Raw genomic sequence first — 57,265 nt, forward strand, 5'->3', positions numbered from 1 at the left:
ACTCAATCGGCATCCAAAAAGGCCAAATCTAACCCCACGACACGCCGGGGCCAGACACACTTTTTGACCCTTAACCCTCCGCTCACAAAATGAAGAAGGCCCCTACCAGCATTTGCACTGGTAGGGGCTGGAAGTTGGTAGCGGGGGCCGGATTCGAACCGACGACCTCTGGGTTATGAGCCCAGCGAGCTACCGAGCTGCTCCACCCCGCGTCGAGTGATATGAAATTCACCTGCTGTCTAAATGACAACGGCGTTAACTATACGCACGGGGTGCGGGAACAACAAATCCCCTGGCTGCCGCATTGTTGTTGCGGTTGGACAGCCAGGGGATGTGCTGGTGGCTACTGGATGTTCTGGTAATCCTTGACGGCGCGGTCAAGGTTGTCCAGGGCCTTGCCGTATTCCTCGAAGGAGCCGTTGCGGGCGTTTTCGATGCCGCGCAGGGCGTCGTCGATAGCCTTCAGTGCGGAGTCCTTGTTGTTGGGGGTGTCCGCGGGCTTGGGCTTGTTGTCGCCTTCGGCCTTGTCGGTGTCGGCGGCAGCATCCTTGGGTTCGGTGGTGTTGCCATCAGCGTCGACAATGCTGATGTCCTGCGCTTCCTTCGCGTCGATGCCCACCTGGCTGAGAGCCTGGGAGACGGTCGGCGCGTAGCCCACGCGACCCTTGTAGAACACGAGGACACGAAGCAGCTTCGGGAATGCGGATTCCTGGTCCTTGCGCTGCGAGTAGATCGGCTCAACGTAGAGGATCTCCCCGTTCGCAACTGGAAGGGTGAGCAGGTTGCCGTTCTTCAGGGTGTTGGAACCCTCCCACAGCGTGCGGTCACGTGCCACCTGGTCGGAGGACATGAGGGCATCCTGCGCCTGCTTCGGACCTTGCGTCTGTGTGTTGGTGGGCAGGACGCGGACGGTGATCTTGCCGTAGTTGTGCGGATCAGACGTCACTGTCATGTGCGCAGCGAGGAACTCACGGCTCAGGCCACGGTACGGGGTGATCAGCTGGAAGGACGGCTTGGAGGTCTCCGGATCAGCGGCCACAACGTAGTACGGCGGCTGGTTCAGTTCCTTACGGCCTTCCGGTGCCGTCGGGTCATTCGGGACGGACCAGAATGCGTCGTTGTTGAAGAACACGCCCGGGTCAGACACGTGGTAGCGGGCCAGCAGTTCACGCTGAACCTTGAACAGGTCCTCCGGGTAACGCAGGTGCTCATGCAGGGTGTCCGGTATGTCCTTGGCTGGCTTCACAGTGTCCGGGAACACGCCCATCCACGCCCTGAGCACTGGGTCCTCTTCGTCGAATGCATAGAGCTCCACCGTGCCGTCGTAGGCATCAACCGTTGCCTTGACGGAGTTGCGGATGTAGCCCACCTCATTGTTCACCAAACGCTGGTTAGTGCCATCCGGATTGAGGGCATCCTGCGTGGTGTCCTGCAGGGAGGTGCGGGTGGAGTACGGCAGTGCGGACAGCGTGGTGTATCCATCGACGATCCACTTGATGCGGCCGTCCACCACCGCCGGGTAGGTCATCTGGTCCGTGGTCAGCCACGGGGCAACCTTTTCCACGCGCTTGCGCGGATCACGGTCGTAGAGGATCTTGGATTCCTTGCCCACGCGGTCAGACAGGATGAGGTTCATCTCCTGGTACTTCAGGGCAAAAGCAGCACGGTCAATCCAGTTGCCAATGCCCACGCCGCCTTCACCGTCGTAGGTGAAGGAGGATGTATCGGTGTCATACTCCAGCGGGCCCTGGCCCACGTCGCCGACGATGGCGTAATCCAAGCCGTCGTTAGCAGAAGCGATGACCGGGCCGTAGTAGACGCGAGGCTGCTCCGCGCGGATACCCAGCTCCTCCGCGTCTTCCTTCTCCGCAGCATTGGCGTTGGACTGCAGGTCGGACACGGTGAACACCGGCAGGCCACCGCGGGTGGAGCCAGCGTCCTGTGCTGCCTCATCGACGATGTTGGCCTGGGCGGCCACGAAGCCATTGCCGTGGGTGTACACGGTGTGGCGGTTCAGCCAGTCACGCTGGTTCTCACGCAAGGCATTCGGGTCCAGCTCACGGGCAGCAACGACAAAGTCGCGCATCTCACTATCGACCTCATAGCGGTCCATGGCCAGGTTCTTTGGAAAGCCGTAGAAGTTACGCAGCTGCTGGTTCTGCGTAAACGTCGGCGCCAGAATGTCCGGGTCGAGCAGGCGGATGTTCGAGATCGTCGCCGAATCATTGCCCACGTCCCCATCGTTGGCGGGCTCCGCGCCCCAGTTCGTTTCGTAGGTGACCTTGTCATCGGTCAGGCCATAAGCCTCCCGCGTTGCCTCAATATTGCGGGCGATGTACTCGGACTCACGCTCCTGGCGGTTCGGGTTCACAGAGAACTGCTGGATCAAAGCTGGCCAGGCCTGGCCGATAACCAGGGAGGACAGGACCATCAGCACGGTTGCCAGAACCGGGATGCGGAAGTCCCTGAACACGATGGAAGCAAAGAAGGCCGCGGCAACCAGCACTGCGATGACAATGAGGATGATGCGCGCCGGCAGTTGGGCATTGATATCGGTGTAGGACGCACCGGTGAAGATGTCATTCTTGCCGTACAGCAGGCTGTAGCGCTGCAGCCAGAAATCAAAGGCCTTAACCAGCATCCACAGACCAGCGGTGCCTGCCAGCTGGATGCGTGCAGCCTTAGAGATGTAGCCCTTGGTGCCAGCCACCTGGTTGGCCACGCGGATACCACCCAGGAGATACTGCCCCACCGCACCGACGAGGAAGGCAACAACCAACAGCATGGACAGCACGCTGACAAACAGGGACAGCGCTGGCAGAGCGAAGGCGTAGAAGCCAAGATCACGGCCAAACTGCGCGTCGGTGGAACCAAAATCACCACCGTTGAGCCACAGCATAAACGTGCGCCACGTGCTCTGCCCCAGCACACCGGTGACCACACCGACAATGACGGGCACCCAGAGCACCAGGCCACGGACAGTGGACTGGATGGATTCCTGGTACTGCGCCACCGGCGAATTCGGGTCCGAGAAAATCGACGTCTGCTCACGCGTGCGCCACGTGAACGCGGCGGCGGCAAAGGTGATACCGGCACCCACGAGGGCGAACAGGATGAACAAGACGATGCGGACCAAGATCACCTTGGTGAACACGCCGCGGTAGCCCAGCTCGCCGAACCAGCGGAACTCCGTGTACACATTCACCAGCATGGGAATCAGCAGGGTGAGTACCGCGATAATTCCAAAGACCACCAGCATGGTGTTGGATTTCCGCGGCTTCGGGCGGGGGATATTTAGGCGCGTGGCCAAAATCGAAGCTCCTTCGACAATCTATGAAAAACGGCTCGGGGTGAGGCTATGTAAGCTTCAACACTAATTTCCTTAACGCTTAAAAGACCAGAAGGGTTCCCGCACAGTGTCTGAGCACACCCCCGCGCTGACGCAACAAGCGCTGAACAAGGCCATGATGGAGGCCGTCAAATTCGTCCACGCCGAAGGGTGGGATGCGGCACCAACGTTGTTTGCGCTGGTTCCCACCGCGTTGGTGGCCGATCAAATGGCGGGACTCGAGGATGAATCCGCGCCGTTAACGTTGATCGTCCAGGAGGAGATTCCGGCGCACATCCAGCCCGGGTCAGATGAATTGGGTGATTACCTCACGCGTTTGGCGTGGCCGGAGGAGGTCGCAGGGGTGATCTTGGCCCAAGAGATCATGTTTAAGGACACTGCTGAGGCCTATAGGCCTCAGCAGAATCAGCCTGCACGTCCCGCTCGCCTGTTTTCCGGTGTGCTGCGGGAGGAAGGGCTGGAGTTGACGCTGCTGCAGATCCGGCCGACGGAGGAAGAGTTGGAGGCCGCTGGCCCGTTTGCTCAGGATGAGATCCAGCTGCGTGGGGGTCCGGGAGTCGCCCCCGCGGTGATCGGCGCGCTACGATACAGCCTGGAGAATGAATAAGGAGCTCACCCTCGTGCCGTCACTGTCAATGCGTCGCCTCGCCTGCGTCCCCGCAGCTCTCTCTTTGAGCGTTGCTCTTGTTGCATGCTCCTCGAAGGAGGAACCAACACCAAAGCCAACGCCATCAAGCACGCAGGCAACCAGCACGGAGTCGCAGACAAGCACGGAAGAAACGACGACGGAGGCGAGTGAGAGCTCGTCCACGGCGACGTCGACAAGCAGTAAGCGTCGGCGCGATGATGCGCAGGTTGTTGAGGATGTGCGGGAGAAGTTCGCCTCGCTCGCGCCTGAATCGCTTTTCGACGACTTGGATACCTGCGTTGAAACCAGCCTCAAGGGCTCCTACGACTGCTCCGGCTCAACCGTGGGGCAGCTGCAATTCTTTGCCTCGACGTCCATGGCGGAAGACACCGCGGATGTGCTCACTGGCCTGTCCAGCTCCCGCGTGGTGCAGGAAACCGATGAGAAGCTGGTGGGCTGGTCCATGCTGGGCAAGACCGCGGTGATCACCGTGGTGGATAAGAAGGAAGGCAAGGTCCTCCAGCAGATGGTGGCTAGTGATGTGGATGATCCGGAACAGCGGATCTTCATGCTTGGCCTGGCGGACAGCTACTCAGAGCCGACCGATGAGTCATCTGCGGCTACGACGACTGCAGTAAAGAAGACCTCGAACTAATCTGCCGCGCAGGTAGTCACCGGGCGGCCGGCGGCGAAGTCTTCCATCGCGGCGATCGCATCATCGATGTTGGTCACGCTGGCCACCGACATGTTTCCGGCATCAGCCTTACGTGCCTCCGCACAGTTCTTCTCTGGTGCGAGGAAAAGCTCCGCACCGCCATCGCGCGCGCCCTCAATCTTGTGGGTGATCCCGCCGATCGGCCCCACGGTACCGTCCTCAGCGATGGTGCCTGTGCCCGCGACCTTTCGGCCGCCATTGAGCTCACCCGGTGACAGTTTGTCGATCACGGCGAGACTGAAAATCATGCCCGCGCTCGGCCCACCAATGTCATTGAGGTTGTAATTCACCGTGACATCCCCTGCCGGCTCAGACGTCATGGTCACACCAAGCAATGGCAACATCTCATCTTCTGGGTTGGTACCCAACGTGATGGACGCGGTGGCCGGTTCATCGTTGCGCAGATACTCCACCTCAATGGTCTCCCCCGGCGTGTGCTCCCGCACGATGTTCTGCACCTGCTGTGGTTCTGTGACCTCGCGGCCGGCAACCTTGGTCAGCACATCTGCGGGCTCAAGCACGCCTGCTGCTGGCGCATCTTTGAGCACCCCGTGGACCAGGACACGGGTGGGTTCGCCGAGATAGCGCATCGCTGCCACCGTCGCTGCCGCTTCGGAAGCCACGAAGGCTTGTTCGTTGATCTGCCGCATCTCCTCATCCGACACATCCTTGGGCATGATCTGGCCCAGCGGGACGATCGTGTCCTTGTGGATGATCCAGCGGCTCAGCGCCTGCGCCATGGACATGTTCGTGCGCACGGACACCGTGGTCATGTCCAACGTGCCCGAGGTTTCGTCCACCTCCGCGCCCTCAATGTCAATGACCGGGGTGCCCTGCACATCCCCCAATGTGTTAAACGTCGGGCCTGCCCCCTGCGCCGCATACGGCACGGTGAGCTTGATGTTCGTGCCAGGAACACCGCCCACCAGAAACACCGCCGCGATGAGAGCCAAGGGCACACCCGTGGCAATCACGCCGCGGCGCAGGCCGTTGCGCTTCGCGGGCTTAGTTGGTTCGATGGCCGCTGTGGTGTCGGTGGGCTGATTCACGGCTGTTAAGCCTACAACAGAGGCTAGGTGGCACATCACCGGCAGATGTTCGCTTACAGCGTTGGGCATCCGGGCGTTATTCCTCGCAGTCACTTCCATTACGCCTGTAGGCTGGCCACCATGGCTAATGGATTCGGGTTCTCTTTCCCCAACGACGACCGTGATGATCGGGACGACCGCGATGACCGTGATGGTCAGGGTGGCCAGGACGGTCGCGGTGATCGCGGCGATCAGCACAACCCGTTTGCCCAATTCGGCTTCAACTTCGGTGGTGGCCAGGGCTTTGGCGGTAACTTCAGCGGTAACCTGTCCGACATTTTGAACCAGTTCGGTGAGATGCTCGGTGGCGGGGTGCCGGACGCTGGTTCTGAGTCCGGATCCGCACCGAAACAGGACGCGGTGAACTTCGACGTTGCGCTGCGTGCAGCCCGCCAAGTGTTGAAGAACCCGCGTGGGGCCACCGCGAATGATGCCACTGCGGTCACCGAATCTGTGCGCTTGGCCAACCTCTGGTTGGATGACGCATCCACGTTGCCCGATTCCGGTGCGCGGCCGGAGGCCTGGAGTACGGATGATTGGGTGAAGAACACCCTGCCCACCTGGAAGCGCATGGTCAGCCCGGTGGCGGAGCACATGGGCCGCGCCCAGCTGGATGCGATGCCGGCGGAAGCACGTGAGATTTTCGGCCCGATCACGCAGATGCTCGGCCACTTCAACTCCATGAACTTCGGCGCACGTTTTGGCAGTGCGCTGGGTGATCTGGCTAATCAGACGCTGACTGGTAATGACTTTGGTCTGCCCGTCGCCCCCACCGGCGTCATCGGCATTGTGACCAAGAACGTGGAGCCGATTTCCGCGCAGTTGTCTGTCCCCGGCCAGGAAGTGCTCGTGTACGTCAGTGCGCTGGAGGCAGCCCGTCAGCGTCTGTTCACCCACGTGCCGTGGTTGGTGGAGCGCATTATCTCCTCCGTGGAGGAATACTCCATCGGCTTGGAGCTGGATACCTCCCACATCGAGGAAAAACTGCGGGAGCTGAACCTGGAATCGGGTGACCCGATGCAGATGCAGGAAGCGATGCAGAACTTGCAGGACATGGATCTATCCCCACGCATCACCTCCCGCAATGCGGCTGCCACGGTGCGACTGGAAACCTTGCTCGCGCTCGTCGAAGGCTGGGTCGATGTTGTGGTGGAAGAAGCACTCGCTGAGCGTATTCCGTCCACCAGTGCTCTGGCTGAGTCCTGGGCGCGCCGCCGCGCAACGGGTGGCTCTGCAGAGAATGCCTTCTCCAACGTGGTGGGCATTGAGCTTGGTGCCCCAAGGACCCAGGAGGCTGCCGAGTTGTGGCGCCGCGTCACCCAAGCCGTCGGCGTGGAACGTCGCGATAAGGTTTGGGACCACCCGGACTTCCTCCCCACGGCTGAGCACCTGGACAACCCAGCTGCGTTCATTGACACGTTGCTGGATGATGCGACAGATTCCGCCTTCGATGAGGAGATTGCCAAGCTCGAAGAGATGCTGGCCAATGAGCCCGCGCCGGATGAGGACGATCAGGACGGTGCTGAAGGCACTGACGGCACCGAAGACACGAAGGACTAGCTCGGCCCAAACCGCTGATAGGCCTCCAAGTAGCCCTTCGCCCGCTCGGCGTGGGGCACTTTGTCTGCCTGCTCCCAAAAATCAGGGCCGTGACCAGGGATGTAGGTGTGCACGAGTTCGTGGACGAGGACGGTATCCACAACCCAATCGGGTGTGTCCTTCAACCGGTCGCTGATCCGGATGTCCCCGGTGGACACGGTGCATGAGCCCCACTGCGTGTTGTGGTTCGTCGCCCAGCGCACCGAACCAATGTGCGCCCGACCGTCGAGGACCGTGCGGTTGAGTGTTTCCGCGCGGACATGAAGTTCCTCGTCGGATGCGCGTTGGGTTGTTGTTTTCTTGGCCAGTTTGGCCAGGATCTCCTCCACCGCGTCACGTTCCTGCCGCGCACTGAAGTGTGCTGGGATGCGCACTTCAATCCGCTCACCCTTGTGCCGTGCTTGCACGGTGCGAGTGCGCCGCGCGGAGCGGATGATGTCCACGCCTTCCGGCGGCCAATCACCACTGTGAACTGGGGTGTTGTGTCGAGGCATAGCGCGCGGTGGTCTTTCTGTGGTTCGATAGTGTCCACATGTTGTTCGGGGGAACGTTCATTTAGGGGGGACTTTGAAGGATTCCACATTAGTCACGCTTGCACGCGGCGTGCACGTTTCATGCCGGGACTCAGGCGTGCTGCAATTCGGTATGGACGCCACGCGCTGCGGCATCGTCGAAACGCAATTCGCGGATGCTCTACGCCCACTTCTCGCCGGGCTAACCACGCCCGCACGTATCCACGAGGTGCGCACCATGCTGATGGGCATCGACGGGTTTACGGAAGGAGCTGCGCGTTCGCTTATCGACGACCTTGTGGCCTACCGCATCCTCACCCCCACCGCCACTACCCCCGTGGCCATGGTGGGATCCTCCCCACTAGCCAAAGAGCTGCGCGCACTTCTGGAGGACTCCGGTGTGACCGTGCGGGTACCCCTCGGACACGAATCCGATGGTGCTTTTCTGTACCGGTTGGCCGAACATGTTCCGCTGGTGGTTGTGGATCGCGTTGCCCAGCACATTGCCGTCGACAGGCAATTGACTAAACAGCGGACGTGGAACATCCCTGTTGTCACGGTGGATGCGCGCGTCGTGGTGGGGCCCATCAGTCAAGGTAGTTCTGGTCCCTGCCTCGTGTGCGCGGAGTTCTATCTCCTTGACCGCGATCCCGGCTTGCACCAAGTGGCCACCACACTGCCCGATGGGCCACCCTCCACTGACCCGGTGGTTCTTTCAGCTGGGGCTTCAGCGGCCGCGGCACTCATCCGTCGCGCAGCCGACGTTGCCATGCCCCCGGGAATTACCGCGGGCGCGTTGCAACGGGGCACCACGGTAGCAGTGGATCCCTTTGGGCCTGTTCCGGTGAACACGGAAGTCGTCGACAAGCATTCCCGCTGCCCTGTGTGCGCGATTTAGCGGTAATCCTCCAGCACCCCGAGGACATCTTCCCCGTACTGCTCTAACTTCGCCGGCCCGATACCGGAGATACTCAGCAGGCCAGCAGGCGTTTCCGGCATCTCTTCGACGATGCCCAGCAGTGTTGCATCCGTGAACACCATGTACGGCGGATGCTGGTTTTCCCGCGCAACATCTAGGCGCCATTGCTTGAGAGCGATGAACGCGGCCTCGTTGTAGGTCGGTTCACAGTCCTCATGCCGGCCAAGGCTCTTCTCCGCTGGGGTATCCAAGGGGAAGCCACACATCCGGCAGGCCTTCGCCCGCTTGAGGCGCTCCGGTGTTGCCTCCACCTCAAGTTGGGGCGCGATCCCGTCCAAGAATCGGGACCGTTCGCGGGACTTCCGGCCGCCCTCTTGGCGGGCATAGGACCAGGAGAGTTGCAGGTGCTCCCGCGCACGAGTGATACCCACGTAGAACAGGCGGCGTTCCTCCTCCACCTGTTCATCCCCCGCCTTGATGGCGTGAGAGATAGGCAGAGTCTTTTCCACCAGGCCTACGAGGAAGACAGCATCCCATTCCAACCCCTTAGCCGCGTGCAAACTGGCCAAGGTGACGCCATCCACGGATGGTGGCTGCTTCGATTCCGCACGCTGGCGGAGGGACTGCAGAACACCCGGAAGGTTCGTGGCTTCGCCGGTATTCACGATGTCGGAGATCAATTCCACCAGCGCATTGAGTGTCTGCCAGCGCTCACGCTGGCGGGCACCCTCTGGTTCCGTGGCGCTCAACCCCAAGGGGGCGAATGCGGCGCGGGCAATGGCCACCGGATCATCCGGCAAATCTGTCCGGCGGGTGGCGCCCACCAGGGTGTTGATGGCCTCGCGGATCTCCGGGCGCGTGAAGAAGCCTTCCCCGCCACGCACTTGGTACACAATCCCGGCATCAGACAGTGCCTGCTCAAACACCGCCGATTGGGCGTTGAGGCGGTACAGCACCGCGATCTCCCGGGCCGGAGTTCCAGCCGCGATGAGCTTCTTGATCTGCGTGGCCACCTCGCGTGCTTCCGTCGGCTCATCGGGATAAGAGGCAAAGACTGGGTCCGGTCCCGGATCGCGCATGCCCTGCAATTCCAGGCGAGTGCCGGCAACACGGCCGCTCGCCTTGGAGTTCACCGTGTTAGCTAGATCCGTCACCTCAGGGGTGGAACGGTAGTCCCGCTGGAGCTTCACCACTGTCCCGTGCGGGTATGTCCGGGAGAAGTTCAACAAATAATCCGGCGTTGCCCCAGTGAAGGAATAAATCGTCTGGTTCGCATCCCCCACCACAGTGAGGTCATCGCGTTGCCCCAGCCATCCTTCCAGTACGCGTTGCTGGAGCGGGGTGACGTCTTGGTACTCATCCACCACGAAGGTTTGGTACTGGCTGCGGAATTCCTCCGCCACAGCCGGTGCGTTCTCCAGGGCACCGGCGACGTGCAGCAGCAGGTCATCAAAATCCAGCGCCATACCTTCGGGACTGGTCTTGGATTCCTCGTAGCGCCTGTACACCGCCGCGACTTTCTCTACATCCGCTGGCGGCTCACGGTGGCTGCCGGCGATCTTCTCGGCATAGCCATCAGGGCTGATCAGGGATGCCTTCGCCCATTCGATCTCCGTGAGCAGGTCGCGCACGAGTTCCTTGTCTGGTTCCAGGCCAACCGTGCGTGTAGCGCGAGCAACGAGGGGGAACTTGTTGTCAATGAGCTGCCACGGCAGATCCCCCGCCACCTGCGGCCAGAAGTAGCGCAGCTGGCGCAGTGCAGCCGCGTGGAAGGTGCGGGCTTGGACTCCACCAATGCCCATCTCGCGGAGGCGATCACGCATCTCCCCCGCTGCGCGGGATGTGAATGTCACGGCAAGAACCTTCTGCGGGGCCACAAAACCCTGATCAATCAGGTGAGCAATGCGGTAGGTAATCGTGCGGGTCTTACCCGTTCCCGCGCCCGCCAAAATGCACACGGGTCCGCGGGGGGCGGTGGCGGCAACCCGCTGATCGTCGTCAAGCTGGCTCAGATCGATCACTAGAGATCGTCTTCCTGGAGGCGTGCAGCTTCCGTCAGATCATCCTGGGTGTCATCGGCGTAACGGATGTACAGCAACCGGTCGCCCGGCTCGACCGACTCCGCTTCGGGGGAATCGAGGCGGTAGAGCTCACCAGAACGCACCACACCCAGAACAATGTCGGCGAGGTGGCGCGGGTTGGAACCAACCTCATCGTCCACGATGGCGCGCTCCGCAACCGTGAAGCCCGCGTCCGGACTCAGCAGATCCTCAATCATCTCCACCACCGATGGCGTGCTCGTAGCAATACCCAGGAGACGACCTGCCGTTTCAGAGGAGATGACCACCGAGTCCGCACCGGACTGCTCCAGCAGGTGCTGGTTTTCCGCCTCACGGACAGAGGCGACGATGTTGATACCAGGGTTGATCTCTCGCACCGACAGCGTGACCAGCACCGCGGTGTCATCGCTGGACGGGGCGACGACCACGGAACGGGCACGGCTCACACCGGCCACCCGCAGCACATCAGACTTCGTGCCATTGCCGTGCACAGCAACGAGGCCGCGATTTTCGGCATGGGCTAGGGACTCATGGTTGTCATCGATGACCACGATGTTGGATGGTGCCATCCCTTCAGCCAGAAGCGCGTCTACAGCGGAGCGGCCTTTCGTGCCATAGCCGATGACAATGGTGTGGTTGCGCACGGATTTCCTCCAGCGTTGAAGTTGCAGTGTCTTGCGGGAATCCTCAGTAAGGACGGACAGAGTGGTGCCGACGAGCAGCATCAGGAAGGCCACACGCATCGGGGTGACCACCAAGATGTTGACTAGGCGGGCGGTTTGCGTCACCGGCGTGATGTCACCGTAGCCGGTGGTGGACAGTGATACCGCGGAGTAATACACGGCATCGATGAAGGTGAGCGGCTCGCTGTAACCGTCTTTGTCCAGCCACACGAGAACCGCCACGATGACAATGAGCAGGATGGCGTAGAGGAAACGACGGCTGATCAGCGCCCACGGGGTGGTACGCGCTGTCTGGGGTAGGCGGATGACATTAATCAGCGCGTGATCAGGCAGCGCCGTGAGATCCTCACCGCGCAGCTGCTCACGAAACCGAATCGGTGCCTTGAACGACGGCCTCATGCCACCTCCATTCCTTCTGGTTCTCTAGTGATGAGAGTGATCACTCTCATCACTAGGACTTTAGATCGGACTCTAGACCTTCGACGGCTGCAGACTGCAACAGCTCCTCCAACTCCGCACGTTCGGGCAGGTCAGCCGGCGCGAAATCTTCGCCGGTGCGCACGTAGAAAAACACGGCGTTGATCTTGCGGCCATCATCCGCAATGCGGCGCCATGCTTCCTTGTACACCGCCAACTGAAGTTTCGCTGCACGCATTTCTGCTGCTTGCGGCTTACCACCAGTTTTCCAGTCAACGATGGTCCAGGACTGCTCGCCCGTTACTGGATCTGGCGCGTCTAAGAAGATCGCATCGATACGGCCACGGACGGTGGATGAACCCAGATCAATCTCAAAGGGGTGCTCAATATGTTCCGGTGTGCGCCCAGCCCACTGACTCTTTTCAAAGGACTCCTTGAGGCGAGCCAAGGTGGCGGCGTCGACGGAGGGTTCGGTGTTGCCGGGCAATTCATCGTCGTCAAGCAGGGGCCGTGCCCCGAAGAAACCTTCTACCCATTCGTGGAACGCGGTTCCGCGCTTGGCGTAGGAATTCGGTTTGAACGGCACCGGGCGGCGCGCACGGCGGGCGAATTGCTCCGGGTCGGCGCGCAGTGCGACGATGTCTGATGCGGTCAACGTGCCCGGCATAGTCACGGCCACCTCGGGGCTTTGTGCGGCGATGTGCTCATTGATCAGCGCGGTAACATCGTTTTCCCACTGCGTGAACAACTCGCCGTCCACATCAGTGCGGGTGTTATCCGGCTTCTCCGGGAGGGTGGCCTGTGCTGCCCGGACCTTCGCTGCACCTGCTAGCGCTTCAGATTCAGCGGCGTAGTTCGGCCAGATCCCCTCGTGCGCAGCGGCGACGTCGAGTTCTTCCTCATCAGACGTGCCATCCCACCACGCAATGACATCGGCGGCAGGCGTGTCATCCAGGGTGATGTCCTTGAACGGCAGGAAATGCTCGTAGGGTTTGGCTTCTGCCTTCCGGCCGGCAACCTTGGCCGACGCGGTGACAATGAGGCGCTTGGCGGCGCGGGTGACAGCGACGTAGAAGAGTCGCGCAGACTCCTCACCCAAGTCCTTGCGCTTCTGATCCAGGTATTCCTTGGTCAGATTCTGGAAATCGGAACGGGTGTCCGCGTGCTCAAATGCATCGAAGGAATCATCCGGCACGTACGGAACTTGGCCGAGGAAGGTAGCCACGGTGGAGCCGTAAGTTTTCTCATCCGCGTGAGCCACGGCAACGGTGTCCCACTCCAGGCCTTTGGCCTTGTGTGCCGTCAGGATATGCACGCGATCCCCACTGGTCACCACAGCGCCAGGTTCCAAACCATCTTCGTGTTCGGCGGCCAAGTCAAGGTAGTTCAGGAAACCTTCCAGGTCCGATCCGGGGTAGGAGAACACCACTTTGGCAAAGGCATCAAGGTGCACCGCGCCCGTGGGGGAATTGCGGGAGAGCACTTCCGTGCGAATGCCAAACACCGAGATGATGTCCGCGAAAAGATCGGGCAACCGCTTGCCCAGGCTGTACTTGCGCAGGTGGCGGAGTTTCGCGGAGAGTTCCTGCAGGCGCACAAGCCCTTCTTCGCTGTAGCGATCTGTCTCACCCAGATCCGCAACCGCATCCGCAAGACCCACGTGACGTTCGTTTTCACCCTTGGTGTTTTCCGCATCCGCAATGAGCTCAGCCAGCTGAACTTGTAGGCGTTCACGCGCGTCCGCATCGGGCCCCAGTTCATCCGTGGCACTGCCATGACGGCGCCTACCGGCGAGGTTCACGGCGCGTTGGGAGAGTGCGCTGATGTCCTTCAGCCCAAGACCGCAAGCCGGGCCGGCAAGGATCCGCAGCGCCGCCGTGGAGTCCTGCGGGTACACGAGCATACGGGCAACGGCGACCGTGTCGGCGATCTCCGGGACTGTGAGCAACCCGGCTACACCCACGATTTCATAGGGCACACCGCGCTGTTCCAGGGCTTCTGCAAAGCGTGCGGAGTGCCGGTTCTTGCGCACCAGAATCGCGGATTCCACCGCTTCACCCGCGTTGATTTTCTCGGTGTAATCAGCCGTGATCGCATCAGCGATGGCTTCTACTTCCTCCTCTTCGGTGGCAAAGTAGCCGATTTCCACCTGGCCGGGGCTCGCCTCCGGCTTGGGTTCCAGCGGTTCCACTGCTCGTGGCGCACCATCGGGGGAACCAAGCACCGCATCGGAGACAGAGTTCGCCAGGGCCAGAACCTCCGGCGGGTTACGCCAGGATGTGGTCAGCTGCGCTTTCGGTGCCGGGCTTCCATCGGCCAGCGGGAAGTCCTCCACAAAAGCAGCCAAGTTCGCTGCGGTGGCTCCACGCCAACCGTAGATCGCCTGCATCGGGTCACCCACGGCTGTGACGGTGAGTGGATGTGCGTGGCGTTCAGGATCATCGGCGTTGTCCCCGAACAGACTGCGCAGCAGAACGCGCTGGGCGTGGGAGGTGTCCTGGTACTCATCCAGCATGATTACGCGGAAACGGTCGCGTTGGGATGCCCCGACGGCCGCGTGCTCACTAGCGAGCTTCGCCGCCACGGACATTTGCTCATTGAAGGTCACCACACCACGAGCACGCAGCTCCGCGGCGAGTTCCCCGGCCAGCTCCGCGTAGGCTGTGCGGATCTGCTGGGTGTCCACCCACTTCTGCACGTCTTTGTTGTAGTTCTCCCGTGCTTTACCGCGCGGGAGGGAAGCCAGGTTATCGATGAAGGCTGTTGCCTCCTCCTTGATGCGCTCTGGCGGGTAGACCTCATTGCCCATGGAAGTAACCAATGCCAAGAGCGTGTCCACGACCGTGTCTACCGTCGGGTTTTTGCTCACCCCCTCTAGCAGTGCACCGGCGTGATTGGACACCACGTCCCAGGCAATCGAATGGAGTTCCGCAGCCGTGATCAAGCGCGCATCCGGCTCAACCGGCACGAGCAGACCGTATTCACGGATGAGGGAGCCCGCATAGGAGTCATAGGTGGATACCGTTGGTGCGATCGCGGTGAGGTTTTCAGCCAGCTGCCCCGTCGGGTCCAGGCGGCGCACCAATTGATCATTAGCGGCAAGGCGTTCCAGGCGCTTACGGATACGCTTGCCCAGTTCTTGCGCTGCTTTGCGGGTGAACGTGAGACCGAGGACTTCTTCTGGGCGCACGTAGCCATTGGCTACCAACCACACCACGCGTGATGCCATGGTTTCGGTCTTACCAGCTCCGGCACCAGCAACCACGAGCAGTGGTCCGGGTTCAGCGCCGATGATTGCTGCTTGTTGATCGGTCGGCGGGAACGCATCGCCCAAGTATTTTGAGAGTGTGCGTGGTGGCATCGGGGTTGCCACGGTATGTGCTGCGTGTCCTGCGTTAACCACGGGTGGTCACCTCTCCTTCGGGCTGTGCGGGGCAAATGTTTTTGATCTGGCAAAAATCACAGTGAGGGCCGGTCACGGCACGTAATTGCGGTCCAGTCATTTCAGCGGGCAGAGGCTTGATCAGTTCCGTGAATTCAGCGCGCTGTTCTTCATCCTTGGGTGCCTGCGTCCGGGTTGTCACGCTGACCGTCTCCGCCGCGGGGTAGACCAGGGTGCCGCCACCAACGGTCAGCGGTGTTTCCCCTTCGGCTGCGGTGACCACTGCCCCATCACGCCACACACCGTGGGACAAGGCCAGCTGGTACGCAAGCAGCTGCGGGTGCTCCTCAATCTCCTTGTTGGAAACCGCGTACTTGGATGTTTTCAGATCCACCACGTGTACGGGGGCAGCGTCATCCGTGACGTCGCCTTCACGCTCCAGCCGGTCAATGCGGCCGCCAATCACCACACCAGGGGCGATGTCGACGTGCACCGGCACTTCCACGCCGAGCACGTCGAAGGTCCCGCGGGTGTCAGCGACCCATTTCGCTGCCCTATCCAGCATCTCCTCAAAGGCAGCCAGGTCATTCGCTCGCTTCCACTCAGGCACGTCGAACAGTTCGGTGTACGCCGTGATCGTGTCCGCGCGGGCGAGTTCAGGGTCAGCGCCACGGCCGAGTGCCTCGAAGAAGTAGTGCACGAGTGTGCCACGGGTCATCGCATCCGTGGATGTGGCCGTGATGTCGCGCTCCAGCACATTGCGCATCGGACACTGCAGCAGCCCCTCAATCCGTGAGGGAGAGAGGCGACTGGGTGGATCCATCGCTTCGCTTGTCGACGGATCCCTCACCCCCCACCAATCCCCCGGATCCGCCCCCGGAATGCCTACTTCCGCCATGCGCACGAGCTGGCGTGCAGCCTGGCGGGCATGCTCCTCATCAGCCTCCGGGTCGGTGACAACGCGGCGGAGTTCCGCAATCACATCCTCGACCGCCAAGACACGCACGCGGACATAGCTATACGGGTCTTCCTCATCGGCGGCGTGCTCGGCCTGCGGCGTGTTGGGAATGTCCGCCTCGTCGGGCACAACCATCGTGCGGATTGCACCAGACTGGGCAGCGAAGGCCTCCACGAAGCGGGAAGGCTCGACCACTTCGTCGCCGTCCGGGCAGTCCACGGCGGTGACCAGCACGTTTTCTGTTGCACGGCTCACGGCCATGTGGAACAGGTGGTTTTCTTCTTTAAGGCGGTCCGCGGTGTGGGACACCGGCGTAGCCGGATCAATGCCTTCGTCCACCAAGTCAATGAGGTCTTCTTGGCGCATGAGCGTGCCGGTTTCACTCAACGTGGGCCACGTCAGTTCCTGCACGCCACTGACAATGACGCGGCGGAATTCCCTGCCAGCGGCACCGTGCGCGGTTAGCAATGGCACGGCATCTGGCACTGCGGTACGGCGGTCGCGCACACCGGTGGGCAGCTCTTGTTCCTCAATGTGGGCGATGAAGGAATCAATCGTGGCGGTGGGACGACGCTCGGTGAAGTCTCCCGCAGCATCGAACAGCGACATCATCGCGTCCAGATCCCGGTCCGCCTGGGAGCCACCGGCGCCACCGCGCAAAGCAATGGCCATGAGGCTGTCCGCCAGCTTCGTCGCCGACCACACAGCCCACAGAACTTCCTCAACGCTGCCCCCAGCTTCCACTTCCGCACGCCCAGCCTCGAGCACGCTGCGCATCCGGGTGAGAATATCCAGTTCCCGCTGCGTCAGCATTGAACCAAAGTCCGGCAGTTCCCCGCGCTGGTTAAGCAACTCCCGCAGAGTGTCCTCAGCGCGTGCTTCGGGCTGCCAGCGGCGCAATCCCCGCAAAAGACGGCGCAGGGTCACTGGATCCACACCACCCACCGGGCCGAGGAGGAGCTGGCGCCATTGCGCCATGCTCAAGTGCTCCTTGTCATTGCCATCACTACGCAGCGCGCGCAGGCCCAACAGCATGGCCATGACAATTTTCTGTTCACTGAGCACAACGTCAGTGGGGTTCACTGCGACGGGGACACCGGCCTGCAACAGGGCGCGGCGCAGTGGCTCAATCATGCTGGCGGAACGAACAATCACGGCCATGTCGCTCCATGGCACGCCATCACCCAGGTGAGCGCGGCGCAGAGCATCCACCACGGTGGCGTGGTTGAGTGCCTCCGACGGGGCAATGGCCACGGCCGCGGCCGGGTTGCGGCGTGTGGCGCCGAGGTCCACCACGTTCACGTCCATGCCGGTCTGGGCGTGAAGATCGCGTTCAAAATTGGCAAAGAAAAGCGGGGAGGCACCGCGGAAACGAAACACGGATTGTTCCAGGTCACCGCCAACGACAGCGAGGTCCGCCTCGGCGATCAAGCGGGACACCAACTGTCCCGAGGCAGGATCCAGGTGCTGGGCATCATCCACGATGACGGTGTGCCACGTGCGTGGCAGCGGCGCGCGCAGCACTTGATCCACGAGCTCTGAGGCGGAGTAGCTGCGGGCACCGTAAAGAGCCATCACATCCTGGTACTCCGCAAGGAAGTCACCGGCAGCGCTCCAGGTGGGAATGTTGTGCTGCTCCCCCATCTCTTTGAGCTGAGCTGGTGTGAGCGTGCGCTCCACCGCGCGCAGCAAAAAGTCGCGCAACTGGCGGGCAAAGCCCACCATCGGCAGCGCCGGACGGAGCTCTTCCGGCCATGAACCCCCACCGTCTTCCACGTGGCCCTGGAGGAGTTCGCGGATGGCAAAATCCTGCTCCGCACCAGAGATCAAACGGATCTGGTTACTTTCACCACCGTCTTCCGGTTCGGCTGCACGCAGGAGGGCAAACGCGAGAGAGTGAACGGAACGCACGATCGGTTCATCAGCCACAAAACCTAAGGTGGCTAGTTTGTCCGATAACTCCTGGCGGACGCGCGCACCGGATTCCTTAGAAGCAGTGATCACCACCACCCCATTGGGGTCCGCACCAGCGGCAATACGGTCAGCAGCCGTGTCAATGAGGAAGCTCGTCACACCCGAGCCGGCTTCACCGGTGACCTTCCATATGCCGGAATCCGGCAGATCAACAGGCCACGTGCGGTCACGCACCGTGCGTTCACGGCGGACAAGGTAAGCCCGTGGGTGAGGCGGTAGCGCGGGTGTCTGCGGGGAATTCATGCCCTACAGTGTTGCACCTCGGTGCGACATCAGGAGGGAACCCACCCGATCAATATTCGAACTAACGTTCGCTTCTACCCCAAACGTCATAGCCAGGCTCGTACGATACTCCAGCGCCCGCTCGCACAAAAACAGCAGGTCCGGGATATGGGACCAGCGGTTTAACACGGCGTCGTCGACGGCGTCGGCCAAAAGGCCGTCGATAAGCGTGAGCGCGGCGCTGTACCCGTGCGGGCGGGGACCTTCTGCAGGCACGATGTCTGTCAATGCGGGTGGCAGTGAGCCATCAAAAATGCAGCATCCAAAGAAATCCGCATGGCTGAGCTGGCCACCCTTGACATATTCGGGGTGCGCAGCCCACACGGCACGGTCGGCGCGCGCCCACGCATCATCGCGGTCGAGTGCGGGGGCAGGAAAGTAGGCCACGGCTTCATCGAAACGCAGGGCCGCGGCAATCGCTTCATCCACGCGGTGACCCGGCTCCCCCTCCACGAAATCGGAGGCACGGTAACCGGCGACGGTGAAACGGCCATCCGTCGTCCGCACGGGGCGCACCACGCGCACTCCTGGCACGGTGACTTTCTCCCGCAACTTGGACGACCATGTGGCATGCGCGGGTGCTTCCGCAATGACCATCCGGCCAAACCGTGTGCCATTGCCCCACTCCGGGCCGAGCGGGCTGGGGTGCGAATCATCGGCCTGGAACGACGTCAGAACATGTCCGGGAATAGTCATCACTTTTACGGCCCTCCTACAGTCTCTACAGCACCGCCGGACGCGGGTATGGCCACGGGTTCGCGCGACACGTATCGTCGTTTTGTGGGTAGACCTCGTCCGGGTTGAGGTCATAGAGCTCCTGGTTATTCAGGCTGAGAGTCTGCTGCATCATGATCGGCGCCAAATCCCCGTTGGCTGGGCACGGCTCATGCTCCGCATAGCCCAGCGCGTGGCCCACCTCATGGTTGATCACGTACTGGCGGTAGCTGCCTAAATCCCCCTGGAAAGGTGCCGCGCCACGCACCCAGCGGGACTCGTTGATGAGCACCCGGTCCCCGTCACCCTCATTGAAAATGCGGCACGACGTTTCCAGCCCCAAGTCATCACCGCAGGTGGAGCGGGCTGTTCCCACGGAGATCAACTGGATGCGTAGATCCGGATCTTCGTCCGAACCCACGTGCTCAAAACGCACATTCGGGTCATTCGTCCAGCCGCGCGGATCCGCCAAAGTGGCATCCACCATCGCGGCAAACGCGTCTTCCCCGCCATAGCCACGGGTGTCCACGCCGTTTTCCACCTCAGTGGCAAAACGCACGACTTGCTGTCGCCCTTCGCCCACCTGCATGCCAGTGGCCCCCACTGGGCGGAAGGTTCCCTCCCCCTGCTCCGTGTACGGCCCCCCTGGTGGCAGCTCGGTGATACCCACCTCACCGATCGGCATATCCTCCACGGTTTTACGCACAGAGGAACCCTGAACCTCTTCCGGCGCGCGGGATTTACCCACGGTCTCCCCCGCCGGCGTTGTCACAATTGACCACACCACAAGCGCCGTCACCACAACGAGCACCGGAATGGCGTAGGCACGCCAACCGTAGGTGCGCACAAAATTCTGCAATGCGGAACTGGAATGGTTTCCGCTCATGCGCACCTCGGGTTCATCGGGGCTGTAATCCATAGGGCCAAACCTATCGCGCTTTTAGCCAGAAAAGCCGACAGCGCGCGGGGTGGAGTTACCCAATTCGACATAGAGGATGCGCTCCGTACGCACTACATACTTCATGCCGCGCTCGTCTTCGAGCGTGACGGTGGGTGCACCGGATTCAATGGCCCTAGTGATGTGGTCCGAAATCTCGTCCTGGCCTTTCGGCGAGGTGATGGAGAGTTCACGGTGGCTATCTGCCAGACCAATCTTGATTTCCATTGCGGCTATCTCACTGTCCTTTGCTCTATACAGCTCTATACAAATGCTCTACACAAACTGTGCAATAGGCACATTGTAACCGTGGGCGGTTAAGATGTTCACCGTGCCCGATCGCTTTGAACAGTCACCACCCTCATTCGCCGCGCTTGGCGTTGCCGCGGAGATTGTGGAGGCCTTAGCGCGTAGCGGTATGACGTATGTGTTCTCCATCCAGGAGCTCACGTTGCCCATCGCACTGGAAGGCCGCGATCTCATCGGCCAGGCCCGTACCGGCATGGGTAAGACCCTCGCGTTCGGCGTCCCCCTCCTTGACCGCGTTTTCGACGATGCCGCGATCGCCGAGCTCGACGGCACCCCGCGCGCCCTCGTCATCGCTCCCACCCGTGAGCTCGCCGTCCAGGTGGGCGAAGATCTTGCGCTCGCCGCAAAAAATACGCCTGTTCGCTTATCGACGATTTATGGCGGCCGCCCCTACGACGAACAAATCAACGCCCTGCAGGCTGGCGTCGATGTTGTCGTGGGCACCCCGGGCCGCCTGCTGGACCTTCACCAGCGCGGGGATTTGGACTTAAGTCAGGTGGCCATCCTCGTCCTCGATGAGGCCGATGAGATGCTCGACCTGGGCTTCTTGCCTGATATCCAGAAGATCTGGGGCGCGCTGAACCAGCCAGTTCAAACCATGCTGTTCTCCGCGACCATGCCAGGCCCGATCCTCGCTTTGGCGCGATCGATGATGAACAAGCCAATTCACATCCGCGCTGAATCCACCGAGTCCTCCCAGGTCCATGACACCACCAAGCAAGTGGTGTTCTGCTCCCACAAGATGGACAAGCCCGAGGTGACCGCGCGCATCTTGCAGGCCGACGGCCGCGGCAAGACCATCATCTTCACCCGCACGAAGCGCACCGCCGCTGATGTGGCCGAAGACCTCGCACGCCGCGGTTTCGCCGTCGGCTCGGTCCACGGCGACATGGGCCAGGAAGCACGCGAGCGTTCCCTCGATGCTTTCCGTTCCGGTGACATTGAAATCCTCGTGGCCACCGACGTTGCCGCCCGCGGTATTGATGTTGATGACGTCACCCACGTAATCAACTACCAAACCCCCGACGACCCCATGACCTACGTCCACCGCATTGGCCGCACCGGCCGCGCTGGACGCACCGGCACCGCGGTCACACTCGTCGGCTTTGATGAGACCCACAAGTGGAAGCTCATCAACGACGACCTGAACTTGGACATGCCCGAACCTCCATCTTGGTTCTCCACCTCCCCCGAGCTTTTCGCGGCCCTAGACATCCCCACCGACGCCGGCCCCACCGTCGGCGCCCCGCGCCCCGTTCACGGTCTGCGCCGGAGGAAGCCGCGCGGTGAGCAGCCTGCTTCCCGCCCCCGGAGGCGCCGCCGATGAGCACCAACAAGCCTCTACGCCGCACCCGCGGTGACCTCATTGCCACCGCCGTTATCACCACCGTTTGCCTCGTAGCCCTGCTCATCGCCTACTTCACAGCACCGATCCGCCAGGACCACCTCTCACCAGCAGCCGAGGAGCTCACCGATGCCGGCGCCCTCGCTGCCGTGCCAGACACCCTCACCGAATCTTTCACCCTGCCGGACACCTCACCACAGGCGCGCCCGCTGATTGTCAACGGCGTGATTATCACCTACAGCGACGGCACCATCACTGGCACCACACCAGACGGCACCGAGCAGTGGACGTATAAGCGCAGCGCTGAACTCTGCGGCATGGCCGGTGCCTGGGGCAAAGTCGTGGCCGTGTACCGCACCAATGTCGGCTGCGGTGACGTCGTGGGCATCAATGCACTGACAGGCCAGTACGCCAACACCCGCTCTGCGGGAAACACCCAGGCAGCAACCGTCTTTTCTTCCAATGACCGCGTGGGCATCCTGGGTATTGACCGTGAATATTCGCGCACGGAGCTCTGGCGCTCCGACCTCGTCCGCACCGTCGAATACGGCGATGTCAAAGCCCCGCAAGAACCCGATATGCAGCCACACCCTGGCTGCACGCTGACCTCCGCGCTGACGCGCACGGAACTCCTGGCCATCACCGAGACCTGCGAGGATGGCACGTGGCTGCGCTTCCAGGACACGACCCCGGAGGATTCCCGCAAGCCTGAGATGCACGAATCCGTGTCTATCCCCGAGGGGGCTTACCTCGTGGCCATCAGCCAAGACGGCGCTGCTGTGTACGATCCGGCGGCTTCTACCGTGACGTCCTACTCACAGGACGGCGCACAACTTCACAGCTCTCACGTCCCCGCGTCCAATCTGCTGGCAGACTCCCCCAGCCGGATTCTTGTGCCACAGGTCGCTGATCTCCCCCACAACATGACATACTTCGACGGCCACAATCTACTGCTCCTCGACCCGTCGGAGCTCGCCGTCACCACCATCTACCAGGGTGCTCTCGGCACCGGCGTGGGTGTGGGTGACCGGCTGCTCTACCCCACCGCCGAAGGTGTTGCCATCGCCGACTGGAACGTCGACCACCCCGAGCACACCATCCCCGTTGACCGCGCCGGTTACAGCGGGCCGGTGGCGTTGGGGTCGGCGGGTGCCACGATCGTCGAAAAGCGTGGCGATACCGTCGTTGTCCTCGACGCTTCCTAGAGCTGCCGTGCGCGACGCTCGTCGAAGCTTGCGGTTGCCCAGCTTGTGGACGCCGGATGCAACGCACACCCCAACGCCACCAGCCCTGCGAACAACGTGATCACACCAAGCGTGGTTGCACCGCCACTGAACATGTAGACCGAAATGCCCAGGAGCAGCACGTTCAGGAACACAATGAGGCTGCGCCCCCACGTATGACCGCGCAGAATGCCCACCGCACCGGCGAGCATCGGGCCGAACACCAAAAGCACGAAGATCGCGGTGCCAACACCCACGAAGGCAAACGCCGGGGTATCGGATTCCACCAACGTCTCATCCGTGCCCATCTGCGCCTGTGTGATGGCGAAGTACACGCCACCGGCAATAGCGACGACGCCTTCAAGGATCGCCACAATCGCCGCGACCTTCATCGGCGCCGGGACCGTCCCCACGACAGGAACGCCGGCGGTTGTGCTCTTTGATTCAGGATTAGAAGCGTTAGAACTCACGCACATCATCCTATGGGTTGATAGTGATTTGACGAACTCCCTCCCCCTCCCCCTATCGCCCCACCGCCCCAAAAGTGCAGTTCAAGCAGTTTTCAACACAAACACTTTCCCGACGGTTGACCCCGCTACCCCCTCCAAAAAGCCTTAAATATGCGCCAATGAATATGAATTGCATCACAATTTGGCTTCTACCCCTAGCGGAGTGTATGTAAACGTGCCATTATTCACGGGTAGCAAAAACAAAGAACTGGTTACCCAGCCACCAACTCCAGATCACCACGGAGTTAACATCCGGTAAACGGAAGACGGGTCCCGCAACCATCGGGAAGTACCGCCCACATCAGACCGGATCCGCTCAACTTTTCGCACGACCATTCATCACCGGGAAAGCCCCGCGTATTTCACGCGCCTGCCCCGTTTATTGAAGAGCCGTGAGCAAAGCGCGCCGTGGTGTGCCCCGGAGTGCGGTTAGCACCACTTGTTCCACCCCGCTTAACGGCAGCGTTTAGCGCTGCCACGCACCCAGACTTTAAAGGAGACCTCATCATGGATTGGCGCCACGAAGCAGTATGCCGCGACGAAGACCCCGAACTGTTCTTCCCGGTTGGTAACTCCGGCCCTGCACTTTCCCAGATCGCACAGGCCAAGCTGGTCTGCCACCGCTGCCCCGTTACCTCCCAGTGCCTGAAGTGGGCACTCGAGACCGGCCAGGACGCCGGCGTGTGGGGCGGTCTCTCCGAGGAGGAGCGCCGCGCCCTCAAGCGCCGCAACAAGCAGCGCAACCGCCAGCGCGTCACCGCCTAATTCCTTTTACTTGTGCCTAGGCGGGCATCGCCCCGCCTAGGCTGCCGATTTCCATCGCACCTGCCCACCCCGATACAGTGATCAGACAGAGTATTTACTGTCCGTTCCATCTGGCCCAAGGAGGTCGTTATGAGCAAGCGTGGTCGTAAGCGCAAGGACCGCCGCAAGAAGAGCGCTAACCGCGGCAAGCGTCCCAACTCCTAAGCAGAGTTAAACAGCGAAGCACCCCTTCACCTGGTTGTCCAACCGGGTGGAGGGGTGCTGTCTTTGCCGGGCTAATGGAGGTGAAGTAGGGGTTAAGTAGCAGGAACCTGTCTGGACCCCGCCACAACATAAACCCCAATAAACGTTTTCAAATAAACCAGGATGGGCCACCAGCTTCTTACGAAAACTGATGCGCCCACCTGGTTTATTTGAGTTCATTTATTGCAGTTGATTTATTGCAGTTCATTCATCACGGTTTGTCCCCACCGAGAAGCCAAACCCCTACTTGTAATAGGTAATGGAGATCGACCGCACGATCCGCTGCCGCAGCTGCTCCGGCGCCTGGTCCTGGCAGTTGCACCGGCGGACGATCTGGCGGATCTCCATTTCGGTTTTCAGCCGGGCAAAATTCTCGGGGCAGGTTTGGATGATGGCGCGGATTTCCTCCACGCGGGCCTGCGGGGTGTCGGGGTCGAAGAATTCGCAGAGCAGCGCTTGTGCACGGGTTGGTTCGATGTTGCAGTCACCCATTATTTCTGCTCCTCCAGGCCAGTGCTCTGTTTGTCGGTGCTGTCCAGGCCGATGCCTTGTTCGTTCGCTACATCCTTCAACAGTTCGCGGAGTTGTTTTCTTCCACGGTGGAGGCGGGACATGACGGTGCCGATGGGAATGTCCAGCGCTTCGGCGATTTCCTTATATGCCAGGCCTTCGACGTCGGAGAGGTAGACGACCATGCGGTAGTCGTCGTTAAGCGAGTTCATGGCGTCCGCAATGGCTGTGTCCGGCATATTGCGCAGGGCTTCGACCTCCGCGGATTGCAGGCCGGTCGAGTCGTGGGAGCTGGTGGTGTACAACTGCCGGTCGGTCACATCCTCAGCAGAGGTTTCCAGCGGGCGGCGCTGCTTTTTGCGGTAGGTGTTGATGTACGCGTTCGTCATAATCCGGTACATCCACGCCTTGAGGTTGGTCCCCTCTTTGAAGGAGCCGAATGCGTTGAAAGCCTTGAGGTAGGTTTCTTGCACGAGGTCTTCAGCGTCTTGTGGGTTGCGCGTCATGCGTAGCGCACCGCCGTAGAGCTGGTCGAGGAGCGGTAGCGCTTCTTCGCTGAAGCGCCGTTCAAGGTCGTTGTCGGCCATGTGGGTCATTCTAGCTAGGCTTGCCGGCATGGCTGCGAAGACTCAAGCACTTGCTTTTTTGGACGCTGCGGGCGTGCCCTACGAGCTCCTGGAGTATGCCGCGCACACGGATCATTTCGGGGATCATGCGGTGGCTGAGCTGGGCATTGATCCTGCCGTGACGCTCAAAACGCTGGTCATCCACCATGAGCGGGATTTCGCGGTGTGTTGCGTGCCGGTGGCGGGTCAACTCGCCCTCAAGAAAGCGGCGAAGGCGCTCGGCTGGAAGAACGCAGAAATGGCCGCACCCAAAGATGCGCAGCGCGTCACGGGGTACATCGTCGGTGGTATTTCCCCGCTTGGCACGAAGCAAGCGCTCCCAACGCTTATCGACGCCTCCCTCACCCCCTCTCCCACCACCTACGTCTCCGCCGGCAAGCGCGGTCTGACTGTGGCGTTGAACCCGCAGGATTTGGCTCAGGTGGTGGGCGCTTCCTTCTCCCCGATCAGCTCCGGATAGTCATTGCGCACGTTGCCCACCTCGCTGGCAGCGGGGCGCCACTCTAAGTCCGAGGCCACCCGCGACGGGTGAATGAGTTCCAATGCCTCCTCCGGCGTGCCATGCACCCACTGCTCCACCTCATCCGCTCTCAAGAACAGTGGCAGGCGGTGGTGCAACCACGCCATGTTCTCGGTGGCATCCGTGGTCACCATGGTGGTGGACAGCCTATCCAGGCCCGTGTCCCACAGCGCTGCCGCGTAGAGCAGCCCGTCGTGAGGGGTGACGTAGTAGGGATGTTTGCTCTTCTCTTCTTGCTTCCACTCGTAGTAGCCATCGAGCACCATGAGTCCCCGGCGCGCCTTGAAGGCTGAGCGGAACGAAGGTTTTTCCGCCACCGTTTCCCCACGCGCGTTGAACAGGGGTGCGCCGGTGTCGTCTTTCTTCCAGGGGGGAAGGAGGCCCCACCGGGCGGCGTCGATAAGCGCTTCGGTCTTGTCTATGCGCACGAGCGGCACTTGCTGGGTAGGCGCGATGTTATAGCGCGGCGGTGGGGTGCCGTCGGGCGCGTGGACTGCGGTGATTCCGGGCAGCGAGCCCACGGCTTCCAACAGTTCGTCGCCGGTGGTGAAAAGAACGAAGCGTCCGCACATGTCCCCCATTATGGCCCGCCGGTATGCTTGGCCGCATGACCTCCCATTTGTGGCCCGCCCCGTTCCACCCTGATCCGTTCGTGCACACCCAGGTTGTGCCCGGCTCCAAGTCGATGACCAACCGCGCGTATGTGCTCGCCGCGTTGGCGCACCGCCAGTCCACGATCATCGGGGCACTCCACTCGCGCGACACGGACCTCATGCGCGCCGCCCTGTCCAACATGGGCGTCGTCTTCACGGAAGAGGCCGAGCGCATCACCGTCACACCCGGTGAATTGGTGGGTGCCACTGTGGATTGCGGATTAGCTGGCACCGTCATGCGGTTCGTGCCCGCTGCCGCTGCGTTTGCTCAAGGCCCCGTGCTTATCGACGGCGACGCTCAAGCCCGCTCCCGCCCCCTCACCACCGTCCTCGACGCCCTGCGCCACCTGGGTGTTTCTGTGGACGGCAATTCCCTACCGTTCACCGTCAACGGAACTGGCAGCGCCCCTGGCGGACGCGTGGAAATTGATGCGAGCTCCAGCTCCCAATTCGTCTCCGCCCTCCTCCTCGCCGGCGCACGCTTTGACCGTGGTCTGACCGTGGTTCACACCGGTGGTCGCCTGCCCTCCATGCCCCACATTGAGATGACCGTGGACATGATCCGTGAGGCCGGTGTCAGGGTTGATGTCAAACAAAACGAATGGACCGTTCACCCGGGCCCCATTAGCGGCAAAATCTGGGTCATCGAGCCAGACCTGTCCAACGCCACCCCCTTCCTCGCGGCCGCAGCCGTCACCGGTGGCTCAGTGAGCATCCCCTACTGGCCACAGAAAACTACCCAGGCCGGTGACGTCATCCGCCTCATCCTCGAACGCATGGGCTGCGAGGTCGAACTCATCGCCGATGGCCCCTCCTACACGCTGACCGTCACGGGGCCACCGCGTGGCCAGCTGCAGGGCATCACCCTGGACATGAGTGACATCGGGGAGCTAACGCCAACGGTGGCGGCGTTGGCAACGCAGGCGACACAGACAAGCATGCTCACCGGTATCTCCCACCTGCGTGGGCACGAGACCGACCGCCTCGCCGCGCTGAGCCAAGAGATCAACAAACTGGGCGGTAAGTGCGAGGAGCTTCCGGACGGCCTCCGCATCACCCCCGCTCCCCTCCACGGCGGCGTATGGCACTCCTACGCCGATCACCGCATGGCCACCGCCGGTGCGATTATCGGCCTGACCACCGAGGACGTGGTTGTCGAAGATATTGAGACCACCTCAAAAACCCTCCCCGGTTTCGCCGACATGTGGACAGGCATGGTTAATGGCTAAACGCGCAGGCAGGGATTTCTCCAGCTACGACGAATCCGACGTCAAAGTCCGCCCCGGCAAAGGCTCCCGGCCCCGCACTAAGGACCGGCCCAAACACGCTAACGCCGTCGTCGGCCTGGTAATCACCAAAGACCGCGGCCGGTGGGGCGTCGTGCTGGAAGACGGCACCCGTGTGGTGTGCATGCGTGCCCGCGAGTTGGGCCGCACCTCCATCGAAGTCGGCGACCGCGTCCGCGTGGTGGGTGACACCAGCGGGCGCAAAGACACCCTCGCCCGCATCGTCGGCCGCGAAGACCGCACTTCCGAACTGCGCCGTACTGCCGATGACACGGACCCCTATGAGCGCATCGTTGTCGCCAACGCCGACATCCTCCTCATCGTCTGCGCAGTGGCCGACCCACCTCCGCGCACCGGGTTCGTCGAACGCGCCCTCATCGCCGCCTTCGTCGGCGGCGTCACCCCTGTGGTGTGCCTGACTAAATCCGACCTCGGCGACCCCGGCGCCTTCGAACAGGAACTCGTCGACCTCGACGTGGATGTCCTCCACACCGGCATCGCAGACGACCTCGACCCCTTGTTGGGCCGCATCACCGGCCAACTGTCCGCCGTCATCGGCCACTCCGGCGTAGGCAAATCAACCCTGGTCAACCGTCTTGTCCCGTCCGCCAACCGCGAGACCGGCGAAGTCTCCGGCGTAGGCAAGGGCCGCCACACCTCGACCCAGTCTGTGGCCCTGGAGCTGCCGGGTAAGAGTTCTGGCGCTGGTTCTGGTTCAGGGCCCGAGCACCCCGGCTGGATCATCGACACCCCTGGTATCCGCTCCTTCGGCCTCGCCCACGTCTCCCCCAACGACGTGCTCGATCCCTTCCCCGAACTCGCCGAAGCCGCCGAGAACTGCCCCCGCGGCTGCACCCACGCCGGCCCACCTGCAGATCCGGAGTGCGCCTGGGACGACCTCACCGCCCGCGATGGCCAGGACTCCGTGATCGGCCGCCGTGTTCAGGCTGTCCGCCATCTACTTGAGGCGCTCCGTATCAACGAGACCACCTACGACTAGAGCCCCTCACCGGCCCCAGGCCCCCACCGGTCCCGAGCCCCTCACGCGACTAACCGCGTGTAAAACTTTACATTGTAGCGGTAACTATCAAGTGGCATAAATCCACTACCAGGGGTTTTAGAAACTCCCCATTTTAGCGATGCATCCGTTTACACACGCCCAACCATGAAAGGTCCGGAAAGACCCAAAACGGGCCCCACCCAGGCCAAAGCCAGACCCAAACCCGGCTTCTACATCAACTCCACCAGGAACGGCAGCTCGGTCGGGTCATAGAACGCCATGTAGTTGTCCTGGGCATCACCGACAGCGAGTTCGGCGTCTTCGTCGCCGAGGTCGGCGGCGTCGATAAGCTCGACGGCACGGCGGGTGGCGGGCTCAGCTTCTTCGATGTCGATGTGAATGGCGGCCACATCCTCAAGCGCGATGGGGCCTGAGACTTTGACCACGGATTCGCCCATGTCAGGGTGCTCCACGGCCTCCACATCCGCTGAGATGACCACCCGGCGGTGGGGATAGTCGGGTTCGTCGCCGATGGCGAGGAGGCGGAGAGAGGCCAAGGCTGCGTCATCAAACGCGATGAGCTCAATTTCTTCCTGGTCCCCGGAGGTGAAAAATTCGACGAGGGCGGGCGTGGCGGCGAAGCCCCAGCCACTGCGGGCGTGGATTTGCCCGTCGGCGTTGAGTTCCTTGAGCATGGCGTATGTCGCCGGAACGTACACGCGCATTAGAACTCGCCCTCGATGCCGAAGAGGGATTGGATTTCTACGACGGTGCGGTCAAACGCGGTATGCAGGATGCCGATCATGCCGGATTCGACGGCACCGCGGACGTTGAGGATGTCGTCGTCGATCATGGTGCATTCGTTGAGGGGCACGCCGATGGCGTCGGCGGCGGCTTGGAATGCGGCGGTTTCGGGTTTTTCGGCCCCCACTTCGCCGGAGAGTACGACGGCGTCGACGTGGCCGCGGAATTCCCACTCGCGGATGGGGTCAGCTTCGTCGCCGCCGGGGACGTTGGAGAGGATGCCGGTGGCAATCCCAGCCGCGCGCACGGCGGCGAGGAGTTCTTGCCAGCGGCGTGCGTCTTCAGCGTCGCCGTCGAGCACACCCGCGTAGTCCAGAATCAAGCCTTGCATCTTCATTTCCTCCAGCATTTTTGCTTTTCGACGTTCATTTCCCAGCCAATCCGGCCCAGTCCTGGCACAATGATACCTAGCCATTGACCCGCCTGCCTTGAGGAAAACGTTCTGCTTTCCAAGGAGGCAATAAGTGTACTATCCCGTTCCCGGCCATTCGCACCTCAAAGTCCTGGTGCCAGATGTTCCAAAGCCGGTTGATTCGCGCCCGCTGGGGCGCTCCCCAGGCCGTTTATCCCAGGCCGCCTTGTCCGGGAAGATTGGTGGTCCGGCGCCCGATCCTTCTGAGCTTGCCGCGGTGTCCCCGCTGGTACGGGTGGCGTTGGATGCAGCTTTTGGTATCCGCGATATCCGCACCTTGCAGAAGCGCAGCTTCAGTTATGGTGTGCGGGCGCATGTGCGGGCACGGCGCCGGACCGGGGCACCACCGACGGGGGCGGTGCGCGTGTTGAGTGCGCATGCCCGTGGTGAGGGCGAGTACCACGGCACCGCAACCTCAGAGGGACGCAACTATGCGTGGGTGGCACGCATGAAGGACGGCCGGTTGCACGCTTTTCGGGTGCTCTAGCACCCGCAATCGGGCGCTAGAGGGTGCTAGGGGGCGCTAGGAAGTGGATGAGGCGGAGGGTTAGCTCTCAGCGCCCTCGGCTGCTGCCTCCTGCGCTGCCGCCTGCTGCTCAAACTGCTTGCGCAGCATGAAGAGCTGGCGGACTGTTTCTTCCTTGATGCCGTCGTTCATGGCGTGGAACATGTCGCCACCCTCCTTCTGGTACTCCACCAGAGGGTCGCGCTGCGCCATGGCGCGGAGGCCAATGCCTTCCTTGAGGTAGTCCATCTCGTAAAGGTGCTCGCGCCACTTGGCGTCGATGATCGGAAGGATGACCATGCGCTCAACGTTGCGCATCTGCTCTTCACCACCGATGGCGGCGACGTACTCTTCGAGTTTGTCGTATTGGCGGTTGGCGTCGTCAACAATTGCTTGGCGCAGCTGCGCGCCGGTGAGTTCGCCGGGGGAACCGTAATCGGAGCCGTCGATAAGCTCATCCGGGCTAAACGACGGGCCGTAGAGAGAATCCAGCGCATCCCACAGCTGGTCCAGATCCCAGTCCTCGACGTAGCCTTCGCTGGTGGCGGCGTCGACGTAAGCGGCGACGGTGTCGTCGATCATGCCACGGATCTGGTCCTTGATGTCCTTGGCTTCCAGGATCTCCAGACGCTCGCGGTAGACGACCTTGCGCTGCTCGTTGAGCACCTCATCGTATTTGAGGACGTTCTTGCGGGCCTCAAAGTTCTGGTTCTCCACCTGGGACTGGGCACCCTTGATGGAGCGGGACACCATGCCGGCCTCAATCGGGACGTCGTCGGGGACGTTGAGGCGGTTCATCATGTTTTCCATGGACTGGCCAACGAAACGAACCATGAGGTCATCGCGCATGGACAGGTAGAAGCGGGTTTCACCCGGGTCGCCCTGACGGCCGGAGCGGCCGCGGAGCTGGTTGTCGATGCGGCGGGATTCGTGGCGTTCGGTGCCCAGGACGTAGAGGCCGCCGGCGTCACGGACTTCGTCGCCAAGCTTCTTCGAGCGATCCTTGGCCTTGGGCAGCTCTTCGTCCCATGCTGCCTGGTATGCCTCTTCATCCTCGAAGGGGTCCAGACCGCGTTCCTTGAGCTTGTGCTCCACGAGAATTTCGGGGTTACCACCCAACACGATGTCCGTACCGCGGCCGGCCATGTTGGTGGACACGGTCACATTGCCGGGCAGGCCAGCCTCGGCGATGATGCGGCCTTCTTCCTCGTGGTGCTTCGCGTTGAGCACGTTGTGCTTGATGCCCTTGCGGGTGAGCAGCTGGGAAAGGTACTCGGAACGCTCGACGGAAGTGGTACCCACCAAGACAGGCTGGCCCTTCTCCACGTGCTCGGCAATATCCTCGGCGACGGCGGCGAACTTGGCTTCCTGAGTTTTGTAAATCAGGTCGTCGTGGTCCTTGCGGATGTTGGGCTTGTTCGGCGGGATCGCTACAACGCCGAGCTTGTAAATCTGGTGGAGCTCAGCTGCCTCGGTCTCAGCGGTACCGGTCATGCCGGCGAGCTTGTCATAGAGGCGGAAGTAGTTCTGCAGGGTGACGGTGGCCAGGGTCTGGTTCTCGTTCTTGATCTCCACGCCCTCTTTGGCCTCGATGGCCTGGTGCATGCCCTCGTTGTAGCGGCGGCCCGGCAGGATGCGGCCGGTGAAGGAGTCAACGATGAGGACTTCGCCCTGGCGGACGATGTAGTCCTTGTCGCGCTCGAAGAGTTCCTTCGCCTTGATGGCGTTGTTCAGGTAACTCACCAGCTGGGAGTTTTCGGGGGCATAGAGGTTGTCAATACCCAGCTGATCCTCAACGAATTCCACGCCCTTCTCGGACACACCAACGGTGCGCTTGCGCTGGTCCACTTCGTAGTGGATACCCTCACGCATGCGCGGGGCAAGCTGGGCGAAGACGGGGTAGAACTCACCGGAGGAGTCGGTGGGGCCGGAGATGATGAGGGGGGTCCGGGCTTCGTCAATAAGAATGGAGTCAACCTCATCCACGATGGCGTAGTTGTGTCCACGCTGCACCATCTCATTGACGGACTTGGTCATGTTGTCGCGCAGGTAGTCAAAGCCCAGCTCGTTGTTGGTGCCGTAGGTGATGTCAGCGTCATAGGCCCGCTTACGTTCCGGCGGGCGCATGTCGGAGAGGATCACGCCGACAGTGAGGCCGAGGAAACGGTGAACACGACCCATCATCTCCGCGTCACGCTGCGCCAGGTAATCGTTCACGGTGACAATGTGGACACCCTTGCCACCCAGGCCGTTGAGGTAGGCCGGCAGAACGGAAGTCAGGGTCTTACCCTCACCAGTTTTCATCTCCGCAACGGAACCGAAGTGGAGGGCGGCACCACCCATGATCTGCACCTTGTAGTGCTTCTGCCCCAGAACGCGCCAAGACGCTTCGCGGGCAGTAGCGAATGCGTCCAGCAGGATGTCATCCATCGTCTTGCCATCGGCGAGCGCTTCCTTGAACTCCTCGGTTTTGGCCTTGAGTTCTTCATCGGTCAGCGCTGCGTACTCGTCCTCGAGGGCGATAACATCGTCTGCGATCTTGGCGTAGCGCTTAACAGTGCGGCCTTCACCGGCGCGCAGCAGCTTGGACAGTCCTCCGAACACGTGGTGCTTCCTTCTGTAGCGGTGCGTGAGTTACTTTCCGCGAGCACAAGGCCCGCTATTCAAACCGCTATTCTACGCACATACAGCTTCGGCCCTACTTCCGGGGACCTTGGAGGATGGTGGGAGCCTCGTCCGAGACGAGAAATCCCGCCCACCGGCAACAAACCAGTGGGCGGGAGATGCGACTCAAAACGCAGGTTTACTCTGCATCCTCCGGCACGAGGGTGATCAGGCCGTAGTCATATGCGTGACGGCGATACACCACCGACGGACGGTTCGTCTCAGAGTTGATGAACAGGTAGAAATCGTGGCCTACCAGCTCCATCTCGGACAGAGCATCGTCGACGGTCATCGGGGTTGCCGGGTGCTCCTTGGTACGCACAACGTGGCCTGGCACGTGATCCTCAACGGTGTCTGCGTACGGATCAGCCGGTGCTTCCTCAGCCTTCGCGCGTGCCTGTGCGGCTTCTGCAGCGAGCTCTGCTGCGATCTCACCAGTGGACTTCGGCTTACGGTGGCCGCCCATGGAGATCTCGCGGCGGACCTTCACCTTGCGCAGGGAGCGCTCCATCTTGCCAACGGCGGACTCCAGTGCGGCATAGAAGCTGTCTTCCTTCGCCTCAGCGCGGGCGAGGTGGCCCTTGCCGGTTGCGGTGATCTGGATGCGGTTAGCCTGCGCTTCGCGGCGCGGGTTCGGCTCGTGCTGCAGCTCAACGTGGAAGAAAGTCAACGTCGGGTCGAGCTTCTCAATCTTGGCCAGCTTGCCATTGACCCGTTCCTGGAAGTGCTCCGGAACCTCAACGTTGCGGCCGGTGATGGTCACCTGTGCTGAGGGGCTCAGGACGTCTTGGGGGCGGTCGTCTGCAGAGGTCATCTGCTTCCTCCTTGCATTCAGTGCCCGCGAACTGACGGCGGGCTAGGGAACGGTTCCACTAAGAATTATACCGGTGTCGTTTCGGCTTCTGCTACGAGTTCGCCCCTGGCTTACGCCGCCGCGAGAACCACGCACGCCACGGGGTTTCCGCCATGCACAAGAAGCTTTTCGACGCTCGCCTGCAACGTCGCCCCCGTCGTCACCACATCATCCACCACGATGAGTGGGCCATGGGGAACAGCGCTGATCTGAACATTGCCGGTGAGGTTGCGGCGGCGGGCGGATTCGTCGAGGGAGGCTTGGTCCGGGGTGGCGTCGATAAGCGAAAAGACGTCGTGTGTGGGGTGCCCGCTGGCGTGGCACACAGCTGAGACAGGATCGCCTCCGCGTGCACGTGCTGCGCTGGGGCGTGTGGGTGCGGGGATGAGATGCGCGCCTGGGGTGATCTCGCCGCGTGCCTCCAAGTAGTCGAGCGCGGCAGCGAGGACTGCGCCGATGTGACGGCGGACGGCGAGGTTCTTTTTCTCCTTCATTGCCAAGATGACCCCGCGGTGCGGCGCGTCGTAGGGGCCGAGTGCGAAGACCGGCACGTGCACGGACAAGTTTGGGGTGTGCTGAAAAGGTGGCGTGGCCAGGCCCTTCTTGCACGTGGAACATAGCAGATAACCCGGCGCGCCACAGCCTGCGCACGCGCGCGGGAGGAGGAGCTCCCCGAGTTGGTGTGCGAGACCTGTCATGAGCCTGTTATTCCGGACACTACGGCTTAGGCAGGACGGGAGCCGCGCGCACGCCTTGCAGGCCGGGGACCTCGCGCCAGTTTAGCGAATCGCGGGTGGAGGTGGGCATGCGCATGATCACCTTGGAATCGGTGATGTACATCATCGAGCTATTCGCGCCGACGGCGACGACGGGGCCACCGATATTGCCCGACGGCAACGTGGTGGTGGAAAAACCGTCCTGGTCCACGCGAACGATCGGCGACTGGCGGTTGGAGGTACCCACGAGGAGCGAGCCGTCCGGCTGCCAATCCGCGGAAACCGCCGAGCCATCCAAGTCGGCGGCGTACTTCACGGTGTTGACGATGGCGCGTTTGCCATCCTCCTGGCGCTCCACCACACCGACCACGAGGTGTCCGTCAATCACCATGGCCACGCGTGCACCTGTGTGGGACAGGCGCAGCACGGTGATCTCCCCGGTGGCGTCGCGGTCTTCCCCATCGGCGTCTTGCGCGTTCGCGGGGATGAGTCCATCGGGCAACGTGAGGGCAACGTCACTGACCACCACGTCCCCGGTTGCAGCAGAACGCACAGCACGCACGACACGCTTGCCGTCTTCTACCACCCAGGCGCCACTGTGATCCGGCTCCAAACTCGGACGGGTGAGACTGCCGGCTACGAGCACCTCTTGCGAATTTCCACCCACGCTGCCCACCACGAGGGACTGATGCTGATCATCCACGTTCACAGCCGCGGCGTAGAGGCCATCATCCCCGATATCAATCTGGGAGATGTTGCCCAAAGAATTCAGGCCAGAAACCTGCTCCACCTTGGCTGGCGCCACGCTATCTAGATCCGTGACGGCAGAGACAGTTCCGTTGGACAAGGTGTACAAATCCGGCCCGGCTTCGGCGATGGGCACCGGGTTCAGGTTCTCAAAATCATCGGTGCTGATGTCAAAGCTATCCCCGATAAGACCTGCCCCATCGGCGGAGACGGAATAGGGCCCAACTTCCCCAGCGCCCTGCAGCGTCCAGGCGACCTGCGCGGCGAAGCGGGCGCGGGTTTGTTCATCCGCACCAGCCAGGCCGGTGAATTGGTAGACCCCGTCCTTCATACCGGTGTAGGCCACCGTGGGGGAATCCTCCGGCAGCGCCGGAGTAAGAGCGGGTGCGATGCGCTCAGAAGGACCTGAGACAAGCATGGACAGCAGTGTCGAACCAATGGAGTTCACGCGGGAGTACACCCAACGGCGGTCCGCGACAAGACGCTGGCCTGTGCTGTCGTAGAAGTACAAATTGCGTGGCTCGTAATGGTTGCGCAGATCCGTACGATCCACCACCACATCATTGGGCAGGTTAGACACGCGCCACTGGCCGTCTTCCTGGGTGAGCTCCATCGTGGCCTCATAACCGCGATGCGCCGGGGTGAAAGCGCCACCCGGCTGAAGTGTGCCAATGATCCGGCCGGTGACCACATACGCGCGGGTATTCGGCTCCGCGGTGGCACGCGAGGTCATCTCAAACGTATCCAACACAATCGTGGACTCACTGGGCTTCCACTCCTTGCCCATCTCCTGGGTCAAGTACTTGCGCGCCACCTCAAAATTGCCCGTGGGGTTGGCTGAAGCCGCGAAGAACTCGCGCAACAACAAGTCCGGCTCCATGCCATCTGGCGGGGCTTGCTCCAACACCGTGTCCTGGCGCTGCTCAAACGTGCTCAAAGCATGCGGTTCTGTGCTGGTAGGCAAGGTGGCGCACCCAGCAGCAAAAAACAGCACCGGTGCAGTGACCACTGCGACAACCGTGGTGCGGAAGTTCAAGGCTCGCATTTATGCCTCCCCCTTCACAGTTTTCTCTGTATTCTCTGCCGTTTTCGCGCCTGACTTTGCATTGAGGTTTGCTCCAAGGGCCGGCGGCGCGCCCGCGGGTACCCCTGTCGGCGATCCTATGACAAAACCTGAATTCGCCTCTGGCACAGCGGCCACGGCGACACACGTGGTGCGCAGGTTACCTCCTCGCATTCATGCCTCCCCCTTTTCTGCTGTTGTCGCGCCGGGTCCTGAATTCAGGTTTGTCTCTAGGCTCGCGGGAACCTTTGTCGGCGCCCCCATGTCCAAACCTGATTTCGCCTCTGGCACCGCGTTTGGCTCCTGAACTTGCAGAGCTACGGGCTCGTGGGTGAAGCCGGCCTCGGGGTCGCGCGGCAGGATGAGGCGGAACTGGGAGCCAACGCCTGGGGTGCCGGTGGCATCCAGGATGCCGTTGTGCAGCTGGGCGTCTTCGCGCGAGATGGCCAGCCCCAGGCCGGTTCCACCGGAGTGGCGCTTGCGGGAGGAATCCGCGCGCCAGAAGCGGTTGAACACCAGCTCTTCCTGGCCTGGTTTCAGGCCCACACCACCATCGGTGACGGTGATGGCCACGGCGTCTTCTCCCTCCACCAGAGCAAGGGTGACGGGGTTGCCTTCGGAGTGGTCGATCGCATTGGCCAGCAGGTTGCGCACGATGCGCTCGATACGGCGCGGGTCCCCCACCATCGGCACCGAGTGGTCCGGCACATCAAATTCAACGGCCACATCGAGTTCTTCCGCCAAGTGGCTGGTTTGCGCCCAGGCGGATTCGATGGGGCTGCGTGCGTCGATGTTGGTAGCGGAGAGTTCGGCCACGCCGGCGTCGTGCCGCGAAATTTCCAGCAGATCCGCAAGCAAGGCTTCGAAGCGATCCAACTCGCGGATCATCAACTGTGAGGCGCGGCGCGTATGGGGTTCCAGGCTGTCCTCATCGTCCGCGATCATGTCGGCGGCCATACGCACGGTGGTCAGCGGGGTGCGTAGCTCGTGCGAAACATCGGAGGTGAACTGCCGCTGCAGGTCACCGTATTCCTCCAGCTGGTTGATCTGGCTGGAGAGTTTGTCTGCCATGTCATTGAAAGACAGGGCCAGGCGTGCCATCTCGTCCTCACCTTCCACGGCCATGCGTTCACGCAGATGACCGGCGGCAAGGCGCTCCGCAATGCGGGAGGCGGAACGCACCGGGGCAACCAGCTGCTGGGACGAGATCCAAGCGATGCCCACCAGCAGCACAACCACCACCACACCGGCAGATGTAAGCAGACCACGCATGAGGGCCAAGGTTTGGCGCTCCGGTTCCATGTCCATGACCAGGTACAGCTGCAGGTCCGGGATGTCAGAATTGGTGGGTGTGCCGATGATGAGGGCGTTGAACGCCCGCCCCTCATGCTGCGTGGGCCAGAACTGGTATGCCACCTGGTCCTGGGAGACAAAGTCCACCAGGCGTTCTGGGATAGCAAAGTTCTCCGGTGAGGTCACCGTGCCCGCACTGGTGGGGGCCAGCAGCACGATCTCATAGGAGCCCGTTGCGGATTTGTCCTGTTGAGAGCGCTGCGCCAGGGCCGCACGCGCGGTGTTGAGGCGCCCTTGAATGGACGTTGTGGTGGTGGAGTTACTCAGCTGCTCTTCCACTTGGGCGCGCACGCGGACGATGTCTGTCTCCGCGTTGGAGATCTTCAGATCCACCAAACGCTGGGTCACCACTGATGCTAAGGCGAGGCCCAGCACACCCATGACAATCGTGGACACCAGCAAAATAGTGGCCACGAAGCGCACTTGGAGTGAGGTACGCCAACTATGGGCGAACCTCTCCCGCGTTGTGCTGAGGAAGTTAGCCAGGATTTACACCCCCGCGCGCCCAGTCTTGTAGCCCACGCCACGGACGGTGAGGACGATCTCGGGGTTTTCCGGATCGCGTTCAATCTTGGAACGCAGGCGCTGCACGTGCACGTTCACCAGGCGGGTGTCGGAGGCATTGCGGTACCCCCAGACGGACTCAAGCAGCTCTTCGCGTGTGTGTACTTGGTGCGGTTTGCGGGCGAGTTCCACCAGCAGGTCAAACTCGAGTGGGGTGAGGTTAATTTCTTCGGAGTCGCGGGTGACGATGTGCTGGGGAACGTCGATAAGCAAATCCCCGATCTCCAGGATCTCGCTCGGCTCCTCCGCCGTCTGGCGCAGGCGAGCACGAATACGGGCGATGAGTTCGCGTGGTTTGAAGGGTTTGGTGATGTAATCGTCCGCCCCCGATTCCAAGCCCAGCACCACATCGACAGTGTCTGTCTTGGCGGTGAGCATGACAATCGGCACATTGGATTCCTTGCGGATCTCCTTGCAAATGTCCACGCCACTCATGCCGGGCAGCATCAGGTCCAGCAGAATGAGGTCCGGGTTGTTGCTGTGGAATGCCGGTACAGCTTCCATGCCGTCCATCACGGGGACTGCTTCGAACCCTTCTGCTTCCAGCACGATGGTCAGCATCTCTGAAATAGCGGGGTCGTCGTCGACCACAAGAATCTTGGGCGTCACCTTCGCTCCTTACAACAGTGAACCGTGGGGTGGCTGGGGATAAAGCTTTATCGCAGTGCCTTAACAGCTTGAATGATAGGCGCAGATTCGCAGGCACGAATCCACCGACCCTCCCAGCCCGTATCCGCCATGTCCGCGTAGGCTGCAAAAGTCGTGTCTTGGAGGGCGGTGTCGCGCTCGTATTTATCGCGTGTGCGGGAGGCATCCAGGCTTTCGCGTTTCGCGGCACGTTCGCGCGCTGTCTCCGGCGCAGTATCCACGAGGACCTGCAGGTCCGGCCGTGGCAGACCCAGCTTGTCAAATTCCAGGTCCGCCACCCACGCGCGGTCCTCCACGTTCCCGGTGCGCGCGGATGTGTACGCCGCATTCGAGGCCACGTAGCGGTCAAGCAGGAGAATATCGCTTGTCGACGCCGCCCACTGCCCCAACTCCTCCCCCGCCCCAGCGCGGTCCAACGCGAACATCACTGCCATGCCATGGGCGGAATCCACCAGGTCCCCCATGTTGCCGTGGAGTGCCTCTGCAGCGATCTGGGCGTGGATGGATTCGTGGTAGCGCGGGAACGACATGGTGGCCACACCAGTAATGCCATCCATTTGTGCAAGCTCACGGATGAGCGCTTGGACCAGCGTGTTCTTCCCGGCACCATCGATGCCTTCGAATGCAACGATCAACTGGTTCTCCTTCCTAGCTAGCTGTCTAACGACAGCTAGCTAGTAGCGGTAGTGTTCCGGCTTGTACGGGCCGGCAACGTCGACGCCGATGTACTCAGCCTGTTCCTTGGACAGTTCGGTGAGGTTGCCGCCGAGGGCTTCCACGTGGATGCGGGCGACCTTCTCGTCGAGGATCTTGGGCAGGCGGTACACCTGGTTGTCGTAGTTGTCGCCGTTGGTGAACAGCTCGATCTGGGCGATGGTCTGGTCGGCGAATGAGTTGGACATCACGAACGACGGGTGGCCGGTGGCGTTACCCAGGTTCAGCAGGCGACCTTCGGAGAGCACGATGATGGAGTTGCCGCTGGGCAGGGTGAACAGGTCAACCTGTGGCTTGATGTTGTCGCGGGTGACGTCCTCGCGGTGCAGGAGCGAGGCCATGTCGATTTCGTTGTCGAAGTGGCCGATGTTGCCAAGTACGGCGTGGTCCTTCATCTTGAGCATGTCGTCGAAGGTGATCACGCCTAGGTTGCCGGTGGCGGTGATGACAATGTCCGCGTCGGCAATAGCCTCGTCGACAGTAACCACCTTGTAGCCGTCCATGAGTGCCTGGAGAGCATTGATCGGGTCAACCTCGGTGACCGACACGATGGCGCCCTGGCCGTCGAGCGCCTCAGCCACGCCCTTACCCACATCGCCGTAACCGCAGACGAGGGCCTTTTTACCGCCGATGAGCATGTCGGTACCGCGGTTCAGGCCATCGAGGACGGAGTGGCGGGTGCCGTAGCGGTTATCAAACTTGGACTTGGTCACCGCGTCATTCACGTTCATCGCTGGGAACGGCAGGGTGCCCTCGTTGGCAAAGTGGTAGAGGCGGTGGACGCCAGTGGTGGTTTCTTCAGTCACGCCTTTGACGGCCTCGGCCGTCAAAGACCACTTTTGAGGTTCAGCTGCCAGGGTTTCGCGCAGCATGTTGTAGAAGGCTACCTGCTCATCCGAGTCTGTGTCATCGTTGCTCGGCACAGCGCCGGCGTTTTCAAATTCGGCGCCCTTGATCACGGCCATGGTGGCATCGCCGCCATCATCCAGAATCATGTTCGGCAGCACGCCCTCGCCCCAGCTGAAGATCTGGTTCATGCACCACCAGTACTCGTCGAGGGTCTCGCCCTTCCATGCGAAAACCGGTACGCCCTGCGGGTTCTCCGGGGTGCCGTCTTTGCCCACGACGATGGCGGCAGCAGCCGGATCCTCGGTGGAGAAGATATTGCAGGAGGCCCAGCGAACCTCCGCGCCCAGGGCGGCCAGGGTTTCAATGAGCACAGCCGTCTGCGTGGTCATGTGGATTGCACCTGCAATGCGCGCGCCCGCCAGCGGCTGCTCATCAGCGTATTCACGGCGCAGCTGCATCAGACCGGGCATCTCGTGTTCAGCCAGCTCGATCTGCTTGCGGCCGGACTCGTACAGGCTCAGGTCAGCGACCTTGTAGTCGTTGGGGCGAAGCTGGGTCATGTGGGCACTCTCCTCGTTAGGCCTCATTGGGTTTTGCTACCCAACGAGGATACGTGCCCGCCGCTTGTCTTAGGACAGTGCCTCGAGGAACTGGTCTACGTCCTGCTCCGCGTCGATGGATTCGAGGATGCTCACCGCGGCGTCAATAAGCTTCTCATCCAGCTCCACAGACGCACCGCGCAAGAAGCTGTAGGAGCTTGCGATCTCGCCGGCGGAGAACGGTGCGCCCGCCCAGATCGCCGCGATGGTGGCAGCAGCTTGGCCGTTGAGGATCTCGTCTTCGGAGGCCGCATCATCCACTGCCAGCAGGCACGCGTCGCGCACTGCCTCTGCGGTCTCGTCGGGCTCCAGCCCAGCGAGCTCATCAAGGAAGTCAACGTTGACGTCTTCGCTGAAGATATAAGTGTCCCAGGTGCTCATGTCTCATTTCTTAGTGCGTCATGCTCGCTCTGTCCACAAAATGAGCGTTTTGCTTATCCTCCTCGCCCCTTTTTCCCCACCAAGGGTGGCGCAACACGTCTTTCACCTGGTAACTTGTTATCAAGTTGTTACCCACAACGGTTGTGCAACAGATGAGGAGACCCCGGCATGGAATTGACCGGCCGCAGATTCGCCGCCTTCATGGCCATTGGCCTGGGCTTGGCGGTTGTGCTCGGCTTGGTCGTGTGGAAGTTGCCGGATTCGGGCGTGAGCATGGCGTCTGATAAGTCGGACTATGCCGGCCACCCTGTCACTGCTGCTGATGCTTCGAAGGAGCAACACACGGCGCAGACAGAAAAGACGACGCCACGCGCAGAGCAGACCACGAGCCACCGCAACAACGGTGCTTCCACTACGCTTGCTGCATCACCACGGTGGGATTCGGGTTCCCCGCGTGATCCGCTTGCCCCGCACAACGCCAAGCTAAATGGCACTGCTGGTCAGGCAACGCGTGAGCAGGCGGAAGATATGTACCGCCCGCCCAATGCCGCACCGCAGAACCGTCCGCGTTTCAGCGACAGCGAACGCAGCGATTCCCCCTCCGCGCGGACAACGCGTCAACCCTCCCCGTCTGTTGTGGAGAGCACCCCGTCTGAGCCAATACCAGACACCACGAACCCGGATGTTCCGACAGACGGCACCCCAACCCCAGGTGGTGGCACGACCCAGAACCCCACCACCCCAGCGGAGGGCCAGTCGGGTGCGGATCAAGGAACCGTAGACAACTCCGAGCCCAACACCCCCAATGCCGGAGGTGCAGAGGATTCCCCGGAACCGAAACCTCGCCCGGAGGATCCTTTCTCCGCCTCCACACGGGAGGCAGAGGCTCCGAGCTTAACCCCGGATAATTCCTAGAACTTCGCTGACAATCGCGTCGACTTCTTCTTCAGTCTCCGCTTCCACGTTGAGGCGCAGCAGCGGCTCGGTGTTGGACGCGCGCACATTGAACCAGGCCTTCGTGTTGGCCAGGGAAACAGTGACACCGTCGAGGCGATCCACGTTCTCCGTCCGGTCGGCGAAGGCTGCCACCACAGCGTCCATCGCAGCCTGCTGGTCGGCGACTTCAGAGTTGATCTCGCCGGAGGCGGCGTAGCGGTTGTACTGCGCCATGAGTTCACTTAGTGGCTTGTCCTGCTCCGCTAGCGCGGCCAGCACGTGGAGTGCAGCCACCATGCCGGAGTCCGCGTTGAAGAACTCGGCGAAGTAGTAGTGGGCAGAGTGCTCGCCACCGAACAACGCGCCCTTATCCGCCATCTGCGCCTTGATGTAGGAGTGCCCCACGCGGGTGCGCACCGGCACGCCACCCTTGGCCTCCACGAGCTCCGGCACCGCGCGCGAGGTGATCGCGTTGTAAATGATCGTCGCCCCCGGCGCCTGCTCTAGGGTCCGTTCCGCCACCAGCGCGGTAATCGCGGACGGGGACACTGGATCCCCCTTCTCATCAACAACGAAGCAGCGGTCCGCGTCCCCATCAAAAGCAAGGCCAATATCAGCTTTTTGCTTCACGACGAATCCCTGCAAGTCCACCAAATTCTTCGGATCCAGCGGATTGGCCTCGTGGTTGGGGAAGGTGCCGTCCAGCTCGAAGTAGAGCGGGCGTACATCCATGTCATCCAGAACGGCCGGCACAGTGTGGCCGGCCATGCCGTTCGCGGCGTCCACAGCGATGACCAGGTTGCGGTCCGTGTTCACCGGCACCAGCTGGCGCAGGAAGGTGGCATAGTCCGCCAACACGTCGCGCTTTTCGGTGGTGCCGTGGGTGCCGGAGTAGGAGGGGACGCCATGAATAAGCATCTGCGTGATCTCGGCGAGACCGGAATCCTGCGAGACCGGCGTAGCACCCGTGCGGCAAAGCTTGATGCCGTTGTACTGCGCCGGGTTGTGGGAGGCAGTGAACATAGCCCCTGCACACCCGATGGTGCCGGCTGCGAAGTAGAGCTCATCCGTGGAGGTCAACCCCAAGTCCAGCACGTTGAGGCCCTGGCTCATCACACCCTGGCCGAACGCCGCAGACAACGCCGGGGAGGAAGGACGCATGTCATAGCCGACGGCAATGGTGGTCTCCCCTTCCTCGCGCAAAATGGAGGCGAAGGCAGCGCCGGCATCAAAGACAAAGTCCTCATCCAGCACGGCATTCGGGTAGGGCTCCACGATGCCGCGGACGTCATAGGCTTTCACCGCGGACTCCACAACAGCGCGGTCACGAGTGCGGGGTGAAGGATTCTGGGTTGGCTGATTCATGGCAATCGATCCTAGACGATCGCCCGGACTAAACCGCGCAGGCACCGCTGAAAATTAGCTGCTAACTTAGTCCTCTTCTGAGGGCTCTACCTGCTGATTCTCTGGATCCGGCACAACACTCAAGTGCGCGCGACGCGCTGCCTTGTGCTCAGCCAGGTGCTGCCCCACCCGCTTCGTGCGGTAGACGGGGTGGTTAGAGGTCTGCGGGTTAGTCACATCACGGTTCGCATCAAACTCAATGGGATCCTGAGTGGTGTCCACCAGTCCCGTGGTCACACGCCCAGCCTCACGCACTGCCTCGGCCAGAGCGGTCAGCTCCTCCTCGTCGGAAAGCTCAATCGCGTCAATGCGCACCATCTCCCACCCCACCGGAGCCGTGATGTGATCCGAGTGGCGGTTGCACAGATCCCACGCGTGTGGGTCCGTGGTTGGGGAAAGCGGGCCAACGATGGCGGTTTTATCGGAGTACGCATAAACAAGCGTGGCGGTAGCAGGGCGACCACACCCCGGACGGCAACAACGACGGAAGGTACTCACGGTGCACCAGTGTAGGCCCGCGCCCGCAAATTTCTTCCCGCGCCACGCGGCGCGCCGTGGACTCGGCCCCGCAGTGGCGCGCCTACATTAGGCCATATGACCAACCAAGCCCCCTCCCCCGGTAGCGGACCAACGCACCTGCCACCGCGGCGCGACCGCCACGGTCGCGGCACACGGGGGCCACTCCTCCCGGTCGCTGTTCCGCGGTACCGGACACGCTCCACATCCTTTGACCAAGCGGTGTTGGATGCCTATGCCCCACTGCAGAACGCCTACTTTGAGCAGCTCGCCGGCGTTGACTTGGCGGTGGACACCATCCCACGCATGCGTTTGCGTGCGGATATGGCGGTACTGCCCGATGAGATCTTTGCGGACGGCCCCGTGCCTTTGGGGCGTGTGCTCCAGGCCGGTGTTGACCGTGCTGGTCGCCCCACGCGCGCCCGCATTGTCATCTTCCGCATGCCGGTAGAGCAGCGCACCAACTCTACGGTGGAGCGCCATGAGCTGCTCACCATCATCCTCACCGCACTCGTAGCGCAATACCTGAATTTGGACCCGCGGGATATTGACCCGGGTTTCAACTGGTAAACGCGCCACCAGCAGAAACGCAAACACGGCAAAACAAAAACCCGGCTGAAGCCGGGTCTGAATTCAGGTTTTACTCTAGCCAATCTGGCGGCGTAGGCGGCGGCGCTCACGATCGGAGAGACCACCCCATATACCAAAGCGCTCATCGTGCTCGAGTGCGTATTCAAGGCACTCATCGCGGACGGCGCAGGCCTGGCAGATGCGCTTAGCCTCACGGGTGGAGCCGCCCTTCTCGGGGAAGAAGGCTTCCGGGTCCGTCTGCGCGCACAGCGCTTGGTCCTGCCACTCCTGCTCGACGGTGCCAAAGAGTTCGTCGAGGGTCATTCCGCCCGCGGCTGCGCCGCGGAGAATGGCGTTGTCAACCATGTCTTCCACGCCATCCCCTTTCTATGTCGGTACTTCCTTGCCCTTGGCGCCCTTGTGGCACTGCCGGTAACCGTGGATCGGTTAGTTACACCTTTGTTATTAGAACCCGTGGCCCTAAATAGCGTCAACATAGATGTTGCAAAAAGAAGTGTTTTCCGCAGGAATATTGGTTGACCCCCTTGTGGGGCGCCACATGAGTCACATCAGTCACAGCTCTTTTTCACCGGGGGTAGGTAGCGGGGGTACTACATGTAGTAGGCGCTCCAAGTCGGGGCAACTAATCGGCTGGTCCTCGGCGTGTCGCTACGCATCCGGGGAGAAACGCACTCCCAGATCCGGGATGCTCACGCCCGGCCAAATACGCATTCCGCCCTGCAGCTCACAACGCGCACCAATACTCACGCCATCACCGATGACGCAGTCCTGGATGCGGGCATTCGCGCCGATCGTTGCACCCGAGGCAATGATGGAATCACGGATCACCGCGCCCGGCTCCACCGTCACACCGTCGAAGATCACACAGTCATCCAGGCGGCACCCCGCACCGATCGTGGTGCCACGGCCCACGGAGGTGCCACCGACGAGGATGGCGCCGCTGGCGATGCCGGCGGAGTCGTCGACAAGCGATTCTCCCGCGCGACCTTCCAGCAACGGCGAGGGCGCGATGCCGCGAACGAGATCCGAGGAGCCTTGCACGAAATCACTCGGACGGCCCATGTCACGCCAGTAAGACATGTCCACGTGCCCCCACACACGCGCACCGGACTTGAGCAGGCCAGGGAAAGTCTCACGCTCAACGGAGACCACGCGACCAGCCGGGATCTGGCGGATAACATCGCGCTGGAAGACGTAGCAGCCAGCATTGATCTGGTCCGTCGGCGGCGCCTCAGTCTTCTCCAGGAAGGCCTGCACACGCCCCTCCCCGTCCGTGGGCACGGACCCGAACTGGCTCGGATCAGGCACGCGCACGAGGTGGAGGGTGACATCAGCTTCATGCTCAGCATGAGTAGCCAGCACGGCATTCAGGTCTGCGCCGGAGAGTACATCACCGTTGAAGATCATGGCCGTCTCATGGCGCAGGTACGGCTCCACATTGCGGATCGCACCGCCAGTGCCCAGCGCTTCTTCCTCAACGACGTAATCGATCTCCAGCCCGAACTCGGAGCCGTCACCGAAGTACTCCTCAAACACCTCTGCCTTGTAGGAGGTGCCCATGACCACGTGCTGGATCCCCGCCGCCTTGATGCGGGCCAACAGGTGCGCCAGGAACGGGTAGCCCGCCGTGGGCAGCATCGGCTTCGGTGTATTCACCGTCAGTGGGCGCAGCCGCGTACCTTGGCCGCCAACCAGAACAACGGCGTCAACCTTTGACGGATCAATGCTGTGAGCCATACGGCAAGGTCTCCTTCAACACAAAGTTTTTGGTGTTTATGGTTTCTCGGTTAAACCTAACCCGCCAACGCACGCAACCCGGCTATTGACGGGGCCAGATCTACGCGCCGCGCCCCAGCACGCGCAACAGCAACGCCCGTCCTTTGAGGCCCGCCCACAATGCGGCGCGGACGGGGGCTTGCCACCAGTGCGGGAGGCGATCCGCCTGGAAGCGGTAGGCGGAATCATGGTGCGCGGGCACGGTGACAGCAGAGTATTTCTTCGCTGAATGCCCTTGATCATGCGCAATAATCGCGTCCGGGGTAAAGATGTTCTGCCACCCGGCACGGGTGAGCCGATCACCGAAGTCAATGTCTTCGAAGTACATGAAGTAGCGCTCGTCGAAGCCACCGATTGCGTCAAAAGCCTCCCAGCGCACGAGCAAACAGGAGCCGGAAAGCCAGCCTGCTTCTCTGCGTCGGCTGAGGTCCTCCCCTGCCTTATACGCCTGGGAGAACGGATTGCCCGGCCAAAACGGGTAGAGCACGGCGTGGCCGATGCCGGTGACCAAGGTGGGTACTTCGCGGGCGGAGGGGTACGCGGAACCGTCTGCCTCCTCAATGCGTGGTCCCACTGCCCCGGCGCGCGGGTTGGCGTCCGCGCATTCAATGAGGCGGTCGATGGAACCGGGCATGAATTCCACGTCCGGGTTGACCACGAGGACGTAGTCGGTGTTGATCTCACCGGCAGCGCGCTGCTGCGTCAGCGCCTGTGCCGCGGCGTTGATCGCCGGACCGTAGCCAATGTTGCCACCAGTGGGCAGGTACACCACGTTGTCCTGCTGCTGGGCTAACTGCTGGGCGGCGCCGTCGGTAGAACCGTTGTCCGCGCACACGAGCAGAGTGGGGTGCCGGGTTGCCGCGCCCAGGGACTCCGCGAGCGCCAGCAGGTGCCGGCCTGGGTTGTATGTCACCGTGACTACGGCCAACGGTGCTGGATGCTTCGTCCCACTCGGAGTATTCACAGTGCGGAAGTGTAGAGCATTGCAACACGGAAATGGGCTGTGCTTGCCGTATACTCCTAACCTGATTTCATCCCACCAGCACCACGACATCAAGGGCGGCGTTCTGTGAGCGATAAGTACAGGCCTGTGCGCGACATTCAACCGGCGCCGTCGCGCGTGAAAGACTTGTCCCAGGTCGGCCACCCGCTGCTCAAAAGCGCGCTGGCGGCAATCGCCGTGCTCATCCTCGCGGTCACCGGCATGGGCTACTACTCGGTGGGCACGTTGGGTTCCAACCTTGCCGGTGCGGACCTGGAACTCGGCGGCAAAGACGGCAACAAGAATGACCTCAAGGGCTCTGACGGTGCAGTGGACATCTTGCTTGTCGGCTCCGATTCCCGCGCGGATGCGCAAGGCAACCCACTCACCCAAGAGGAACTCGCACGCCTTAACGCGGGTGAGGCCGATGGTGAGCTCAACACCGACACGATCATCGTGGTGCGTGTGCCTAATGATGGCTCCCGTGCCACCGCCGTGTCCATCCCCCGCGACACCTACATCCGTGACCGCCGCTTGGGCAATACCAAGATCAACGGCGTGTACGGCGAGTACGCCCTGCAGAAGCGCGAGGAACTGGTCAACGAAGGTGTGGAAGGCCGCGAACTCGAAGAGAAAGTCGCTCAGGCTGGCCAGCAAGGTCTGATCAATGCTGTAGCGGACCTCACTGGTGTGGAAGTTGACCACTACGCCGAGGTGGGTCTGCTTGGCTTCGTCCTGCTGACGGATGCTGTCGGCGGCGTGGAAGTCTGCCTCAATGAAGCCGTGAATGAGCCACTGTCCGGCGCGAACTTCCCCGCCGGTCGCTCCACCCTCGATGGTGCACAGGCCTTGGCCTTCGTGCGTCAACGCCATGACCTGCCGCGCGGTGACTTGGACCGCATCGTGCGCCAGCAGGTCTTCATGGCTTCGCTGGTCAATGAGATCATCTCCGCCGGCACCCTGTCCAACCCGAACAAGCTACGTGAACTGTCCACGGCGGTGGAGCGTTCCGTCACCGTGGATAAAGGCTGGGACATCATGTCCATGGCCACGCAGATGTCTGACCTGGCCGCCGGCAACGTCACCTTCCAAACCATCCCGGTGACCTCTATCAACGGCGTGGGTGATTACGGCGAGTCCATCGTCACCGTCGACGTCGCCCAAGTGCACGCCTACATGGAAACCCTCTCGCGCGAGCAAGAGCAAGAGCAGAACAGCGACACCAGCGACGCCAACGACAGGGATAACAACCAGGACAACACACCAACCGAAGCCCCCGCCGAGTTGAACGGCAAGACCGTGGACGTGCTCAATGCCGGTAGCACCCCCGGCCTGGCCGCGGGTGTCGGCGCATACGTGAAGGAACACGGCGTCACGGTGGATAACGTGACCAACGCCATGCCGGGTGTCTACTACGAATCCCAGATCGTTGCCGCCCGCGCGGATGACCCGGCAGCAATTGAGCTGGCGCGCATGCTCGGTGGCCTGCCTATCACCGTGAATGAGAGCCTGGACAGCACCTCCCTCATCGTGGTCACCGCCGACGATTACGTCGGCCCGACCTCCGAAGCGGTTGACCTGCCACAGCCCTCGACCTCTTCCTCCAACACCGTGGGCACACCGGGCGAGGATTTCGGCACAGCCGAGGTGGCGCCCGAGTTCAATGCCGGTGGCTCAGGCCCGCGCTGCGTGAACTAAAGCCTCTACTATGGGGGCGCATGAGCATGCTCGCCCCACTCCTGGCCACCGACCCCGCCGCCCCACGCCTCACCGTCTACGACGAAACAGCAGGCACGCGCGTGGAGTTCTCCGCCATCACGTTGGACAATTGGGCCAACAAGATTGCCAACATGCTTATCGACGAATTCGATGCCCCCACCGAAATCCTCCTCGACCTACCCGTCTCCTGGCAGGCCGCCGTCTTGCCCATCGGGATCTCCACCGCCGGGTTGAGCACCACTGTGGATACGGCACAGAACAGCACCCCCTCCGCGGAACCCCGCCTGGTGTTCACCACCACTTCACGTGCGGAACTGTGGGCCGATGCCGGTGTCGCCGATGTGGCTGTGGTGTCCGATGATCCTTTCGGTCGTGGCGTCGTCGAATCCGGTGGCCAGCTCCCCTTAGGCGCCGTTGATTTCGGCCCCACCGTGCGCTTCTACGGCGACCAGTACTACGGCGAGACTCCTGATCTTGCCCAGTGGCGCAACCCGGAGATCACCGATACCTCGGAGCGCCTTCTCATTCCCGGCTGGCGCGACCGCGAGGAATTCGACCGCTACGTGCTTGCCCCGCTTGCCGCCAACGGCTCCATCGTCGTTGTCACCGGCATGACTTCTGCCGAGCGCCTTGCCCACATCGCGGAGACCGAAAAGGTTACCCGCCAACTCACGTAGGCCTTACCGGTCCAACCAGTGCAACAGCCGCCGCCACGCCACCCGCGCTGCCGAATGCGGCACCGCGATGATCTCCCGCGCGTAGTTTTTCACCCGTGACCTACGCGGGGTCGGCGCCGCCACCACCTCAATGGGAATCCCCAGGTGCAAAGCCCACACCCGCGTGCGCCCCACATGAAAACCGTTAGTCACCACCGTCAGCTTCTCCGCCTCCGGCAGCAGCGCGCGGGAACGCTCGAGATTCTCGTTCGTGGACGTCGCCCATGGCTCCTCAATCACGTCCGCCGGGTCCACGCCCCGCTCCACGAGCCACCGCGCCATCACCGCGGACTCCCCCTTGCCCGTCACCACAACAGTGCGTGGCCGCGTCGCCCGATACAGATCCAGGCCCGCTTGCAGGCGCGCCTCAAGCATTAACGACGGCTCCCCGTCCCTCACCCGCGCCCCCAAAATCACTAACGGGTGTGGCACTTACTCACCAAGCAGACGCTTCCGTAGAGCCTCATCCTTGCGCTCCACCTCATTAGCCATGTTCACCTGGTAGTCCACCATCTTCTGACGCATCTGCGTATCAGCCGTGCCCAGGATGCGCGCCGCGAGAAGGCCCGCGTTCTTCGCACCACCGATGGACACCGTGGCCACCGGGACACCACCCGGCATCTGCACGATGGACAGCAAAGAATCCAGGCCATCCAGATCAGCCAGCGCACGCGGAATACCGATTACTGGCAACGGCGTCGCCGCAGCAACCATGCCCGGCAGGTGTGCAGCGCCACCAGCACACGCGATGATCACCTCAAGGCCACGCTCATGCGCACTCTTGGCGTACGCCAGCATCTTTTCCGGGGTGCGGTGCGCGGACACAACACCCACCTCAAAGCGGATGCCAAACTCAGCGAGAACCTCCGCTGCGGGTGCGACAGTGTCCCAGTCCGAATCCGAACCCATGATGATTCCAACCTGCGGTTGCATAGCTTTCCTCCCAGCTCACTCAGTTCCCACAGTGCTATTTCGCAGTGCTATTTTGCAGTTCCGTTCACAATGATCTCAGCCGCTGCCTTCGCCCGCGACAGAACCGTATCCAGATCAGCGCCAGCCACGTTGACGTGACCCATCTTGCGGCCCGGGCGGAAGCCCTTGCCGTACAAGTGGACCTTCGCCTCAGGGAACTGACGCATGACCTCCATGACGCGCTCTTCCATCGGCTGCGCCGGCTCTTCGTCCGCGCCCAGAGTGTTCACCATGACGGTGTAGTTAGCCGTGGTGTCCACCGAGCCCAGCGGCCAATCCAGAACAGCACGCAGATGCTGCTCAAACTGGCTAGTCACGCAGCCGTCCTGCGTCCAGTGACCAGTGTTATGTGGGCGCATGGCTAGCTCATTCACCGTGACAGCTGGTTCACCGGAGGCGTCCGTGTGGGCGAAGAGCTCCACGGCCAAGACACCGGTGACGTCCAGTTCGGAAGCAATCTTCGTGGCCAGCTCCTGGCAGAACGCAGCTTGCTCAGCCGTCATGTCCGGGGCTGGCGCGATCGCTTCAACACAGATGCCATCCCGCTGGCGGGACTCCACGACAGGCCATGCCTTGATCTCACCGGAAGGTGTGCGCGCGACCATGGCGGACAGTTCACGGTCGAAGTTGATCTTCCGCTCAGCGTAGAGCGGGGTGCCCTTGTCCAGCAGATCGCTGACCAGGGCGCGCGCGTCTTCTTCGGTCTTCGGGAACCACACTCCATGTCCGTCGTAGCCACCGCGCGTTGCCTTCAGGCACATCGCACCATCGACGGAAGCGAAGAACTCAGCGGCATCATCCGCACTTTCGATGGGAGCGAACTCCGGCACCGGGGCGCCGATCTCCTTCATCTTGCGGCGCTGCTCCAACTTGTCTTGAGCGAAGATCAAAGCGTGTGGCTGTGGTTGCACGCTCATGCCCTCAGCGATGAGCTGGTCGAGGAACTCATTGGGCACGTGCTCGTGGTCAAAGGTTGCGGCGGTCGCGCCAGCACACACGCGTTTGACGTCATCGAGGTTTTTGTAATCCCCGATCTCCACGTCACCGAAGACCTGGGCGGCGGACGAGTCCGGCGCACCAGCAAGCACGCGGGGTGCAAGACCGAGCTCGATGGCTTCGGTGTGCATCATGCGCGCAAGTTGGCCGTCGCCGATCACGGCAAGAACGGGCATGCCCTGCGCGTCGCGGGTGGCATCTGACTTCGGATTCGACTTCGCGTTGCTCACGAGTGCCTACTCTACTGAGCAATCGCTGCACTCGGCCGGATGACCTCCCCGAAAGGGTCTAGCAACGTCTTAGCAACGTTCCAGCGGAGTGGGGCTGCGGGGTATATGGCTGGAGGGAATGTGGACAAATGTGTCCGATTGTGGCGTGGTGAGGGTGTGAGCTGGGGCTTTGGTGCGTGGAGAAACGGACGCAGAGTGTGTCCGCTTGTTTAGCGGACATCGGCACAGGTCATCGACGGCAAGACGTGGGAAGTGGACAAGGATGTCCGCATCGTCTGTAGCGTTATACACCGCGGCCAGATTGCGGGTCCGAGATGGTCCCGGCTCGCATCGTGGAAGTCGCGCTACCATCGGGATCATGACTTCTTTGGGCCGCCACACAATTTTTCAGAATTCACTCATGTCAGCGCTGCTCGATGGGATTTATGACGGGGAGATGACCATCGGGGAGATTCTGTCGAAGGGCAATTTCGGCCTGGGTACTTTTGACGGACTGGATGGAGAAATGATCATCCTGGACGGCACGTGCTACCAGCTTCGCAGTGACGGTTCGGCGACGATTGCGGATTTGGACCAAGTGAGTCCGTTTGCGCAGGTGACGAATTTTGTGCCGAAGATCGTCGTTAAGGCTCCGAAGGGCATGAAGCGCAGCGAGCTTTCCAAGTTCATTGATGGGGTGGAACCTTCGGGCAACTACTTTCATGCGGTGCGGATTCGTGGGACGTTTTCCAACGTGGTCACGCGAACGGTGACGAAGCAATCCAAGCCGTACCCGCCAATGCGTGATGCCGTGGGCGATGACAAGGAGATCACCTTTGACAATGTGCGCGGGGTCATCGGTGGGTTTCGTACGCCGAAGTACGCGAAGGGCATTGGGGTGCCTGGCTGCCACGTCCACTTCATCAATGAGGAGCGCACGTCCGGCGGGCACGTGCTTGATTACACGGTGGAAGACGCCGTGATTGAACTCTGCCCTGGCACGGACATGGAACTGCGCCTCCCACTCACGGCCGACTTCGCTGCGGGCAACCTTTCCCCCGATGACATTGATGAGCAGATTCACACCACTGAGGTGAAGGGCTAAAGCCTGCTCACCTAGGGGAGTTGGCGGCGGATGAGTTCTTCCACTCGTTTGGTGCGGCCGACGTCCGGGAAGTAGATGGGTTCGGGATAGCCGAATATGCCGATGCTGATTCCGCCGCGGTGGCGCTGGGCGCCGCGGATTTGAACGAACGGAATGGACTCAATAGACCGGCCGTTCATGGCCACGACGCGCTTATTGGTTACTACGAAGCGCTGGCGGCGGAGGCGGAGAACTGGCTTTAGGAAACGCCATAAAGCCAGGATCGCCCAAAGCAGCACCACGATGTTGCGCAGCTGCGCATCCATACCGTGGACGTCCATCCAGCCGATGAGCATCCAGGACAGCGCGGTGAGGATGATCAGCTCTAAAAACGGGAACACTAAAGCGCGTAGTGGCGGAGCCATGTCCGCCAATACGACTTCTCCCCTACCGAGTCTGATCTTTGCCACGGCCCACAGGTTAATCGGTGGGGCGTAAATGAGTCACGTCGCCAGTTGAGTAGCTTGTTCCATCCACGACGATCTCCCCACGCTCATCCACGTCATCGACCACCCCGACGACGTCTCCGCTGTACGTTTCCAGGCGGACGCGCTGGCCGATGGTGGCGGAGGTGTCGCGGTAGTCGCGCATAAGCATTGTGTCTTTGTTGCGCCACTGCATGAGCCGCTTGCCCAGCGCGCGGAGCAGATTGATGGTGAAGTCGTCCCAGTCGACGGTGATGCCTTGGAGGTTGAGCGCGGTGGACCAGTCCGTGGGCAGGCAATCTTCTTCCCAGTCGATGTTGACGCCGAGGCCGACGACCAGCATGGGGGAACCGTTGCGCATATCAATCTCCCCCAAGATGCCCACGAATTTCTTGCCGTTCAGTAGCACATCATTCGGCCACTTTAAGCGAGCCTCCGGCACCACATCCACAACCGCCAAGCCCGCGGCGAGGGAGACCAAGCCCAGGTCATCCGTGCGCGGCAGATCAATAGCCACGCTCATGAGCAAGCTCGCACCCGCGGGCGCTTCCCACACGCGTCCCAGCCGGCCCTTGCCGCTGGTTTGCTGGTCCGCAATGAGCACTACCCCCGGCGCGCCCGTGGCAAGGAGCTCTGTGTTGGTTGACTCTGACACGTTCACGTGTCGGACCTCCGACCAGTACTCCGCAACGGCTGCTTGAATCCGCGCCACATCCTGAACAGTCATGTTCCTCAGCGTAGACGGGGCTTGTTGCGGACTCCGCAATGCGCATCAGCAAAAGCCCAGGGAGTCCGCAATGCGGACTGTTTTCTCAGGTTCACTCATACCCTTAAATAAACCGCTCTGTCTACATTTTCAGACCCCTATGAATCTAATTCTGGCCAACAAATCAGCAGTACACATAGCCTGAACCGCACACAAACAAACACCATATAGACAGAAGGGTCTACTTTCATGGCTGATCTCCCACTGCTCACACTCACCGACAAAGACCGCGAAAACTTGGACCGCCTAGCGCAATTCCCTCTCCTGGATGCGATCAACGGACGCCGCTCCCGTCGCTTCCCCCTCGGCGGCAAGGTGCCAGCCGGTCCGCTGGCGTATACGAGCAAGCACGACACCCAGCCGTTGAGCGATCTGGAACGCGCCATCGTCTTGGCCACCGTTGCGGGTGTGACGGGCTGGCATCACAGCATCACGCACCACCCCGGCTACGCACCGAAGCTGCCGGACTACTCCGGTAGCGCCACTGGCCGCACGTTCCCGTCGGCAGCCGGCTTCCACATTGCGGACTTCTTTTTCACCGATGACTCCGGCACCTACGCACTATCCACGCGCGATGCCACACCGGAGGTGCCCTTCAATGAGAACGAAGGTTTTACGGAGGCCCGTCTCAACTCGGTGCTGCGCAACGTGCGCAAGCTTAGCGACGAGCGCATCTGGATCCCCCGCGAAGAACCGTACCTGGAGGGACACAACACGTGGATTGCTAACTATCCCGGCTCGCTTCTCATCGCACCGGTCTCTGACCTTGCGCAGCACACCTTGGCCAACCTGGCCTTCTTCACACGCAACAGGTACGTGATCTACGACGACATCAACGGCCGGGAGATCCCCGGCATCAAGGAGTTCAGCGACATCGCGCGCGTCAACGAACCATTGCCGCTGTCGTTCTTGGAGCAGTACTCGCAAACAGAGGCCACCGCAGAACTGATGTCCTCCACGTTGCTGGGCCACCTTGTGCTCGGCGCGCTCGGCCTGGGTGGGTGGAGCTTCGACGGCATCGACCGCCTCACCTTCCTCGGCGGTTCCGGGCGCGAGGACGTCCCGGGCCTCGGCTTCGACATCCAAGAAGACGACCGCTGGTCCCTGCCCAACGCCACCGGCAAGAAAGGCATCTTTGAAACCTACGCCCCGCCGTACTACGACACCATGGCCGACGCCGTCGACGCCTTCTTCGAGCGCAAGTACGGCCCCGGCGGCCCCTTCCACCCGGACACACCGGGCCCTTGGACGGAAAGCCGCGCCATCCGCTCCCAAGCAGCCAAACCGGATGAGCGCTTCACCGAGCTGATGAAGCTGCAGGCCACCTACATCTATGAGACCTTCGGCAAATTCCCCGGGACAATCCCCACCGTCTGGATCATGAACTACCTCCAAGCCCAACACCTGGACACCGACTACTACGACGAGATCTTCGCCCCTGGCGCGTACCTGTCCACCCACGCCGAGCATCAGAAGCACTGGCACTAAGGCACTACCAAAATGACTGATGTACCCCGGATAAGGCTCCGCCGTAACTAGACTTCTGCGAGCCACTCCGCCATTTGAATGGCGGAGTTCCGGGCGTGATAGACAACCATGCCTAGCTGGGTGTCTCGAGCAAACAGTGTCATGACCAGGTGCCCCACCGGCTCATGCTCAACTTTTACAAGAGCCATGCACTCATCATCAGGACGGGCCACTGTCACGATGGCAGGTGGCGCAGACTCATCAGCCTCTGCCTCAAGCAAGTTTGCCTGCGCTTCCGCCACTCCCAGCATGGAGGCGCTCAGAGCAGTGATTTCGGATGCTACGAGAGAGTCTGGCAGGCCAAGTGAACACACATGCATGCCATCACCGGTACCCAACGCGATAGCGTACAAACCTGGAACACTATGGCGCATGCGTGCCATTGACGGCAGGATCGCTGCGGCCAAATCATTAGTGGCAAAATCCTGGCCACGCACCCGTCGGTGGCGCCCGATTTCTACCTTCCAATCGGGGTCATCCTGGTTAAAGCCGTCCAGCAAATTCACTG

55 protein-coding genes and 1 tRNA gene (2 of these 56 running past the window's edge) are annotated in these 57,265 nt (G+C 61.7%); 18 read left to right on the forward strand and 38 right to left on the reverse strand.

Annotated features, from left to right (window positions below):
* Window positions 1-135: 135 nt before the first annotated feature.
* Window positions 136-212, reverse strand: a tRNA-Met gene (locus QP968_RS05635).
* 131 nt (window positions 213-343) lie between these two features.
* Entirely contained in the window at window positions 344-3,310 is a 2,967-nt protein-coding gene (locus tag QP968_RS05640) for a UPF0182 family protein (RefSeq protein WP_502870916.1), read from the reverse strand.
* A gap of 154 nt (window positions 3,311-3,464) precedes the next feature.
* Here QP968_RS05640 and QP968_RS05645 point away from each other — a divergent pair, with 154 nt between their 5' ends.
* Both QP968_RS05645 and QP968_RS05650 read left to right on the forward strand, forming a co-directional pair.
* Complete coding sequence (locus tag QP968_RS05645) at window positions 3,465-3,956, forward strand: PPA1309 family protein (RefSeq protein WP_284855534.1); 492 nt, start codon at window positions 3,465-3,467, stop codon at window positions 3,954-3,956.
* A complete protein-coding gene (locus QP968_RS05650; protein ID WP_284855432.1) occupies window positions 3,949-4,632 on the forward strand; it encodes a hypothetical protein in 684 nt (227 codons plus the stop codon). Before QP968_RS05645 ends, QP968_RS05650 begins: the two co-directional genes overlap by 8 nt.
* Here QP968_RS05650 and QP968_RS05655 read toward each other — a convergent pair.
* Entirely contained in the window at window positions 4,629-5,741 is a 1,113-nt protein-coding gene (locus QP968_RS05655; RefSeq protein WP_502870917.1) for a YlbL family protein, read from the reverse strand. The genes QP968_RS05650 and QP968_RS05655 overlap by 4 nt on opposite strands.
* Window positions 5,742-5,861: 120 nt before the next feature.
* Here QP968_RS05655 and QP968_RS05660 point away from each other — a divergent pair, with 120 nt between their 5' ends.
* Window positions 5,862-7,340, forward strand: coding sequence for a zinc-dependent metalloprotease (locus QP968_RS05660; protein ID WP_284855433.1), 1,479 nt, complete (start codon window positions 5,862-5,864; stop codon window positions 7,338-7,340).
* On the opposite strand, the gene QP968_RS05665 is transcribed toward QP968_RS05660, so the two are convergent.
* Window positions 7,337-7,873 (reverse strand): M48 family metallopeptidase, encoded by a 537-nt coding sequence (locus tag QP968_RS05665; RefSeq protein ID WP_284855434.1) that lies wholly within the window; start codon window positions 7,871-7,873, stop codon window positions 7,337-7,339. The genes QP968_RS05660 and QP968_RS05665 overlap by 4 nt on opposite strands.
* A 73-nt stretch (window positions 7,874-7,946) precedes the next feature.
* Here QP968_RS05665 and QP968_RS05670 point away from each other — a divergent pair, with 73 nt between their 5' ends.
* Window positions 7,947-8,789: a hypothetical protein gene (locus QP968_RS05670; protein WP_284855435.1), complete on the forward strand. Its 843-nt coding sequence runs from the start codon at window positions 7,947-7,949 to the stop codon at window positions 8,787-8,789.
* Here QP968_RS05670 and QP968_RS05675 read toward each other — a convergent pair.
* Genes QP968_RS05675 through QP968_RS05705 form a run of 7 tightly spaced genes read right to left on the reverse strand, consistent with a single transcriptional unit; the run spans window position 8,786 to window position 20,445 of the window.
* Window positions 8,786-10,831 (reverse strand): ATP-dependent DNA helicase UvrD2, encoded by a 2,046-nt coding sequence (locus QP968_RS05675; protein WP_284855436.1) that lies wholly within the window; start codon window positions 10,829-10,831, stop codon window positions 8,786-8,788. The two genes, QP968_RS05670 and QP968_RS05675, sit on opposite strands and share 4 nt — an antisense overlap.
* Entirely contained in the window at window positions 10,831-11,952 is a 1,122-nt protein-coding gene (locus QP968_RS05680; protein WP_284855437.1) for a potassium channel family protein, read from the reverse strand. The genes QP968_RS05675 and QP968_RS05680 overlap by 1 nt, the downstream gene beginning before the upstream one ends.
* Window positions 11,953-12,004: 52 nt before the next feature.
* Window positions 12,005-15,331, reverse strand: coding sequence for an ATP-dependent helicase (locus tag QP968_RS05685; RefSeq protein ID WP_284855536.1), 3,327 nt, complete (start codon window positions 15,329-15,331; stop codon window positions 12,005-12,007).
* 34 nt (window positions 15,332-15,365) lie between these two features.
* Entirely contained in the window at window positions 15,366-18,527 is a 3,162-nt protein-coding gene (locus QP968_RS05690; protein ID WP_284855438.1) for an ATP-dependent DNA helicase, read from the reverse strand.
* A gap of 3 nt (window positions 18,528-18,530) precedes the next feature.
* On the reverse strand, window positions 18,531-19,262 hold the full coding sequence (locus QP968_RS05695; protein ID WP_284855439.1) for a hypothetical protein: 732 nt from the start codon (window positions 19,260-19,262) through the stop codon (window positions 18,531-18,533).
* Window positions 19,263-19,287: 25 nt separating this feature from the next.
* Entirely contained in the window at window positions 19,288-20,199 is a 912-nt protein-coding gene (locus QP968_RS05700; RefSeq protein ID WP_502870918.1) for a DUF3152 domain-containing protein, read from the reverse strand.
* 21 nt (window positions 20,200-20,220) lie between these two features.
* Window positions 20,221-20,445 carry a DUF3107 domain-containing protein gene (locus QP968_RS05705; protein ID WP_284855440.1) on the reverse strand — a complete coding sequence of 75 codons (225 nt, stop codon included), beginning with the start codon at window positions 20,443-20,445 and terminating at the stop codon, window positions 20,221-20,223.
* Window positions 20,446-20,539: 94 nt separating this feature from the next.
* On the opposite strand from QP968_RS05705, the gene QP968_RS05710 reads away from it, so the two are divergent.
* Complete coding sequence (locus tag QP968_RS05710) at window positions 20,540-21,853, forward strand: DEAD/DEAH box helicase (RefSeq protein ID WP_502870919.1); 1,314 nt, start codon at window positions 20,540-20,542, stop codon at window positions 21,851-21,853.
* Window positions 21,850-23,076 carry an Rv3212 family protein gene (locus QP968_RS05715; RefSeq protein WP_284855442.1) on the forward strand — a complete coding sequence of 409 codons (1,227 nt, stop codon included), beginning with the start codon at window positions 21,850-21,852 and terminating at the stop codon, window positions 23,074-23,076. The genes QP968_RS05710 and QP968_RS05715 overlap by 4 nt, the downstream gene beginning before the upstream one ends.
* Here the strand turns inward: QP968_RS05715 and QP968_RS05720 are convergent.
* The gene (locus tag QP968_RS05720; protein WP_284855443.1) at window positions 23,073-23,564 is read right to left on the reverse strand and encodes a hypothetical protein; all 492 of its coding nucleotides are present in this window, start codon (window positions 23,562-23,564) and stop codon (window positions 23,073-23,075) included. The two genes, QP968_RS05715 and QP968_RS05720, sit on opposite strands and share 4 nt — an antisense overlap.
* 546 nt (window positions 23,565-24,110) lie before the next feature.
* Here QP968_RS05720 and QP968_RS05725 point away from each other — a divergent pair.
* Together QP968_RS05725 and QP968_RS11315 are read left to right on the forward strand one after the other, a co-directional pair.
* Entirely contained in the window at window positions 24,111-24,368 is a 258-nt protein-coding gene (locus QP968_RS05725) for a WhiB family transcriptional regulator (protein ID WP_034664433.1), read from the forward strand.
* 129 nt (window positions 24,369-24,497) lie between these two features.
* On the forward strand, window positions 24,498-24,572 hold the full coding sequence (locus QP968_RS11315) for a 50S ribosomal protein bL37 (protein WP_095066802.1): 75 nt from the start codon (window positions 24,498-24,500) through the stop codon (window positions 24,570-24,572).
* 282 nt (window positions 24,573-24,854) lie between these two features.
* Here QP968_RS11315 and QP968_RS05730 read toward each other — a convergent pair whose 3' ends face one another.
* Together QP968_RS05730 and QP968_RS05735 are read right to left on the reverse strand one after the other, a co-directional pair.
* A complete protein-coding gene (locus QP968_RS05730) occupies window positions 24,855-25,103 on the reverse strand; it encodes an anti-sigma factor (protein WP_284855444.1) in 249 nt (82 codons plus the stop codon).
* Complete coding sequence (locus QP968_RS05735) at window positions 25,103-25,708, reverse strand: sigma-70 family RNA polymerase sigma factor (RefSeq protein ID WP_284855445.1); 606 nt, start codon at window positions 25,706-25,708, stop codon at window positions 25,103-25,105. Before QP968_RS05735 ends, QP968_RS05730 begins: the two co-directional genes overlap by 1 nt.
* A 28-nt stretch (window positions 25,709-25,736) precedes the next feature.
* Here QP968_RS05735 and ybaK point away from each other — a divergent pair, with 28 nt between their 5' ends.
* Window positions 25,737-26,207: a Cys-tRNA(Pro) deacylase gene (ybaK, locus tag QP968_RS05740; RefSeq protein ID WP_284855446.1), complete on the forward strand. Its 471-nt coding sequence runs from the start codon at window positions 25,737-25,739 to the stop codon at window positions 26,205-26,207.
* On the opposite strand, the gene QP968_RS05745 is transcribed toward ybaK, so the two are convergent.
* Window positions 26,165-26,839 (reverse strand): SOS response-associated peptidase, encoded by a 675-nt coding sequence (locus QP968_RS05745; protein ID WP_284855447.1) that lies wholly within the window; start codon window positions 26,837-26,839, stop codon window positions 26,165-26,167. The genes ybaK and QP968_RS05745 overlap by 43 nt on opposite strands.
* Before the next feature lie 35 nt (window positions 26,840-26,874).
* Here QP968_RS05745 and aroA point away from each other — a divergent pair, with 35 nt between their 5' ends.
* The gene (gene aroA, locus QP968_RS05750; protein WP_284855448.1) at window positions 26,875-28,149 is read left to right on the forward strand and encodes a 3-phosphoshikimate 1-carboxyvinyltransferase; all 1,275 of its coding nucleotides are present in this window, start codon (window positions 26,875-26,877) and stop codon (window positions 28,147-28,149) included.
* Entirely contained in the window at window positions 28,142-29,206 is a 1,065-nt protein-coding gene (gene rsgA, locus QP968_RS05755) for a ribosome small subunit-dependent GTPase A (RefSeq protein ID WP_284855449.1), read from the forward strand. Before aroA ends, rsgA begins: the two co-directional genes overlap by 8 nt.
* Before the next feature lie 230 nt (window positions 29,207-29,436).
* On the opposite strand, the gene QP968_RS05760 is transcribed toward rsgA, so the two are convergent.
* Together QP968_RS05760 and QP968_RS05765 are read right to left on the reverse strand one after the other, a co-directional pair.
* Window positions 29,437-29,931 (reverse strand): DUF6912 family protein, encoded by a 495-nt coding sequence (locus QP968_RS05760; protein ID WP_284855450.1) that lies wholly within the window; start codon window positions 29,929-29,931, stop codon window positions 29,437-29,439.
* Window positions 29,931-30,341, reverse strand: coding sequence for an HAD-IA family hydrolase (locus tag QP968_RS05765; protein WP_284855538.1), 411 nt, complete (start codon window positions 30,339-30,341; stop codon window positions 29,931-29,933). The genes QP968_RS05760 and QP968_RS05765 overlap by 1 nt, the downstream gene beginning before the upstream one ends.
* Before the next feature lie 133 nt (window positions 30,342-30,474).
* Here QP968_RS05765 and QP968_RS05770 point away from each other — a divergent pair, with 133 nt between their 5' ends.
* A complete protein-coding gene (locus QP968_RS05770; RefSeq protein WP_284855451.1) occupies window positions 30,475-30,909 on the forward strand; it encodes a hypothetical protein in 435 nt (144 codons plus the stop codon).
* A 60-nt stretch (window positions 30,910-30,969) separates the two neighbouring features.
* Here QP968_RS05770 and secA read toward each other — a convergent pair whose 3' ends face one another.
* The 9 genes from secA to QP968_RS05815 form a co-directional block, all read right to left on the reverse strand.
* On the reverse strand, window positions 30,970-33,531 hold the full coding sequence (gene secA, locus QP968_RS05775; protein ID WP_284855452.1) for a preprotein translocase subunit SecA: 2,562 nt from the start codon (window positions 33,529-33,531) through the stop codon (window positions 30,970-30,972).
* Between the two features lie 199 nt (window positions 33,532-33,730).
* Complete coding sequence (gene hpf, locus QP968_RS05780) at window positions 33,731-34,405, reverse strand: ribosome hibernation-promoting factor, HPF/YfiA family (RefSeq protein ID WP_284855453.1); 675 nt, start codon at window positions 34,403-34,405, stop codon at window positions 33,731-33,733.
* Window positions 34,406-34,515: 110 nt separating this feature from the next.
* Window positions 34,516-35,142: a ComF family protein gene (locus QP968_RS05785; protein WP_284855454.1), complete on the reverse strand. Its 627-nt coding sequence runs from the start codon at window positions 35,140-35,142 to the stop codon at window positions 34,516-34,518.
* A gap of 19 nt (window positions 35,143-35,161) precedes the next feature.
* Window positions 35,162-36,952 carry an LpqB family beta-propeller domain-containing protein gene (locus QP968_RS05790; protein WP_284855455.1) on the reverse strand — a complete coding sequence of 597 codons (1,791 nt, stop codon included), beginning with the start codon at window positions 36,950-36,952 and terminating at the stop codon, window positions 35,162-35,164.
* 192 nt (window positions 36,953-37,144) lie between these two features.
* Window positions 37,145-38,809 (reverse strand): MtrAB system histidine kinase MtrB, encoded by a 1,665-nt coding sequence (gene mtrB, locus QP968_RS05795; RefSeq protein WP_284855539.1) that lies wholly within the window; start codon window positions 38,807-38,809, stop codon window positions 37,145-37,147.
* Between the two features lie 3 nt (window positions 38,810-38,812).
* Window positions 38,813-39,496 carry an MtrAB system response regulator MtrA gene (gene mtrA / locus QP968_RS05800; protein WP_284855456.1) on the reverse strand — a complete coding sequence of 228 codons (684 nt, stop codon included), beginning with the start codon at window positions 39,494-39,496 and terminating at the stop codon, window positions 38,813-38,815.
* A gap of 47 nt (window positions 39,497-39,543) precedes the next feature.
* A complete protein-coding gene (locus QP968_RS05805) occupies window positions 39,544-40,170 on the reverse strand; it encodes a dTMP kinase (RefSeq protein ID WP_284855457.1) in 627 nt (208 codons plus the stop codon).
* Between the two features lie 39 nt (window positions 40,171-40,209).
* Window positions 40,210-41,658, reverse strand: coding sequence for an adenosylhomocysteinase (ahcY, locus tag QP968_RS05810; RefSeq protein ID WP_284855458.1), 1,449 nt, complete (start codon window positions 41,656-41,658; stop codon window positions 40,210-40,212).
* A gap of 69 nt (window positions 41,659-41,727) precedes the next feature.
* Window positions 41,728-42,078, reverse strand: a complete 351-nt coding sequence (locus QP968_RS05815) for a DUF4259 domain-containing protein (RefSeq protein WP_284855459.1) — start codon at window positions 42,076-42,078, stop codon at window positions 41,728-41,730.
* Window positions 42,079-42,246: 168 nt separating this feature from the next.
* On the opposite strand from QP968_RS05815, the gene QP968_RS05820 reads away from it, so the two are divergent.
* Complete coding sequence (locus QP968_RS05820; protein WP_284855460.1) at window positions 42,247-42,993, forward strand: hypothetical protein; 747 nt, start codon at window positions 42,247-42,249, stop codon at window positions 42,991-42,993.
* Here QP968_RS05820 and QP968_RS05825 read toward each other — a convergent pair.
* Both QP968_RS05825 and QP968_RS05830 read right to left on the reverse strand, forming a co-directional pair.
* Complete coding sequence (locus QP968_RS05825) at window positions 42,973-44,379, reverse strand: phosphomannomutase/phosphoglucomutase (protein WP_284855461.1); 1,407 nt, start codon at window positions 44,377-44,379, stop codon at window positions 42,973-42,975. The genes QP968_RS05820 and QP968_RS05825 overlap by 21 nt on opposite strands.
* Window positions 44,380-44,445: 66 nt before the next feature.
* Window positions 44,446-44,916, reverse strand: a complete 471-nt coding sequence (locus QP968_RS05830) for a DUF3499 domain-containing protein (RefSeq protein ID WP_284855462.1) — start codon at window positions 44,914-44,916, stop codon at window positions 44,446-44,448.
* Window positions 44,917-45,012: 96 nt separating this feature from the next.
* Between QP968_RS05830 and QP968_RS05835 the strand changes: the two genes are divergently transcribed.
* Entirely contained in the window at window positions 45,013-45,504 is a 492-nt protein-coding gene (locus QP968_RS05835) for a metallopeptidase family protein (RefSeq protein WP_284855463.1), read from the forward strand.
* Window positions 45,505-45,579: 75 nt separating this feature from the next.
* Here the strand turns inward: QP968_RS05835 and QP968_RS05840 are convergent, their stop codons facing one another.
* From QP968_RS05840 to QP968_RS05850, 3 genes are all read right to left on the reverse strand, one after another.
* Window positions 45,580-45,870, reverse strand: a complete 291-nt coding sequence (locus QP968_RS05840) for a WhiB family transcriptional regulator (protein ID WP_370687010.1) — start codon at window positions 45,868-45,870, stop codon at window positions 45,580-45,582.
* A gap of 303 nt (window positions 45,871-46,173) precedes the next feature.
* The gene (gene manB, locus QP968_RS05845; protein WP_284855464.1) at window positions 46,174-47,262 is read right to left on the reverse strand and encodes a mannose-1-phosphate guanylyltransferase; all 1,089 of its coding nucleotides are present in this window, start codon (window positions 47,260-47,262) and stop codon (window positions 46,174-46,176) included.
* A gap of 100 nt (window positions 47,263-47,362) precedes the next feature.
* Window positions 47,363-48,265, reverse strand: a complete 903-nt coding sequence (locus tag QP968_RS05850; protein WP_284855465.1) for a glycosyltransferase family 2 protein — start codon at window positions 48,263-48,265, stop codon at window positions 47,363-47,365.
* Between the two features lie 105 nt (window positions 48,266-48,370).
* On the opposite strand from QP968_RS05850, the gene QP968_RS05855 reads away from it, so the two are divergent.
* Together QP968_RS05855 and QP968_RS05860 are read left to right on the forward strand one after the other, a co-directional pair.
* Window positions 48,371-49,981, forward strand: coding sequence for an LCP family protein (locus QP968_RS05855; protein ID WP_284855466.1), 1,611 nt, complete (start codon window positions 48,371-48,373; stop codon window positions 49,979-49,981).
* Window positions 49,982-50,001: 20 nt separating this feature from the next.
* Entirely contained in the window at window positions 50,002-50,679 is a 678-nt protein-coding gene (locus tag QP968_RS05860) for a TIGR03089 family protein (RefSeq protein ID WP_284855467.1), read from the forward strand.
* Between the two features lie 3 nt (window positions 50,680-50,682).
* Here the strand turns inward: QP968_RS05860 and QP968_RS05865 are convergent, their stop codons facing one another.
* The 3 genes from QP968_RS05865 to QP968_RS05875 are packed head-to-tail and all read right to left on the reverse strand — an operon-like array spanning window position 50,683 to window position 52,916.
* The gene (locus QP968_RS05865) at window positions 50,683-51,150 is read right to left on the reverse strand and encodes a YdcF family protein (protein WP_284855468.1); all 468 of its coding nucleotides are present in this window, start codon (window positions 51,148-51,150) and stop codon (window positions 50,683-50,685) included.
* On the reverse strand, window positions 51,151-51,651 hold the full coding sequence (gene purE, locus QP968_RS05870) for a 5-(carboxyamino)imidazole ribonucleotide mutase (protein WP_284855469.1): 501 nt from the start codon (window positions 51,649-51,651) through the stop codon (window positions 51,151-51,153).
* Window positions 51,652-51,698: 47 nt separating this feature from the next.
* Entirely contained in the window at window positions 51,699-52,916 is a 1,218-nt protein-coding gene (locus tag QP968_RS05875; RefSeq protein WP_284855470.1) for a 5-(carboxyamino)imidazole ribonucleotide synthase, read from the reverse strand.
* 358 nt (window positions 52,917-53,274) lie between these two features.
* Between QP968_RS05875 and budA the strand changes: the two genes are divergently transcribed.
* Window positions 53,275-54,000, forward strand: coding sequence for an acetolactate decarboxylase (budA, locus tag QP968_RS05880; protein ID WP_284855471.1), 726 nt, complete (start codon window positions 53,275-53,277; stop codon window positions 53,998-54,000).
* Between the two features lie 11 nt (window positions 54,001-54,011).
* Here the strand turns inward: budA and QP968_RS05885 are convergent, their stop codons facing one another.
* Together QP968_RS05885 and QP968_RS05890 are read right to left on the reverse strand one after the other, a co-directional pair.
* Window positions 54,012-54,449 (reverse strand): hypothetical protein, encoded by a 438-nt coding sequence (locus tag QP968_RS05885; RefSeq protein ID WP_284855472.1) that lies wholly within the window; start codon window positions 54,447-54,449, stop codon window positions 54,012-54,014.
* 10 nt (window positions 54,450-54,459) lie between these two features.
* Window positions 54,460-55,191 (reverse strand): biotin--[acetyl-CoA-carboxylase] ligase, encoded by a 732-nt coding sequence (locus QP968_RS05890; RefSeq protein ID WP_284855473.1) that lies wholly within the window; start codon window positions 55,189-55,191, stop codon window positions 54,460-54,462.
* A gap of 228 nt (window positions 55,192-55,419) precedes the next feature.
* Between QP968_RS05890 and QP968_RS05895 the strand changes: the two genes are divergently transcribed.
* Entirely contained in the window at window positions 55,420-56,718 is a 1,299-nt protein-coding gene (locus QP968_RS05895) for a hypothetical protein (protein WP_284855474.1), read from the forward strand.
* Window positions 56,719-56,765: 47 nt separating this feature from the next.
* Here the strand turns inward: QP968_RS05895 and QP968_RS05900 are convergent, their stop codons facing one another.
* Window positions 56,766-57,265, reverse strand: partial view of a roadblock/LC7 domain-containing protein gene (locus QP968_RS05900; protein ID WP_284855475.1) — the 3' portion only. The gene runs 4 nt beyond the window's last position; only the last 500 of its 504 coding nucleotides appear in the window; its start codon lies off the right edge, out of view; it ends in the stop codon at window positions 56,766-56,768.
* A protein-coding gene (locus QP968_RS05905) for a hypothetical protein (protein WP_284855476.1) crosses the window boundary here: on the reverse strand, window positions 57,260-57,265 show its 3' portion. It continues 645 nt past the right edge of the window; 6 of the gene's 651 nt are visible here — the last part of the coding sequence; the start codon falls outside the window, past its right edge; its stop codon occupies window positions 57,260-57,262. The genes QP968_RS05900 and QP968_RS05905 overlap by 10 nt, the downstream gene beginning before the upstream one ends.

The sequence above is a fragment of the Corynebacterium sp. MSK041 genome, from assembly GCF_030232265.1.
In the GTDB taxonomy this organism is placed as follows: domain Bacteria; phylum Actinomycetota; class Actinomycetes; order Mycobacteriales; family Mycobacteriaceae; genus Corynebacterium.

Bases quoted from the DNA above. Each gene is read 5' to 3' on its own strand.
- QP968_RS05725 (WP_034664433.1), top strand. From the start codon at position 24,111: ATGGATTGGCGCCACGAAGCAGTATGCCGCGACGAAGACCCCGAACTG.
- QP968_RS05815 (WP_284855459.1), bottom strand. From the start codon at position 42,078: ATGAGCACCTGGGACACTTATATCTTCAGCGAAGACGTCAACGTTGAC.
- QP968_RS05730 (WP_284855444.1), bottom strand. From the start codon at position 25,103: ATGGGTGACTGCAACATCGAACCAACCCGTGCACAAGCGCTGCTCTGC.
- QP968_RS05680 (WP_284855437.1), bottom strand. From the start codon at position 11,952: ATGAGGCCGTCGTTCAAGGCACCGATTCGGTTTCGTGAGCAGCTGCGC.
- QP968_RS05650 (WP_284855432.1), top strand. From the start codon at position 3,949: ATGAATAAGGAGCTCACCCTCGTGCCGTCACTGTCAATGCGTCGCCTC.
- QP968_RS05710 (WP_502870919.1), top strand. From the start codon at position 20,540: ATGTTCACCGTGCCCGATCGCTTTGAACAGTCACCACCCTCATTCGCC.
- QP968_RS05825 (WP_284855461.1), bottom strand. From the start codon at position 44,379: ATGAATCAGCCAACCCAGAATCCTTCACCCCGCACTCGTGACCGCGCT.
- QP968_RS05705 (WP_284855440.1), bottom strand. From the start codon at position 20,445: ATGGAAATCAAGATTGGTCTGGCAGATAGCCACCGTGAACTCTCCATC.
- hpf (WP_284855453.1), bottom strand. From the start codon at position 34,405: ATGACCTCTGCAGACGACCGCCCCCAAGACGTCCTGAGCCCCTCAGCA.
- budA (WP_284855471.1), top strand. From the start codon at position 53,275: ATGACTTCTTTGGGCCGCCACACAATTTTTCAGAATTCACTCATGTCA.
- rsgA (WP_284855449.1), top strand. From the start codon at position 28,142: ATGGCTAAACGCGCAGGCAGGGATTTCTCCAGCTACGACGAATCCGAC.
- QP968_RS05700 (WP_502870918.1), bottom strand. From the start codon at position 20,199: ATGGATTACAGCCCCGATGAACCCGAGGTGCGCATGAGCGGAAACCAT.
- QP968_RS05820 (WP_284855460.1), top strand. From the start codon at position 42,247: ATGGAATTGACCGGCCGCAGATTCGCCGCCTTCATGGCCATTGGCCTG.
- QP968_RS05835 (WP_284855463.1), top strand. From the start codon at position 45,013: ATGACCAACCAAGCCCCCTCCCCCGGTAGCGGACCAACGCACCTGCCA.
- QP968_RS05715 (WP_284855442.1), top strand. From the start codon at position 21,850: ATGAGCACCAACAAGCCTCTACGCCGCACCCGCGGTGACCTCATTGCC.
- QP968_RS05735 (WP_284855445.1), bottom strand. From the start codon at position 25,708: ATGGCCGACAACGACCTTGAACGGCGCTTCAGCGAAGAAGCGCTACCG.
- QP968_RS05840 (WP_370687010.1), bottom strand. From the start codon at position 45,870: ATGGTTGACAACGCCATTCTCCGCGGCGCAGCCGCGGGCGGAATGACC.
- QP968_RS05790 (WP_284855455.1), bottom strand. From the start codon at position 36,952: ATGCGAGCCTTGAACTTCCGCACCACGGTTGTCGCAGTGGTCACTGCA.
- manB (WP_284855464.1), bottom strand. From the start codon at position 47,262: ATGGCTCACAGCATTGATCCGTCAAAGGTTGACGCCGTTGTTCTGGTT.
- QP968_RS05685 (WP_284855536.1), bottom strand. From the start codon at position 15,331: ATGCCACCACGCACACTCTCAAAATACTTGGGCGATGCGTTCCCGCCG.
- QP968_RS05690 (WP_284855438.1), bottom strand. From the start codon at position 18,527: ATGAATTCCCCGCAGACACCCGCGCTACCGCCTCACCCACGGGCTTAC.
- QP968_RS05745 (WP_284855447.1), bottom strand. From the start codon at position 26,839: ATGTGCGGACGCTTCGTTCTTTTCACCACCGGCGACGAACTGTTGGAA.
- QP968_RS05890 (WP_284855473.1), bottom strand. From the start codon at position 55,191: ATGACTGTTCAGGATGTGGCGCGGATTCAAGCAGCCGTTGCGGAGTAC.
- QP968_RS05760 (WP_284855450.1), bottom strand. From the start codon at position 29,931: ATGCGCGTGTACGTTCCGGCGACATACGCCATGCTCAAGGAACTCAAC.
- QP968_RS05660 (WP_284855433.1), top strand. From the start codon at position 5,862: ATGGCTAATGGATTCGGGTTCTCTTTCCCCAACGACGACCGTGATGAT.
- purE (WP_284855469.1), bottom strand. From the start codon at position 51,651: ATGCAACCGCAGGTTGGAATCATCATGGGTTCGGATTCGGACTGGGAC.
- QP968_RS05895 (WP_284855474.1), top strand. From the start codon at position 55,420: ATGGCTGATCTCCCACTGCTCACACTCACCGACAAAGACCGCGAAAAC.
- QP968_RS05645 (WP_284855534.1), top strand. From the start codon at position 3,465: ATGATGGAGGCCGTCAAATTCGTCCACGCCGAAGGGTGGGATGCGGCA.
- aroA (WP_284855448.1), top strand. From the start codon at position 26,875: ATGACCTCCCATTTGTGGCCCGCCCCGTTCCACCCTGATCCGTTCGTG.
- QP968_RS05785 (WP_284855454.1), bottom strand. From the start codon at position 35,142: ATGACAGGTCTCGCACACCAACTCGGGGAGCTCCTCCTCCCGCGCGCG.
- QP968_RS05665 (WP_284855434.1), bottom strand. From the start codon at position 7,873: ATGCCTCGACACAACACCCCAGTTCACAGTGGTGATTGGCCGCCGGAA.
- ahcY (WP_284855458.1), bottom strand. From the start codon at position 41,658: ATGACCCAGCTTCGCCCCAACGACTACAAGGTCGCTGACCTGAGCCTG.
- QP968_RS05695 (WP_284855439.1), bottom strand. From the start codon at position 19,262: ATGACTATTCCCGGACATGTTCTGACGTCGTTCCAGGCCGATGATTCG.
- QP968_RS05765 (WP_284855538.1), bottom strand. From the start codon at position 30,341: ATGCAAGGCTTGATTCTGGACTACGCGGGTGTGCTCGACGGCGACGCT.
- QP968_RS05860 (WP_284855467.1), top strand. From the start codon at position 50,002: ATGAGCATGCTCGCCCCACTCCTGGCCACCGACCCCGCCGCCCCACGC.
- ybaK (WP_284855446.1), top strand. From the start codon at position 25,737: ATGGCTGCGAAGACTCAAGCACTTGCTTTTTTGGACGCTGCGGGCGTG.